The organism is Cupriavidus sp. 96C5-1, from assembly GCF_057798855.1.
In genome coordinates this window covers 279,265-335,354 of the sequence record NZ_JBYOJU010000003.1, presented here as the reverse complement: position 1 = coordinate 335,354, position 56,090 = coordinate 279,265, and the positions used below count along the sequence as shown (strand labels likewise).

The following is a 56,090-nucleotide window of genomic DNA, read 5'->3' as shown; positions in this document are numbered from 1 at the left end:
CGAGAGGTGGCGCGAGTAGTTCTCGATCCCCTTGCAGAAGCCGAGCTCGGTCAGCATTTCCAGGTCGAAACGGGAGCGCTGCTCAAGCCGCTGCGCCTCCACCAGCTTGTTTTCCTTGTAGAAGAAATCCAGGCGCTCGCGCAGCTCCACCTTGATGTCCTCGATCGCCCGCAGCACGGTTTCGCGCGGGGTCACGTAGTGGCTCGACGGATAGACCGTGAAACGCGGGATCTTCTGGCGCACGCGCCCGGTGAGCGGATCGAAGAACTGCAGCGAATCGATCTCGTCGTCGAACATGTCGACCCGCACCGCCAGCTCGGCGTGTTCGGCCGGAAAGATGTCCAGCGTATCGCCCCGCACGCGGAAGGTGCCCCGCTGGAAATCGGTCTCGTTGCGGGTGTACTGCATGGCGATCAGGCGCGCGATCACGTCGCGCTGGCTGATCTTGTCGCCCGCGCGCAGCGTCAGGATCATCTTGTGGTATTCGGACGGGTTGCCGATACCGTAGATGGCGGAGACGCTGGCCACGATGATGGTGTCGCGCCGCTCGAGCAGGCTCTTGGTGGCCGACAGCCGCATCTGCTCGATATGCTCGTTGATCGAGGAATCCTTCTCGATGAACAGGTCGCGCTGCGGCACATAGGCCTCGGGCTGGTAGTAATCGTAGTAGCTGACGAAATACTCCACCGCATTGCGCGGGAAGAACTCGCGGAACTCCGAATACAGCTGCGCCGCCAGCGTCTTGTTGGGCGCGAACACGATGGCCGGACGCCCCAGGCGGGCAATCACGTTGGCCATGGTGAAGGTCTTGCCCGAACCGGTTACCCCCAGCAGGGTCTGGTACGAAAGGCCGTCCTCGACCCCGTCGACCAGCTGGCGGATCGCCTCGGGCTGGTCGCCCGCCGGCAGATAGGGCTGGTAGAGCTGGAAGGGAGAGCCGGGAAAGGACGCGAACTTCTCTTCATCCAGCTCGGGGGCGAGTGCAGCAAGATTCGACATAGGCTGGTAGGGAAAACCTCAGGAAAACGGGCAGATACGCTAGAATCTTGGGGTTGGCGGCCAGGTATCAAGATGGGGGCCGCCCGCACTCCCGAGCGCAGTCCGGAGCATTCTACGCCTTCCCGTTTTGTTACATAGCTGACCACGAGATCCCAAATGAGTTTGTTTTCTGCCGTCGAGATGGCCCCGCGCGACCCGATCCTGGGCCTGAATGAAGCCTTCAATGCCGATACCCGTGCGACCAAGGTCAATCTGGGCGTTGGCGTGTACTTCACCGACGAAGGGAAAATCCCTCTGCTGCGCGCCGTGCAGGAAGCCGAGAAGGCCCGCCTGACCACCGCCACCCCGCGCGGCTACCTGCCGATCGAAGGCATCGCCGCCTACGACCAGGCCGTGCAGACCCTGCTGTTCGGCAAGGAATCGCCGCTGATCACCGAAGGCCGCGTAGTGACGGCTCAGGCACTTGGCGGCACCGGTGCCCTGAAGATCGGCGCCGACTTCCTGAAGCGCCTCTACCCGGACGCCAAGGTCGCCATCAGCGACCCGAGCTGGGAAAATCACCGCGCCCTGTTCGAGGCAGCCGGTTTCCCGGTGGTCAACTACGCCTACTACGATGCGCCCAGCCACGGCCTGAATTTCGCCGGCATGGTGGAATCGCTGAAGTCGTACGCGGCCAACACCATCGTGGTGCTGCACGCCTGCTGCCACAACCCGACCGGCGTCGACCTGTCGCCCGAGCAATGGAAGCAGGTCGTGGAACTGATCAAGGAACGCAACCTGATCCCGTTCCTGGACATGGCCTACCAGGGTTTCGCCGACGGCATCGACCCGGACGGCGCAGCCGTGCGCCTGTTCGCCGAATCCGGCCTGCCGTTCTTTGTCTCGAGCTCGTTCTCGAAGAGCTTCTCGCTGTACGGCGAGCGCGTGGGCGCGCTGTCCATCGTCACCACCGGCAAGGAAGAGGCTCAGCGCGTGATGTCGCAAGTCAAGCGCGTCATCCGCACCAACTACTCCAACCCGCCCACGCACGGCGGCACCGTGGTCGCCACCGTGCTGAACAGCCCCGAACTGCGCGCCATGTGGGAGCAGGAACTGGGCGAGATGCGCGACCGTATCAAGCTGATGCGCCATGCGCTGGTGGACAAGCTGGCCGCCAAGGGCGTGCCGGGTGACTTCTCCTTCGTCAAGGCCCAGCGCGGGATGTTCTCGTACTCCGGCCTGAACTCGGCGCAAGTGGACCTCCTGCGCAATGAGCATGGCATCTACGCCGTGGGCACCGGTCGCATCTGCGTGGCGGCACTGAACAGCCGCAACATCGATGCGGTGGTCGACGCCATCGCCGCCGTACTGTAAGGCGGCGCAGGTAGAAGTGGATAAGAAGGCGACTTCGGTCGCCTTTTTTGCGTCAGGCGGGAATTTTTTACATTCTTTTGCCTTTGTCACCAGGAAGTACCGCGTTTGTCCTATTGTCTTTTTCCGACGCAGGCGTACCTTAGGGTATATGCTGCATCGCACGATCGTTCGTAAACGCGCATAATCGGTAACACGTTAGTAACAGTGTTCTTCGCAATTGTCATATCAAGGCGTTGAATCCCAGCTTCGCCCCCAGCCTGATAGGTACTTCTCATGCTTTACCAGCTGCATGAATTCCAGCGTTCGATGCTGCACCCGCTCACCGCGTGGGCGCAGGCCACGGCCAAGACGTTTACCAACCCCCTGAGTCCGCTTTCGCTGGTGCCCGGCGCCACGCGACTGGCTGCCGGCTATGAGCTGCTGTACCGGCTCGGCAAGGAATACGAGAAGCCAGCCTTCGATATCAAGTCGGTCCGCTCCAACGGCCGGGAAATCCCGATCGTCGAACAGACCATCGTCGAAAAGCCGTTCTGCAAGCTGGTGCGGTTCAAGCGCTATGCCGACGATCCCGAGACCATCAAGCTGCTCAAGGATGAGCCGGTCGTGCTGGTGTGCGCGCCGTTGTCCGGCCACCATGCCACGCTGCTGCGCGACACCGTGAAAACCCTGCTGCAGGATCACAAGGTCTACGTGACGGACTGGATCGACGCCCGCATGGTGCCGATCGACCAGGGGGCCTTCCACCTGTCCGACTACATTCATTACATCCAGGACTTCATCCGCCACATCGGCGCCGAGAACCTGCATGTGATTTCGGTGTGCCAGCCGACGGTGCCTGTGCTTGCGGCGATCTCCCTGCTGGCCTCCGCCGGCGAGAAGACGCCCAAGACCATGACCATGATGGGCGGCCCGATCGATGCCCGCCGCAGCCCGACTGCGGTGAATTCGCTGGCCACCAACAAGTCGTTCGAGTGGTTCGAGAATAATGTGATCTATACCGTGCCGGCAAACTATCCGGGCCATGGACGCAAGGTCTACCCCGGCTTCCTGCAGCATGCCGGTTTCGTGGCGATGAACCCCGACCGCCACCTGTCCTCGCACTACGACTACTACCTCAACCTGGTCGAAGGCGATGCGGACGACGCCGAAGCCCACGTGCGCTTCTACGACGAGTACAACGCCGTGCTCGACATGGCCGCCGATTATTACCTCGACACCATCCGCGAGGTGTTCCAGGAATTCCGGCTAGCCAATGGAACCTGGGAAATCGAGGGCAAGCCGGTACGGCCGCAAGACATCAAGGGTACGGCGCTGCTGACCATCGAAGGCGAGTTGGACGACATCTCGGGCGCGGGCCAGACGGCAGCGGCGCATGAGCTGTGCGCCGGCATTCCGGAGGACCGCAAGCAGCACATCACCGCCGTGAAGTGCGGCCACTACGGGATCTTCTCCGGCCGCCGCTGGCGCCAGGAAATCTACCCGGAGCTGCGCAACTTCGTGCTCAAATACCACTGAGCCGCGCTTGTCACAAAAAAACGCCCGCTTTGCCGCGGGCGCTTTTTTGTGGAGCTGTCACTGCCCGGCCCTGCTCAGCGGCGCTCCAGGTAGGACAGCAGCATATCCGTGTGCAACTCGGCGAAGCGCTCATGCTCGTCCTGCGAGGCCACATCGCGGCCGATCACGGCACTGATGGTATAGCGGTTGGACAGCACGTAATAGCCCAGCGCCGAAATGGTGAGATACAGCTGGGGCACGTCGACATTATCGCGGAACACGCCCTGCCGCTGCCCGCGCTTGACGATATCCGCCAGCACGTTGACCACTGGGTTGATCAGCTGGTGCAGTTGCGTGGACTTCTTCAGGTGGCGCGCCTCGTGGAGATTCTCGCTGTTGACCAGGCGGATGAACTCGGGATTGCGGTAGTACCAGTCCCACACGAAGCGGGCGAGGGTGCGGACCGCCGCCACCGGATCTTCCTCGGTGATATGCAGTTGCTCCTCGGCGGCGCGAAATTCCGCGTATTGCCGCTCCAGGACAGCGAGGAACAAACCCTCCTTGCTGCCATAGTAGTAATAGAGCATGCGCTCGTTGGTCTCGGCGCGGCGCGCGATCTGGTCAACGCGGGCGCCGGCCAGTCCACCCTTGGCAAATTCTTCGGTGGCGGCATCGAGGATGCGGCGGCGCGTTCCTTCGGGGTCCCGCTTGGTTCTGGTTTCGTTTCGCATGCGACGGCTGGTGAATCGGTGCGCGGATTATGGCACAGGGCAGCTTGCGCGCAGCCGCTCCCGGCAAAGCGCGCATCATCGCGCGTTTCTGCGCTGCGGCGAAATCGGGGATAATCCCTGCCGCGTGCCTGTTGCAGCCGGTCCCGCCTATTGAGCAAGAAGAAAGACCGGCGCCCTGCCGCACCCGCAAATCCCTCAACGCTGTCGTGACTGCCACCCCTCAGACCCTCGCCGATCGCCTCGAAGCCCTGCTGCCGCAGACCCAGTGCACCAAATGCGGCTTTAATGGCTGCCGCCCCTATGCCGAAGCCATGGCGGCAGGCGAAGCCGCATGCAACCGCTGCCCGCCGGGCGGCGACGAAGGCATCCGCCGCCTGTCGGCACTGCTGGGTACGCCGCAGCAGCCGCTGGATCCGGAGCGCGGCAGGGAACAGGCGCGCGCGGAGGCGGTGATCGACGAAACGCTGTGCATCGGCTGCACGCTGTGCATCCAGGCCTGCCCGGTCGATGCCATCGTCGGCGCGCCCAAGCAGATGCATACGGTGCTGGCCGACTGGTGCACCGGCTGCGACCTGTGCGTGGCGCCGTGCCCGGTGGACTGCATCGCCATGGTTCCGGTGACCGGTGAACGCACCGGCTGGGCCGCATGGTCGCAGGCACAAGCCGACCAGGCCCACGCGCGCTACCTTGCGCGACGCTCGCGGCTGGTACGCGAGCGCGAGGAGAACGACGCGCGCCTTGCAGCCAAGGCGGCCGCCAAGCTCGAGGCGCTGCAGGCCGAGACCGCCCAAAGCGAAGAAGAGCGCGCCGCGCAGGCACGCAAGCAGGCCATCATCCAGGCCGCCATCGAACGCGCACGCGTGAAGCAGCAAGCAGTGAAGCCCCGCAACACCGAAAACGTCCCTGCGGCCGTGCAGGCGCAGATCGACGCGGCTGAAGCGCGCCGCGCCAAAGCCGGCCTGGGTGCCACGCCCGGCCAGGACGATGCCGGGACCGCCCCCGGCGCCAACCCAGAAGCCCCCAGGAAGCCATGAACGCAGCCAAGTGCCGCGCCCTGTTCGAGACACTGCGCGAAGTCAACCCGACCCCCACCACCGAACTCGAATACAGCTCGCCCTTCGAGCTGCTGATTGCCGTGCTGCTATCCGCGCAGGCCACCGACGTGGGCGTGAACAAGGCAACCCGCAAGCTGTATCCCGTGGCGCACACGCCGCAGCAGATCCTGGACCTGGGCGAAGCCAGGCTGATCGAGTACATCAAGACCATCGGCCTGTACAAGACCAAGGCCAAACATGTCATGGCGACCTGCCGCATCCTGGCCGAGCAGCACGGCGGCGAGGTGCCGCGCGACCGTGCCGCGCTCGAAGCCCTGCCGGGCGTGGGCCGCAAGACCGCCAACGTGGTGCTCAACACCGCCTTCGGCGAGGCCACCATCGCAGTCGATACGCACATCTTCCGCGTGGCCAACCGCACCGGCCTGGCGCCGGGCAAGAACGTGCAGGTGGTGGAACAGAAGCTGCTGAAGGCGGTTCCGCACGAGTTCCTGCACGATGCGCATCACTGGCTGATCCTGCATGGCCGCTACGTCTGCAGGGCGCGCAAGCCCGAGTGCTGGCACTGCGCGATCGAACCGCTGTGCGAATACCGCGAAAAGACCGAGGCGCCGCGCGGCTGAACGCAAGCGCGCCGCGCAGGCAAGAAAAGACCCGCGCGTGGCGGGTCTTTTTTCATCGTCCAGCTGGCTGCGCGGCGAGGGCGCGCCCCCTCAAACGATGCGGCAGGCTTCGTCGAAGGACAGGCGCGGGCTGCGCGGGAACAGCTTGTCGGCCTCGCCGTAACCCAGGTTCACCAGGAAATTGACCGACCACTTGCCGTCCGGGAAGAAGGCGGCATTGACCTTGGCGGCGTCGAAGCCGGCCATCGGACCGCAATCCAGGCCGAGGGCGCGCGCGGCCAGGATGAAGTAGCCGCCTTGCAGCGAGCCGTTCATCAGCGCATCGCGGGCAATCTTCTCGGGCTGGCCGGCGTACCACGAACGGGCGTCGGCATGCGGGAACAGCTTGGGCAGCTGGTCATGGAAGGCGTTGTCGAAGGCGACGATGGCGGTGACCGGTGCCGAACGCGTCTTCTCGACGTTGCCTGCCGATACGCAATCGACCAGACGCGCCTTCTCGGCCGCGCTCTTGACGAAGACGATACGCGCCGGAGAACCATTGGCGGCCGTCGGCCCGAACTTCATCGCGTCGTAGATCTGGTGAAGCACGGCATCGTCCACACCGCGGTCTTGCCACACATTGTGGGTGCGGGCTTCGGTGAACAGCTGGGCGATAGCAACCTGGTCGATCGGTTTCATGCGTTAGGTTCCTGAACAAGAGGTGAAGGCGGAATTGTATCGAAGACGCCGCACTCTTCTCCACAAGCGATTTGAGCAAGGGGTTCAATTCTGTTGCACTTCCTGGCTCCCGCCCCCCTTCTGCGTCAGCCACAGCACCCCGGCCAGGATCAGGCCACCGCCCAGGGCCTGGGTCAGGCCCACATGCTCCCCCAGGACAAGTGCCGCCAGCGCCACCGTCACCACCGGCTCCAGCGTCGACAGCATCGAAGCGCGGGCCGCGCCAAGCCGCTGCAGGCCGGCGAAAAAAGCCAGGATCGCCAGTACGGTCGACAACAGCGCGATCGCCAGCAGCGCCAGCCAGCCGGCCAGGCTCTGCGGAAATTGCGGCGGCACCCCGGCCCCGGTACGCAGCAGCCCTGCCGCGACGTAGACAACCGCCGCCGCCGCGCACACCACGGTGGTGGTGGCCAGCGGGTTGACGCCGGCCGTCAGGCGCGCGCCCACGATGATATAGACCGAATAGATGGCGGCCGAGGCCAGGCCGAGCGCGATACCAAGCGCCGAGCCCTGCCCGCCGCCCACCGTCAGCCCTGCCCCGACCGAGCACAGCACCAGTGCGGTGACCGATGCCGTACTCAGGCGCTCCTTGAGGAACACCGCCGCGAGGATGGTGACAAAGAGCGGGTAAAGATAGAGCAGCAAGGCGACCAGGCTGGCCTGAGCGTGATTGAGCGCGGTAAAGAAGCAGAAAGACTGCCCGACATAGCCGATGCCACCCATCGCGGCCAGCGCCAGTACGCGCCGCCAGGGCGGCAGGCCGACCCCGCGCAGGCGCATCGCCAGCGCCAGTGCGCCTGCCGCCAGCACGAAACGCACCGCCAGCAGGCCGTAGACGTCGGCGCCAGCCGCGTAGGCGAAGCGCGCGAAGATCGCCATGGCGCCAAAGGCGCTGGCGGACACTGCGATCAGCAGGACGCCGGCAAACTTCTCGCGGGCGGTGTGGATGGCCCGGGGGCGGCTGGCTGCGGTGGAGCGGGAAGCGGACATGGCGGCGCCCTGGTGGGATCACACCCGGCGGCGCCGGGCAACGCCGCATTTTATTGGTTGGCAGGCCATTTCCGCCATTGCGGGCACCCCGCCAGGCCGAACCGCGATGCGCTGCAGCAGCGGGGCAGCTCATTTACAATAGCGGCATCATGTTCAATCCCTCCCGCGAAGAAGTCCGCCGTTTTTTCTGCGAAGCCTGGCAGAAGCAACGCGCAGGCAGCGTCCTGACCCCGCTCGAAGTCATTGCCGTCGACTGGATCGGCGAGCATCCCGAATACCAAACCCTGCTCACCGACACGGAGGGTGCGCTAAGCCGGGACTACACCCCCGAAGGCGGCCAGACCAATCCCTTCCTGCACCTGGCCATGCACCTGTCCATCTCCGAGCAGGTTTCCATCGACCAGCCTCCCGGCATCCGCCGCGCCTACGAAGCCCTGGCCCAGCGGCTGGATTCGCCGCACGAGGCGCAGCACCAGGTCATGGAATGCCTTGGTGAGATGCTCTGGCAGGCTCAGCGCACCGGCATGCCGCCCGACGGCGAACAGTACATCGCCTCGGTCCAACGCCGCGCCAGCCGCTGAAGCGGCGGCCAGCTGGCCGAAGGCTGCGTACAATTCATCACAAATGTCCGGCTGCGAGCATGATAGGCTCCATGGCGTCGCAATATCATGCAGCGTGCGCATCACCGTTATCGGGAGATGCGGCGCCCACGTCCCATGCGTGCCAGCCAGCTTTCCACCGGGATTTCCCCTGCCGCACCGGCCATCCTGCTCGCCGTTGCCCTGGCCACCGCATGGCCATCGACCGGTGGCGCGGCCATGGCTTTGCTGCAACCGCCCAAGGTGGTCGACGGCACCAAGCCACTGACCCTGACCCTGCTGCTCAGCGCCGATGGCGCCCAACACAGCTTTCACGTCCCCGATGCCGTTGAAGTCATTGCCGCGGCCGACCTGCAGGCGCCGGTACGCCTCAGCATGCGGCGGATAACGGCCGGACCATCCACCCTCAGCTTGCCCAAGGGCGAGCACCGCACCATCGAGTACAGTGCGGCATTGCCCTCCAGCCTGCGCGGCATGGTACGGCTGGATCCCGTCGACATCGATGCCGCGCCGGTGCTGGTCACGCTCAACCGCGCACCACGCGCCGACGACGCGCCGGCGGCCCAGGTGGCAACCGTGCCGGCTGCGAGCGGCGGCAGCCCCGCGCCGGTGGTGCCGGTGGCGGCTTCCGGCCAGGCTGCGCCGGCGCAGCCAGACCTCCAGGATCAGGGCCGGCTCACCTTCAACGATCCGATGTACTTCCTGGTCGGCGGCCACGGCGGGGCCAATGCCAAGTTCCAGTTCAGCTTCAAGTTTCGCGTGTTCCAGGGTGAGAATCCTGCCTCGCGTAGCCTGCTCGACAACCTCTACTTCGGCTACACGCAGTTTTCGCTGTGGGACCTGGCCGCCGACTCCAAGCCTTTTCGCGACACCAACTACCGGCCCAGCCTGTTTTATTACCTGTCCGACGCCGGCGTGCATAACCGCACGGTCAGCCGGCTCTCGCTCGCGGCAGGCCTGGAACACGAATCAAACGGCCGCGACGGCGCACAGTCGCGCAGCATCAATACGGTGTTCGTCAAACCCACTTTCTACCTCGGCGACCTGAGCAGCTGGCACTGGAGCGTGTCGCCCAAGCTGTACTACTACCTCGAGAAGAACGACAACCCGGGCATCGGCAGGTATCGCGGCTATATGGATCTGAAACTGGCGTATGGCAAGCCTGACTCATGGGAATTCGCCGCCACGCTGCGCAAGGGCTCGCAGCGCTATTACGGCAGCATCGATGCGCAGGCGACCTATCCGCTGGCACGCTTGATCCCCGGCACGGCAGGCTATCTGATGGCCGGCTACTTTGTCGGCTATGGCGAAAGCCTGCTGGACTACAACCGCAAGCTGCCATGGCAATTCCGCCTGGGGTACGCGCTTTCGCGCTGACCGGCGCGGGCCGCGCCGCCCTCAGCCCGCCAGCGGCTTGCCGCTGGCCTTCAGGCGGGCGTTGGCCACCGCCGCGGCGAACTGGCCGTGCCCGTGCCAGCCCGTGGCGCGTCCCAGTTTCTTGCCCTTGTAGAAAAACATGAAGACCGGAACGCCATGCAGGCCGAAGCGTTTTCCCAGTTCGGGATGCGCGTAGACATTGGCGTGCAGCCAGTGCAGCTCGAGCGCGTGCACCGGCTCCGGATTGGCCAGCATGGCCTTCTTCGCCATCTCGCAATTGAAGCAGTCCACGCCCCAGAAGAAGACGCAGACGAGGGGGTCGCCGGCGCCCGCGATGGCGGCGTCGATATCCTGGCCATCGACCTCCAGCATGCCGAAAGCATCGAAGGCACGATGATCCAGGTGCGGCGCGGGGCCGCCGGCTTGCGCCTGGGCAGGGCTGTCTGGCGAGACGGACATGGGATTCTCCAACAAAAACAAACGCCCGGGGCCGATGGCACCGGGCGTTGCTTGTGCCGCCGGGTGGACAGCGAGCTGTCGCGCGCGCTTACTTGGGCGCAGCCACCGTCACCAGTGCCGGGCGCAGGACGCGATCGGCAATCATATAGCCACGCTGCAGCACCGTAACCACGGTATTGGGCTCTTGCGGTGCCGGCACCATGGAGATCGCCTGGTGGCGATGCGGGTCGAATTTCTCGCCCACCGGGTTCAGTTCGACGATCTTGCCCTTTTCGAAGGCACTGAACAGCTGGCGCGCCGTCAGTTCGACCCCTTCGCGCAGCTTGGCGATATCGCCCGAACCGTCGGCCAGCGCTGCCTGCAGGCTGTCCATCACCGGCAGCAGGTAGTCGGCAAAGCTTTCGATGGCGAATTTATGCGCCTTGGCAACGTCGTCCTGGGCGCGGCGGCGGATGTTCTCGCCCTCGGCGGTCGCCCGCAGGAACAGATCGTAGTTTTCCTTGGCCTTGGCCTCCAGCGCGGCCAGCTGGGCCGCCACATCGCTCACGGCGGCATTGTCGGCCTGGCCGGCAGGCGCGGTGTTCTGCTCGTCGCTGACTGGCGAGAGCGGCGGCGTGGTGGATGGCGTCTGCTTCTGTTCTTCCATGTCGATCCGTATCAATACAAGGACGCGGCCTGCCTGGCGCAGGCCGCCGGGTGGTAAATCGGCAAATGTAGCCTGCAGTTGGTGGCAGGCCCCGAATTTTCAAGAGCGCACCGGGACGGTGCGGTGAAACACACGGTTACAAAGAGGTGGGGGCCGAAATAGGGGCCATATTGCTTTGCTGCAGCGCACCCCCTAAGATGAAACCGTATAAAAATGACAAAAATACCGGGGTCGGAGATGCATTACAAGCGGGGCCACTCTCGAAAGGTTAGCCATGCATAAGCTGCCTGTTCTGGCGGTCTTGCTGCTCGCCGCATTATCGGTGATGACAGTCTTCATCTGCCTCTCCGGCGCCCTCACGCCACGAGACACCGAATACGGCAGCGGCAAGGCGGTCTTTAAGCACTACATCGTCCCCTACGTTCGCTGACGCGGCCGGGTGAGCCGGGGCGACCGCCTGCGCGGCCATCCTCCTCACCCCCTCACGCCGTCGATCTGGCGCCGGTCGCGCTTGGTCGGCCGGCCCTGCAAACGCGACGCGGGCTCGACATTGAGCCTGCGCAATTCCGCTTCCTCCCGCCGCCGCGCCTGGCTGGCCTCGGTTTCCGCATAAAGCGCCTGGGCTATCGTAGCCGAGCCGCGGGCCCCCACGATACCTTTCACCACCAGTTCCCAGCGCTGCTGGTGCGCCTCCAGCACGATCGTGTCGCCCGGCTTGACCTCGCGCGAGTTCTTGCAGCCCTGGCCATTGACCTGCACCTTGCCGCGTTCCACCGCCTCGGCCGCCAGCGAGCGCGTCTTGAAGAAGCGCGCGCACCACAGCCATTTATCGATGCGCAGACGGGCGCCGGCCTCGAAAGATACATTCATTTCCCTACCTCCATGCCATTGGCGGGCGGCTCATGCCGCCGCGCCCCGGGTCTGGGCCTGCGTGCGCCGGGCCTCCAGTTCATGCGGATGGGGCAGCCGCAGCGGCCAGCCCTGCAGGTGCTGCAAGCCGATCTCCGCAAGCCCGGCGATCCAGCTCTCGGCATCATTGAGGCAAGGGATGTAGTGGAATACCTTGCCACCGGCCATCTGGAACTCGGACCGCCCTTCCATGGCGATCTCTTCCAGTGTCTCCAGACAGTCGGCCGGGAAGCCGGGGCAGAACACATCGACCCGGCCGGTGCCGACCTTGCCAAGCTCCTGCAAGGTGGGCGCGGTATAGGGCTGCAGCCACTCCGCCTTGCCGAAGCGGGACTGGAAGGTGACCTGGTACTGCCCAGGCTGCAAACCCAGCGCCTCGCCCAGCAGGCGGCCGCTCTTGAGGCATTCGCAGTGGTAAGGGTCGCCTAGTTCCAGCGTGCGGCGCGGCACCCCGTGAAACGACAGAATCAGCTTGTCGCCCCGGGCAAAATCCGGCGTGCCGTGCTGCGCCCAGTATGCCCCCACCTGATGGTGCAAGGCAGCGATATAGGCCGGATGGTCGTGAAAATGCTTGACCAGCCGCAACTCCGGCTGATTTCGCCACTGCCCGAGTACGCGAAACACCTCGTCGAAACCGGTCGCCGTGGTGGTGCCCGAATACTGCGGGTACAGCGGCAACAGCAGGATGCGTTCGGTGCCCTGGCGGCGCAGCGCTTCCAGCACCGAGGCGATCGACGGATTGCCGTAGCGCATCGCACAGGCCACCGTGACCTCATGGCCCTGCTGGTTGAGCAGCAATTGCAGGGCGTGGGCCTGGCGCTCGGTGTGGACCAGCAGCGGCGAACCAGTCATATGCGCCTCGCGCAGCCAGATCGACTCGTACTTCATCGCCGAGGCGCGCGAGCGCAGCGGCAGGATGATGCCGTACAGGATCGGCAGCCAGGCGGCGCGCGGGATTTCCACCACGCGCGGATCGGACAGGAATTGCTTGAGGTAGCTACCGACCGCCTTGGGCGTCGGCGCGTCCGGGGTGCCGAGGTTGATCAGCAGGATCGCCGTGCGCGGAGCCTGGCCATGCTGGTAGGCCGGTTCGGGAGTAAACGTCATGTAATTTCCGGTGTGGCGGGGCGGCGCGGGCGCGAGGCACGCCGCCACCAGGTCTCGCCGAGCTGACAGGATGAACGGGACAGGCAGCCTGTGAGACCCGGCCAGGACAAGGCTAGTTCTGGCTGAGCGCGCTGGACAATAGCCGCGCGGTGATGTCGACGATCGGGATCACCCGTTCGTAGGCCATGCGGGTCGGGCCGATCACCCCGAGCGTGCCGACGATCTGGCCGTCGACTTCATAGGGTGCGGTGATGACCGCCATGTCTTCGAGCGGCACCAGCTTGCTCTCGCCGCCGATGAAGATCTGCACGCCCTGGGCATGGCTGGAGACATCGAGCAGCTTGAGCAGGCCGGTCTTGTGCTCGAACACGTCGAACAGGCGGCGCAGCTTCTCCATGCTGGACGACAGGTCCTCCACCTCCAGCAGCTTGCGCTCGCCCGAGATGAAGACGTGGTCGTCTTCCTCCTCCGCCATGGCGCTGCTGCCCGCCTCCACCGCCGCCTGCATCAACTGCGACATGTCCATGCGCAGCGCCTGCAGCTCGCCGCGCAGGTGGTCGCGCACGTTGTCGAAGCTCATGCCGGCAAAATGCGAATTGATGAAATTGGCCGCCTCGACCAGTTGCGACGGGGAATAGGGCAGCTCGGTCTGGATGATGCGGTTCTGCACGTCGCCCTCGGGGGTGACAATGATCAGCAGGATGCGCTTGTCCGACAGCCGCATGAATTCGACCTGGCGGAACGCCTGGGCCCGCCGCGGCGTCATCACCACGCCGGCGAACTGCGACAGGTTGGACAAGGTGTGCGCCGCCGACGTGATCATCCGCTGCGGCCCGAGCTGCTGGCCGCGCAGCTGCCCCTGGATCTTGCCGGTCAGTTCGGCCAGATCCAGCGCGCCGTCCAGCGGCTGGGCGGTCAGCATGGTGTCGACGAACAAGCGGTAGCCGCGCGGCGTCGGGATGCGCCCGGCCGAAGTGTGGGGGCTGGTAATGAACCCCATCTCCTCCAGGTCCGACATCACATTGCGGATGGTGGCAGGGGACAGTTCGAGGCCCGAGTACTTCGACAAGGTCCGTGAGCCCACGGGCTGCCCCTCGGCGATGTAGCGCTCGATCAGGGTTTTGAGAAGCGTTTTCGCACGTTCATCCATAATATTCCTGATTTTACGCAAGTTTTCACCGTTCGGGCGGCTCATCCTCGATCCGGCCTGGCCGGGCACCCCCACCTGCTGACAATGGTCACGGCGGTATGGTCTAATCCCGGCATGTCTTCGCTCCCCACGCCCGGCGCCGCGCGCGCACCCTTTCGCACCGTCGCCCTGATCGGCAGGTACGCCACCGCCGGCATCGAAGGCCCGCTGGAAGAACTGGCCGCCTGCATCCTCAAGAATGGCCAGGATGTGGTGTTCGAGCGGGAGACCGCGCTGGCCACCGGCCTCACCGACTACCCGGCGCTGGCGCCAGAGGACATCGGCAAGCATGCCGACGTGGCGGTGGTGCTGGGCGGCGACGGCACCCTGCTGGGCCTGGCGCGCCAGCTGGCCGGCTTCCCGGTGCCACTGATCGGCGTCAACCACGGGCGGCTGGGCTTCATGACCGACATCCCGCTGGAAGACGTGCACTCGGTGCTGCCCGACATGCTGGCAGGCCGCTACGAGTCCGAGGTCCGGATGCTGCTGGAGTCGCAGGTGGTGCGCGACGATGAGGTGATTTTCTCCGCGCTGGCCTTCAACGACGTCGTCGTCAACCGTTCCGGCATCTCCGGCATGGTCGAACTGGCGGTCTCGGTGGACGGCTACTTTATGTACAACCAGCGCTCGGACGGCCTGATCGTCTCCACGCCGACCGGTTCGACCGCCTATGCACTGTCGGCGGGCGGCCCGATCCTGCACCCGACCCTTTCCGGGCTGGTGCTGGTGCCGATCGCCCCGCATGCGCTGTCCAACCGCCCGATCGTCCTGCCGCACGATGCCGAGGTCTCGATCGAGGTGGCCACGGCGCGCGACGCCAGCGTCAATTTCGACATGCAGTCGCTGACCTCGCTGCTGCCGGGCGACCGCATCGTGGTACGCCGCTCGGCCAAGACCGTCAACCTGCTGCATCCGATCGGCTACAACTATTACGCCACGCTGCGCAAGAAGCTGCACTGGCATGAGTACCCAAGCGAAGACAACCGGCTCTGATCCGCACCGATCCGGCCCAGATCCACCCCCGAACCGACACCGACCCTGACCTGACCCGTCGCCCACGATGCTGCGCAGCCTGTCCATCCGCGATTTCGTCATCGTCGATACGCTCGACCTCGACTTCTCCCCGGGTTTCACCGTTTTCACCGGCGAAACCGGCGCCGGCAAATCGATCCTGATCGATGCGCTGGCCCTGGTGCTGGGTGAGCGCGCCGACGCCGGCGTGGTCCGCGAAGGCGCTTCCCGCGCCAGTATCAGCGCCATCTTCGCCACGCCGCCCGGACTCGACGCGTGGCTGGCCGAACACGACCTCACCGGCGACGAAGGCACCGTGCTGCTGCGCCGCACCGTCGACGCCGGCGGGCGCAGCAAGGCCTTTATCAATGGCGCCGCCGCCACGCTGGGCCAGTTGCGCGAGATCGGCGACCGCCTGGTCGATATCCATGGCCAGCATGCCCACCAGTTGCTGCTGCGCCCGGATGCCCAGCGCCTGCTGCTCGACGCCCATGCCGGCCTCACCGCCCAGGCCGGCGCCGTGGCCGAGGCCTGGCGCTCGTGGCGCGCCTGCGTGCGCCAGCGCGAAACCGTGGAGCACCGCTCGCGCGAGATGCAGCTCGAGCGCGAGCGGCTCGAATGGCAGGTCGGCGAACTCGAGAAACTGGCGCCGCAGGCCGGGGAATGGGAAGACATCCAGGCCGAATACAACCGCCTGTCGCACGCCGCCGGCCTGATCGAGGGCAGCCGCGGCGCGCTGGAAGCGCTGTCCGAGGCCGATGGCTCGGTGCTGTCGACACTCAACGGCGTGGTTCAACGCCTGCGCCAGCTGGCCGGCGTCGATCCGGCCCTGAGCGACGTGCTGGCGGCGCTGGACCCGGCCCAGGTGCAGGTCGAGGAAGCCGCGCACTCGCTCAACCGCTATGTCGACCGGCTCGACCTCGATCCCGAGCGCCTGCAGGTGGTGGAGGCGCGCATGCAGGCGCTGCACACCACCGCGCGGAAGTACCGGCTGCCGCCCGAACAGCTGCCCGACGAGCTGATGGCGCGCCGCCAGCAGCTCGACGACCTGCAGTCCGCCCAGGACCTGAACAAGGTCATGGCGCGCGAAGCCGCCGCGCGGGCTGCCTACCTGACCATCGCCCAGCACCTGGGCGCCGCCCGCAAGGTGGCGGCCGAGAGCCTGTCGGCCATGGTGACCGAAGCGATGCAGGGGCTCTCCATGGCCGGCGGCAGCTTCGCGGTGGCGCTGCACCCGCTCGAAGAAGGGCAAAGCCATGGCCTGGAGCAGGTTGAATTCCTGGTGGCCGGCCATGCCGGCGTCACTGCGCGCCCGCTGGCCAAGGTGGCCTCGGGCGGCGAACTTGCCCGTATCAGCCTGGCGATTTCCGTCATCACCAGCGAGGCCGCGCCCACGCCGACCCTGATCTTCGACGAGGTCGACACCGGCATCGGCGGCGCGGTGGCCGAAGTGGTGGGCCGCCGCCTGCAGGAGCTCGGCCGCGCCCGCCAGGTGCTTTGCGTGACGCACCTGCCGCAGGTGGCCGCGCAGGCCGGCGCTCACCTGCTGGTCAGCAAGGAGACCAGCGAGCGCGACGGCAACGGCTCGGTCACCCGCTCGCGCATCCGCGCCCTCGACGCCGCCGGCCGGGTGGTCGAGACCGCGCGCATGCTGGGCGGCACCACCGTGACCGCCACCACCGTGCAACACGCCGAGGAGATGCTTGCGCAGGGCTCCCGCGGCGCCACCAGCGCCGCCAGGGAGGCACGCCGCCCGCGCCGTGCCGCCGGCTGATTGGCCAAGCGGCACCGGCCTCGTCATCATTCAGGAGTTACCCCATGTCCATCGGCAAGCTGCCCCACTCCCGCTCACGCTTCCGCCCCCTGCGGATCACCGCCGCCTGCGGCGTGCTGGCCCTGCTTGCGCTGACCGCTTGCCAGGCCCAGCAGCGCCCGTCTGCACCGCCCGCCAACAGCATCAGCGCTGACCGGGCCGTGGGCGACATCATGGTGCGGTTCAGCGCGCCGCCCGTCATCACCTCCGAAGAGGCCGGCCGCCTGCTCGAGCCGATTGCCGGGCCGATCCGCTTCGTGGTCAAGCGGCCGATGTCGGGCGGCGTCTGGCTGGTCACCGCGATCTCGGCTTCCGCCGACGCCACGCTCGACCAGGCCGTCGCCACGCTGCGCGCCGCCCCGCGCATCGAGCTGGCCGAGCCCGACCGCGTGCTAAAACCCAACCGCACCATGCCCAGCGGGCGCGACATGCCGCCAAGCTGAGCACCGGCGCCACGGCGCCGCCAAGCTTCATGTTCCTGCCAGATTCGTGTAGTCGAATGCCGTGCCGAAAGCGTTGAGCGTGAAACGTTCAACACTTTCACGTTCAACGCCGTAAACCGTAGTTCGCGACACGATCGCGTTCACACAGATTCCGGTGAGGCTCCACCAGGGGAAGCCCCACCGTGGCCGGGCCGGCCAGGGCTTAACGGGAGAAGGCAGACATGCAGCAACCGCATCGGTATCAAATTCGCGAGTCCGGGCGCATAGCGCGCCACGGCGCCCTGCTGCTGGCACTTGGCGCGGCACTGTGGCTGGGCGGACCGGCCACCGCCAGCGCGGCGCCAGATTCCGCCGCGCGGCCGACGCCGCACTACAGCGGGAATTTCATCGTGCGCTGGCGTGACGACACTGCCAGCACCACCACCATCGCCCCCGCCGCCGCGAGCAGCAGCGTTGCCGCCAGCAGCCAGTCCGACCGCATGCTGCGCATCCAGCAAAGCACCGGGGTGGCACTTTCGGTCAAGCGCCAGATGGGCGGCAACCTGCAATTGCTGAGCGTGGGCGAGCGCGATGCCGCCGATCCCGAAGCCACCGCCGCGCGCCTGCGCCAGGACCTGCGCATCGCGGAGGTAGTGCCGGACCGCTGGCTGCGCCTGCATGACACCACCCCCAACGATCCCGAGTTCGCCTTCAACCAGCCGTACCTCGGCACGCCCGCGCTGGCAACCGGCGGCGTCAACCTGCCGCCGGCATGGGACCGGACCCGCGGCAACAGCGGCCTGGTGATCGCGGTGGTCGATACCGGCTACCTGCCCCATCCCGACCTGGCCAGCCGCATCGTGCCTGGCTATGACTTCATCACCGACCCGGCCATCGCCAACGACGGCGATGGCCGCGACGCCGACGCCACCGATGCCGGCGATGGCGTGCCGGCCGGTTTCACCTGCCCCGGCACATCGACGCAGACCACCACGGCCACCCCCAACAGCTGGCACGGCACCCGCGTGGCGGGAACGCTAGGCGCGCTTACCAGCAACGGGCTGAACATCGCCGGGGTCGACTGGAACGCCCGCATCCAGCCGGTGCGCGTGTCCGGCCGCTGCGGCGCCCTGCTGTCGGACACAGTCGACGGCATGCGCTGGGCCGGCGGCCTGTCCGTGCCCAACGCCCCGGCCAACCCCACCCCCGCGCGCGTGGTCAACATCAGCCTGGGGGGCGGCACCTGCTCCAGCATCGAGCAGCAGGCCGTGAACGATCTCGCCGCAAAGGGCGTGGTCGTGGTCGCCGCGGCCGGCAACAGCGCAGGCGCGGTCGAGGCGCCAGCCGACTGCGCTGGCGTGGTGGCCGTCACGGCGCACGCCAATGACGGCGAGAACGTCAGCTATGCGAATACCGGGCCGCAGGTCTCGCTGAGCGCGCCGGGCGGCGGCTGCGGCAGATCCAAGATGTCGAGCGGCAGCTGCACGGTGACGCCGTCCTACATCCGCACGCTCTCCAATGACGGCACCACCTCGCTGGGCAACTACAACGTCATCAACTCCGAGGGCACCAGCTTCGCGGCGCCGCTGGTGTCGGGCGTGGCTTCGCTGATGCTGGCGGTCAACCCGGCGCTGACACCGGCCCAGGTGCTTGCCACGCTGGAAAGCTCGGCCCGGCCGCATCCGGCAGGCACCTACTGCACGGCCAGCGCCAATATCGGCACGTGCGGCGCGGGCCTGCTCGACGCCAACGCCGCCGTGATCGCCGCCGCACAGGTCGCGCCGGCACCCCAGCCCGCCACGCCCGCGCCGTCCTCCAGCGGCGGTGGCGGTGGCGGCGGCGCGCTTTCGTGGCCCGTTGCGCTGGGCCTGTGCGCCCTTGGCTTGCTGCTGGGCCTGGGCGGGCGTGTCCGGCAATCGGCGAAACGGCGCTAAGGATACGGCGGAACAAGGGCCAGGAGACGGCGCGGAAGATACGGCGCCTGGGCCAGGCCGGGCGGCTATGCGAATGGCTGCCCGGGCCGGCGGCGCCACCACTCCTGCAGCAGCCACAGCGCGAGGCCGGCTGCCGCGCCGGCGGCATGCGCGGCACGCACCACGCCAAAGCCCCACTGCGCATCGAACACCACCGGAGCGAGCCAGGACTGTTCCAGCCAGGTCTTGACCAGCACGCCAAGGCAAAGCGCCACGCCAATCGCGCGCGAGGCGCCGCCGCCGGACAGCAGGCGCAGGCCGCCCCACAGCGCCAGCCCGTGCAACGCGCCCGATAACCCGCCGTACCAGGCCACCGAGGGCACCCGGCACAGCATCAGCTGCGCCGCGACGCCACTGGCAAACAGCACGGCCAGCATGGCCCCGGCGCGCGCCTCGCGTCCGATCAGCAGCAGCAGGCCGGCAGCGGCCAGCAGGTTGGCCAGCCAGTGCCGCCAGCCCAGGTGTACCCACATCGCGGTGAACAGGCGCCACCATTCGCCCGCCACACCGCGCTCCATCACTGCCTCGCGCAGGTAGAGCCCATGGGCATGCAGCCAGGGCACGAAGGTGAAAGCGGCGCCCAGGGCGGCGACCGCCGCCAGCGCGCCCGGCAAGGCCGGCCAGCGCGCCCCGGCCGCGGACGGCAGGCTCATCGGCCGCCGGCTGCCACCGGCTCGCCGAACACCGCCTGCCAGAGCGTGCGCACCTGTTCCGCCTGCGGCGCCACCGCAGCCGGCGGCACCCGCGCGTGGACCTGCCCGTCCAGGCGCAACTGGTGCTGGCGGGCGCGGAACAGCCGATAGGCATCGCCCACCTCGCGCGCCAGCGCGGCGTCGATCAGGCCAAGCTCGCCAGCGGTGCGCAACAGCGCGATATTGCCGGCATTGCGCGTCAGCGCCGGATGCTCGTGGCTGTGCAGCAGCACCACGTATTGCACCGTGAATTCAATGTCGACCATGCCGCCGCGGTCGTGCTTGAGATCGAACAGCCCGCTCGGATTGGGATGGCCCTCGGCCACCTTGTGCCGCATGGCGACGATCTCGCCGCGCAGCGTGGCGGCGTCGCGCGGTTCGCGCAGGATCTCGTCGCGCAGGCTTTCGAAGTGGGCGCCGATGCCGGGATCGCCCGCGCAAAAACGCGCGCGCGTCAGGGCCTGGTGTTCCCATACCCACGCGGTGTTGTTGCCCTCGCGTTGCTGGTAGCGGCGGAACCCCTCGAAGCTGGTCACCAGCAGCCCCGCCTCGCCGTTGGGGCGCAAGCGCGTATCGACGTCGAACAGCGTGCCGGCGGGGGTATGGCTGGTCAGCCAGGTGATCAGCCGGCGCGCATAGGCGGCATAGACGTCGGGCGCGCGTTCGTGTTCGTCCTCGTAGAGGAAGATGATGTCGAGGTCGGAGGCGTAACCCAGTTCCTTGCCGCCCAGCTTGCCGTAGGCGATCACGGCGAAGCGCGGCTGCTCGGCATGCCGGCTGGCCAGCTGGCGCCAGACCGCCTGCAAGGTCACGTCGAGCATGGCATCGGCCAGATCCGACAAGCGGTCCGCGATCTGCTCCACCGTCAGCATGCCTTGCAGGTCTTGCAGCAGGATGCGGAAGGTCTCGGCATGATGCTCGCGGCGCAGGATGTCCATCTGCGCTTCGATCTGCCCGTCGGCTGCGTCCAGGCGCGCGGCCAGCCGCCGGCGGAAACCGCCCCAGTCGGGCGCGCCGGCCAGCGCATCGCTGTCGAGCAGTTCGTCGAGCAGTTGCGGGTGGCGCGTCAGGTAAGCGGCGGCCCAGCTCGACGCATGCAGGGTATCGGCCACGCGCGCCATCGCCTGCGGGTATTCGGACAGCAGGGACAGGTAGGAGGCGCGGCGGCTGATGGCATCGAGGAAGTCGATGAAGCGCGCGATGGTGCTGTCGGCATCGTCCTGGCGCGCGGCCAGGTCAAGGGCGCGGTTGACCAGCAGGTCGAAGCGCGCCCGGCTCGGCTCGGACAGCGCCCGGTAGCGCAGCGAGGCACCGATCGCGCGCAGGCGGTCGAGCAAGCCGTTGCAATCGCCGAAGCCGGCCGCGGCCAGGCGCTCGCACGGGGGATCGTCCTGCTCTTCCTGTATCAGCGCCGGCCACAGCGCCTCGCACGTCGCGTGGGCTTCGTCGGGGTCGGAGAAGGTGGCTTCGAACTGTTGCGCGACCGGATCCTGCAGCGACGACAGCCGCTCCAGCAAGGCCGGCCAGTCCGCGCAGCCCATCATCCGCGCTACCGCCTGCTGCTCCTCCGGCACGGTGGGCAAGTGGTGGGTCTGGGCATCGTCGCGATACTGCAGGCGGTGCTCGAGCTGGCGCAGGAAGCGGTAGGCATCGGCCAGCTGCTCGGCCTGGCCGGCTGGCAGCAGGCCATGCTCCACCGCCACGGCCAGGACTTCAAGGGTGGGCCGGATGCGCAGCGCCGGATCCTGTCCGCCGCGGATCAGCTGGAAGACCTGGGCCATGAACTCGATCTCGCGGATACCGCCGCGGCCCAGCTTGATATTGAAGGCGCGCTGGTTGACCCGCTGGCCGCCGCCCGGCGCCGCCAGTCCGCCGCTGCGCTTGGCGGCCTCGGCGCGGATCTGCGCATGCAGCGAGCGGATGGCGGCGATCACGCCGTAGTCGAGGTAGCGGCGGAAGACGAAAGGCGTGGTCAGGCTGGCCAGTTGGGCCGCCGTGCGCTGCGCATGCGGACTGTCGAGCGCCGAGACCACCCGGCCCTTGATCCAGGCGTAGCGCTCCCACTCGCGCCCCTGCACCACCAGGTATTGCTCCAGCATGCCCAGGCTGCAGGCCAGCGGACCGGCGTCGCCGTTGGGCCGCAGCCGCATGTCGACGCGGAACACGTAGCCGTCCGCCGTCACGTCGGCGAGCAGGTTGATCAGGCGCCGTCCCAGCCGGATGAAGTATTCATGGTTGGACAGGCTGCGCGTGCCGCCCCGGGTCTCGCCGTCTTCGTCGTACAGGAAGATCAGGTCGATATCGGACGACACGTTGAGCTCGCGCCCGCCGAGCTTGCCCATGCCGACCACCACCAGCTCCTGAACCTCGCCGCTGGCCTCGCCCACCGGCCGGCCGTAGGTCGGCGCCAGGTCGGCCTCCAGCATGGCCATGCCGTACTGGATACCCAGCTCGGCCAGATCCGTCATCGCGCCGGTCACCTCGCGCAGGCTCGCTACGCCGCGCAGGTCGCGCTCGATAACGATGCACATCACTTCGGCGCGCAGCTGCCGCAGCGCTCGCTTGGCGGCTTCCTCGACGTCGGCCGACGGCTGGTGCAGGGCCTTCAGCCGTGCCTCCATCCAGGCGCGCGTGAGCGGCTCCCCGCACGCGAGCGCCACGATTTCGGCCAGCTCCGGCCGGGCCTGCACCATACGGCGGATGTAATGCGAATAGGCAGGCGAGTACAATGCCTTGCCGGCGCAATCGACCGGCACGAGTTCCGCCGCGGCCACCACCGCGAACGGGCCGGTGGCCATGTCGGCCACAGCCTGCCTGGCAGCGCTGGAAGTGTTGCCGGGCGCATGTTCGCCGGCGTGGCCGGCCCCGCTTGCACCCTTGCTTGCGGCGGCATCGGGCGCGGCCGTGGAACTCGTGGGATCAGAGGAAGTCATTCCTGTTACTTGGAAGCGCGTGAGCCGGCCCCGTGCCGGCCCGCGCGTTGTGCACGGCCGGTCAGGCACCGAATTGGAGAGCGCCTAGTATTGTCGGATAATCTGCGCATGTCCAGCCGCGCCACCCCACCCGCCGAATCCACCACCGCCACCGCCGGCGGCACGCCTGGACACGAGGGAAGCGCCGGCCCGGGCACCTCTCCATGGCGGCAGGCCGCCCGGCTCGCGCGCGCGCCCGGCCGCGCCCTGCTGGCCGCCCTGCGCCACCCCATGTGGCGGGGGCTGGGCCGCGTGCTGATACGGCTGGCGCTCGCGCTGCTGGTGGTTGCACTGCTGGCGGGCCTGCTGATCCGCTTCGTGCTGTGGCCGCAGGCGTCCGCCGCCCGCACCTGGCTGGAGCAACGTGGCTCGGTGGCCCTGGCCGCGCATTTCAGCATCGGCCAGCTGGATACCTACTGGGATGGCTGGCATCCCGCCTTCCACGCCCGCGATGTCAAAGCGGTCGATACCGAACAACGCGTGTTGCTGGCCGCGGGCAGCCTCGACGGCAGGCTCTCGTGGCGCTCGCTGTTCAGCATGGACCTGCTGTTCCAGCACATCTCCGCCCGCCAGACCGACCTGCTGGTGCGCCGCTCGGCCGACGGCAAGCTCCAGGTCGCCGGGCTGGCCGTGGACACCACCGGGGCCCGGCCACAGGACAACCGCCTGTTCGACTGGCTGCTGGCGCAAGGCAAGGTGGAACTCAGCGACGGCAAGCTGCGCTGGCTCGACGACAGGAACCGCCTGCCGCAACTCGATGTCGGCAATATCCAGTTCAGCGCCCGCCGTCTGGGTACGCGCCACATCGTCAAGCTGGAGGCGCAATCGGCGACGCTTGCGCCGCGCCCCCTGTCGATGCAGGCGGATTTCCGCCATGAGTACCTGCATAGCGCCGGCGACTGGCACAACTGGCACGGGCAGGCCAGCTGGGACCTGGGCCGGCTCGAGCTGCCGGTACTGCAGCGCTATACGGCGATCTTCGACCGCGTCGCGCGCGGTACCTTCAGCACCGACGGCACCATCGAGTTCCGCGGCGGCCAGGTCACCCGCAGCCAGGCCAGGCTGCGGGCCAGCGACGTCGACCTGCAACTGGCCGGGGCGCCGGAACCGCTCAAGCTCGCCAGCGCGCAGGCCTTCGTGATGCACCGCGCCGGCCGCGACCGCGACAACGTCCTCACCATCGATACCCTGCTGTGGCAGCCGGAGCCGGCCGAAGGCCCGGCGGCGTCGGCGCCGCCGGCGGCCTCGCCGGCCAGCCAGGCCGCCGCGGAGAGTGGCTGGCGCGAAGGCATGCGCAAGGTAGTGGTGGGCTGGGCCACCGACAACAAGGGCGCGCTGCGCAAGTTCTCGCTGAAGGCGCCCACCTTCGACCTGAACACGGTGCGGGCGCTGGCCATGTCGCTGCCGCTCGACACCGCGTTGTCGCGCCAGCTGCGGGCGCTGCAGCCCGCCGGCCACGTCGACAACCTGGACGTGAGCTGGACACGCGATCGCCAGGGCCTGCTCAGCCGGCATGAGGGCCAGCCCCACTTCAATGTCCAGGGCACCCTGCGCAATGTTTCCGTGCGCGAGCAGCCGGCGAGCCCGCCGCTCGCCGCGAACGGCAAGCCCCACCTGGGCGTGCCGGGGTTTTCAAGGATCTCCGGCAGCTTCAGCCTCGACGAGCGGCAAGGCAGCGCCCGCTTCGAGGGCAGCAACGCCGCACTGGTACTCCCGGGCATGTTCGAGGATCCGCGCCTGACCTTCGACCAGATCAGCGGCGAGCTGCGCTGGACCCACGACGACGGCAAGCTCTCGGTACGCACCGACGGCGTGCGTTTCGCCAACGCGGACACCGCCGGCACCGTGCGCGGCACCTGGCACGCCGGCGGCGACGGGCACGGCGGCATTGCCGATCTCTCCGGCGAACTGGAGCGCGCCCAGGTCAGCCGCGTGCCGCGCTACCTGCCCATGGGCATGCCCGCGGCGACGCGGCAGTACCTGGCCGGCGCCCTGGTCGCCGGCGAAGCCAGCGGCGTCAAGTTCCTGCTCAAGGGCGACCTGGAGCACTTCCCCTTCCACAGCCCGCATGAAAAAGCCGGCGACTTCCGGGTCGAGGTGCCGATCCAGCATGTGAGCTACCAGATCGCCCCCCACGAGAGCGCGGCGCCGGGCAGCATCGCCAGCGCCAACAACGGCGGCAAGGCCTGGCCGAACTTCACCGACATCAGCGGCCACCTGCTGTTCGAACGCGGCAGCCTGTCCTTCGTGGCGCAGCGCGCCGGCGTGCAAGGCATTGCCGGCGTCACGCTGCAGGACGTCAACGGCCGCATCGCCGATCTCAGCGATCATGGCCGCCTGATCCTCGACGGCAGCGCCAGCGGCGCGATGACGGGCTTCCTGCGCTTCGTCGCCGCCAGCCCGGTGCGCGACTGGACCGGCCAGGTGACCAGCGACGCGCGCGCCCAGGGCAATGGCGAACTACGGCTCAAGCTCGACCTGCCGCTGACCGAAACGCATGCCGCCAAGGTGGACGGCCAGTTCCGGCTGCCCGGCAACGATGTCGTGCTGACCCCGCAGCTGCCTGTGCTGGCCGGCACCACGGGCGCCATCGCCTTCAATGAGCACGGCTTCCAGCTCAATGACCTGCGGGCACGTTTCATGGGCGGAGAAATCCGCGCCAGCGGCGGCAGCCAGGCGGACGGCACGGTACGCGTCAATGCCGGCGGCAGCGCCACTGCCCAGGGCATCCGCGAGGCGATTTCCGGCTCGCCGATGGCCGGGCTGGCGCAGAAGCTCGAGGGCAGCACGGCTTACAGCGCGGTGATCGGCGTGCGCGACCACCAGCCGCAGATCACCGTCGCCTCGGAGCTGGCCGGCCTGGCGGTGGGCTTGCCCGCCCCGCTGGCCAAGAGCGCCGCCCAGGCCGTCCCGTTGCGCTTCGACCTGCGCCCTGCCGCCGCCCGCGCCGGCAGCGACGAGATGCTGGTGCAGTACGGCAACGTGCTCAATGCGCGCTATCTGCTGCGCCGTAACGCCGACGGCGTGGAGGTGCAGTCCGGCGGCATCGGCATAGAGCAGCCGGCGCCACAGCCGGGCAGCGGTGTCGCCGCAGCGCTTACCGCCACCCGCTTCGACCTCGATGCCTGGCGCGGCCTGTTCGCGGAGAGCGGCAAGGCCGGTTCCGCCGCGGCCGTCTCGCCGTTCACGCCGGAGAAGATTTCCGCGCACGTGCACACGCTGCAGGCTTTCGGCCGCGAGTTCGACGAGGTGGTGCTCGAGGCCAGCCGCGAGACCGGCGGCTGGGGCGTCCAGCTCGATACCCGCCAGATTGCCGGCAACGTGCGCTGGCGCGAAGATGCTGCCACCCCCGCGGGGGCGCTTACGCTGCGCCTTTCGCGGCTGAATATCCCCGACAGCAGCGACGCCGGCAATATCGAGGATGCGCTGGCCGCCAATACCGGCGAGCTGCCTGCCCTGGACCTGGTCGCCGATCGTTTCCAGCTGCATGGCCGCGACTTCGGCAAGCTGGAGGTCAAGGCGCACGCCAGCGCCAACGGTGGCGAGCCGGTGTGGACGCTCGAGCGCCTGCTGATCGAGCAACCCGGCGCCACCTTCACCGGCAGCGGCAGCTGGCGCATGCCGCGCCGGCTGCGCGAAGGCGCCAGCGCCGAACGCCGCACCCTGCTCGATTTCAAGCTCGATGTCCGCAACGGCGGCCAGGTGCTCGAGCGCATGGGCCTGCCGCACATGCTGGCCGACGGGCGCGGCACCCTGGAGGGCCGGGTGGCGTGGCGCGGCTCGCCGTTGGCCATCGACTATCCGACCTTGTCCGGCCGCATGAAGCTGAAGCTGGAAAATGGCCAGATTCTCAGCGTGGACCCGGGCGCGGCCAAGCTGCTGGGCGTACTCAGCCTGCAAGGCCTGATGCGGCTGGCGACCTTCGACTTCCGCGGCGTAGCGGGCCAGGGCATGCCATTCGACGAGATCACGGGCACCGGCACCATCGACAAGGGCGTGGCCAGCACCGGGGATTTCGAACTCAGAGGCGGCCAGCTGCGAGCCGCCATGACAGGCAGCGCGAACATCCCCCGCGAAACGCAGGATCTCGAGGTCACGGTGGTGCCGCGCATCAACGCCACTTCCGCTTCGGTGGCGGCGGCCTTCATCAATCCCGCGCTGGGCATCGGCACACTGGCGGCCCAGCTGATGTTTGCCGATGAGTTCTCCAAGGCCTTCAGCCGCCGCTACCACATCAGCGGCGGCTGGGCGAACCCGCAGATCACCAAAGTGGGGGAGAATAAGGCCGACTCCGCGCCGGTGCAGGGATCGTCGGGCCGTGTCTACCCAGTGCCATGAACCCGGCACGGATCGCGGCCGCAGCCAGCCGGGATCCGTCGCCATGCGCGCCGTCAGGCATGCCGCGGCGCCGTTTTTGCAGGGATGGACCAGCCCGCGCCCCGGCGCACGCCGCAAGCCGCAAGCCAAGGAAACCGACACATGACCGCAACCGCCGCTCCCGCCACCAGTGCCGCCCCCTTTCGCGTCGCCGCCGTCCAGACCGTCAGCGGCATTTCACCCGAGGCCAACCTGGCCCGTGCCGAAGCGCTGATCGCGCAGGCCGCACACGGCGGCGCGGAGCTGGTCTTGCTGCCGGAGTATTTCTGCCTCATGGGCCAGCGCGAAGACGACAAGGTGGCCATCCGCGAGCGCGATGGCGACGGCCCGATCCAGGCTTTCCTGGCCAACGCCGCGCGCCGCCACCGCGTCTGGCTGGTGGGCGGCACCCTGCCGCTGTGGTGCGCAGACGAGGCCCGCGTCTACAACACCTCGCTCGCCTACGACCCGCGCGGCGAACGGGTCGCGCGCTACGACAAGATCCACCTGTTCGGCTTCACGCGGGGCACCGAAAGCTACGACGAATCGCGTACCATCCTGGCCGGCAATACCCCGGCCAGCTTCGACGCACCCTGCGGCCGGGTCGCCATGTCGGTCTGCTACGACCTGCGTTTCCCGGAGCTGTACCGCCAGCTGGCGGCAGGCGGCGGCACCAGCCTGATTCTGATGCCGGCGGCCTTCACCTACACCACGGGGCAGGCGCACTGGGAAATCCTGCTGCGCGCCCGCGCCATCGAGAACCAGTGCTATGTGCTTGCCGCGGCACAGGGAGGCAAGCATGAGAATGGCCGCCGCACCTGGGGCCACTCCATGCTGATCGACCCCTGGGGCGAGGTGATGGCGGTGCTGCCGGAGGGCGAAGGCGTGGTAAGCGGCCTGATCGATCCCGCGCGCCTGGACGAAGTGCGGCAGAACCTGCCTGCACTGCGGCATCGGGTGCTGTAGCATGTGCAACCAGACTGGTGTCCTGAATCTGGAGTTTTCAGGGCACCAGGCCGATTCGACAAGAATCGCGAGAATCCCAGCTTTTTACGTGGCGGCGCATGACGCCGCCACGGCACGACGACAAAAGGACAACCATGAACGCCGGCGACCTCGGAATCCGCAATCTCGCCACCGCCCAGCAATTGCTGCTGGCTCCCTACGGCCTCGACGAAGTCAAGCTGCAGCGCGTGCTGGCAGACATCTTCACACATAAGGTCGACTACGCCGACCTCTACTTCCAGTACACCCGCAACGAGGCGTGGAGCCTGGAAGAAGGCATCGTCAAGTCGGGCAGCTTCAGCATCGACCAGGGCGTGGGCGTACGCGCCGTCTCGGGCGACAGGACCGCCTTCGCCTACTCCGACGACATCAGCCTGGACGCCCTGCTGAAGGCAGGGGCCGCCACCCGCACCATCGGCCGCGCCGGCAGCGGCCGCGTCAAGGTGGCGGGCAAGATGGCTTCGCAGGGCGGGCGCAACCTCTATTCCCCCAATGATCCGCTCGACTCGATGGAAGCCGCCGACAAGGTCGCGCTGCTCGAGCGCGTGGAGCGCATGGCACGCGCCAAGGATCCGCGCGTGGTGCAGGTGATGGCAGGCCTGGCCGGCGAATACGACGTGGTGCTGGTGGCGCGCAGCGACGGCGTCATCGCCGCCGACGTGCGCCCGCTGGTGCGGGTGTCGGTCACCGTGATCGCCGAGCAGAACGGTCGCCGCGAAATCGGCTCCTCCGGCGGCGGTGGACGCTATGCCTATGGCTATTTCAGCGACGAACTGCTGCAGAAATACGTGGACGAGGCAGTGGCCTCGGCCCTGGTCAACCTGGAGGCGCGCCCTGCCCCGGCCGGCGCCATGACCGTGGTCCTCGGCCCGGGCTGGCCCGGCGTGCTGCTGCACGAAGCCATCGGCCACGGCCTGGAAGGCGACTTCAACCGCAAGGGCTCGTCGGCCTTCGCCGGCCGCATGGGCGAGCGCGTGGCGGCCAAGGGCGTGACCGTGGTGGACGACGGCACCCTGACCAATCGCCGCGGCTCGCTCAACCTCGACGACGAGGGCAATCCGACCCAGTGCACCACGCTGATCGAGGACGGCATCCTCAAGGGCTATATCCAGGACACCCTCAACGCACGCCTGATGAAGATGCCGGTAACCGGCAACGCGCGCCGCGAAAGCTACGCCGCGCTGCCGATGCCGCGCATGACCAACACCTACATGCTCAACGGCGAGCGCGACCCGCAGGAAATCATCGCCAGCGTCAAGCGCGGCCTCTACGCGGTCAACTTCGGCGGCGGCCAGGTCGACATCACCAACGGCAAGTTCGTGTTCTCCGCCAGCGAGGCCTACCTGATCGAGGACGGCAAGATCACCTCGCCGGTCAAGGGCGCCACGCTGATCGGCAACGGCCCGGAGTCGCTCAAGGACGTCACCATGATCGGCAACGACATGCGCCTGGATTCGGGCGTAGGCGTGTGCGGCAAAGAAGGCCAGAGCGTGCCGGTGGGCGTGGGCCAGCCGACCCTGCGCATCGAGAACATGACCGTGGGCGGCACGGCCTGACGCCAGTCCCGCCAGCCCGGCCTCCCGGGCCGGCAACGTCCGGCGCTTGCCCGAGGTCATGCCGGACGCTTGCCAAGCCCTGCAAAACGCGCTATAAAGATGCTTCGTTGCCCGATGGTCAACCGCTGCTGCCGGCAAATCCGGCAGTCCCGGCGCAATTTAATGCCATCCCGTGACGCGTTGCCGCAAATAACCAACGCTTGCTGAGCCAGATCCCATCCATGTCCGCTAAGTTTTACTTTTACTTTTTTAGCGATCTCGCACCGCTGGCGGATGGAGAGGGACGGTCGTAAGCACCCCCGGAATTCAAAAAAAGCCGCCAGCGAACCTGGCGGCTTTTTTTATCGCGGCACGCAACCAGATCCAGCCCAGACACCCCAAACACACGACCCACAAAATCCGGAGCCATCATGCTGAAGAACACCGACGACCTGCGCATTCGCGAACTCAAGGAATTGTTGCCGCCGGCACACGTGATCCGCGAGTTCGCCTGCTCCGAGACGGCGTCCGACGTGATCTACGGCGCCCGCCAGGCCATGCACCGGATCCTGCACGGCATGGATGACCGCCTGATCGTCATCATCGGGCCCTGCTCCATCCATGACACCCGCGCCGCGCTCGAGTACGCCAAGCTGCTCAAGGTCCAGCGCGACCGCTTCGCCGGCGAACTGGAAGTGGTGATGCGGGTGTATTTCGAGAAGCCGCGCACCACGGTGGGCTGGAAGGGGCTGATCAACGATCCGCACATGGATGGCAGCTTCAAGATCAACGACGGCCTGCGTATCGCGCGCGAACTGCTGCTGAACATCAGCGAACTGGGCGTGCCCACCGGCACCGAGTACCTGGACATGATCAGCCCGCAATACATCGCCGACCTGGTCAGCTGGGGCGCTATCGGCGCGCGTACCACCGAGAGCCAGGTACACCGCGAACTGGCATCCGGACTGTCGTGCCCGGTCGGGTTCAAGAACGGCACCGACGGCAACGTCAAGATCGCGGTCGACGCGATCAAGGCCGCCTCGCAGCCCCACCATTTCCTCTCGGTGACCAAGGGCGGCCACTCCGCCATCGTCTCGACCTCGGGCAATGAGGATTGCCACATCATCCTGCGTGGCGGCAAGGCGCCCAACTACGATGCCGCCAGCGTGCAGGAAGCTTGCGAGGCGATCGCCAAGGCCGGCCTGGCCGCGCGCCTGATGATCGACGCTTCGCATGCCAACAGCAGCAAGAAGCACGAGAACCAGATCCCCGTCTGCGAGGACATCGGCCGCCAGATGGCCGCGGGCGACGAACGCATCGTCGGCGTGATGGTGGAGTCGCACCTGGTGGCCGGCCGCCAGGATCACGCGCAAGGCACCCCGGTGGAAAACCTGACCTATGGCCAGTCGGTCACCGATGCCTGCATCGGCTGGGACGACTCGCTCAAGGTGCTGGAAACGCTGGCCGAGGCAGTCAAGGCACGCCGGCTGGCGAAGGGCAGCGGCAACTGAGCAAGGCCCCGGGCGCCGCGCGTCAGTGCGGCGCCGGCCGGCGGGCCGGCACCGGCTGCGCCTTGGCCTGCAGGGCATCGGCCTGGGGCACAAGCCGGCTGATCGCGGGCGGAAAGGCCGCCGTGATCAACTTGCCCTCATTGGGACGGTCCAAGCCCGCGATGCCGCCCGTGGCGCCGCCCACCACCAGGGCCACCAACGCCATGCCAGCCCGCTTCCCCAACCGGATATCCGTGGAGCGGCGATTATGTTGCGCTGCCCGCGTCACCTTGCCCGTCCGCCGCCCACGCTGTCCGGCGCCGCGCGGGCAAGAAAAAGCCGCTTGCGGGAAGCGGCTTGTCTTGCTGCCCCGACGGCGCGCAGGATTACTTCTTCAGCACCAGTCCGCCCGGCAGCGATTCGATATAGGCGGCGATGTCCTTCAGCTCGTCGCGGGTGAAGGGACGCGGCTTGCCGTCCTTGCCCGTCACGCCCGGATTGGCATTGACCTGGCCCGCCATGATGGCGTTGGAGCGGCCCACCTGCGGGTTGGTGGTGATCTGGTAGGCGGCCAGGGCGTGGTACAGGTAGTCGGCGTGCTGGCCGGCCAGCTTCGGGTAGTCCGGGCTGATCGGGGCATTCAGGCCGGCGCCGTGGCAGGCAGCGCAATTGCCCTTCTCCACCAGCGCCTTGCCGGCGGCCAGGTCGGCAGCCGAGGCGGTGATGGCCGAGGCGCCCAGCACGAGTGCGCCGATCGCGAGCGAGAGCGTCTTAAGCGTATTCATGGATGGGTCCTCTTACTTCTGGGTGTTGTTGGCCGAGCTGGACGTCTGCTGGGCATAGTAGGCAGCGACGTCGGCGATGTCCTGGTCGGTCAGGGTCGCGGCAATGCCACGCATGGTCGGGTGCTTGCGGTCGCCCTTCTGGTATTCCTTGAGCGCATTCTCGATGTACTTGGCGTTCTGGCCGCCGAGCAGGGGCACCTGGTACACCTCGGGGAATGACGCGCGATAGCCGGGAATCCCATGGCAGCCGATACACATGGCGACCTTGTTCTTGGCGGCGTCCACATTGCCCTTGACTTCCTGGGCTTGCGCAGCCGTTGCGGCTGCGCCCAGCACCACCATCGTGAGGAGCTTTTTCATTGTCGTAGCTGTTGGAAGTGTTAAACCCTGGGTGACCTGCCCGACCGGTCGGAAATGGCTTCAGAATGTGCCCGGCGAGGCCGCATCTGCCTGCGGCCCAGGGTGGCACTGCCTGGGTGGGCCGGGATGCCACGGCGCTGCATGGCATATCGGCGCTGTCTCCGCCTCATTCTGGAACCATCTCTTGTGATCGCCGCCTCCCGGCAACGACCGCGAGAACGACAAGGCGGACAAGGCGGGGGTGGAGGATTGGACGTGGGGGGCGCGTCAAACCGCCGCATTGTACCGCAGGCTGCACGCGGCAGTCCAGCAGGGCGCGGCCGACCATACGCGAACCGAAAAGCTCTTTTATACTGGCCGATTCCGACACGCACAAACCCCTTCAGGTTGCCACATGTCCAACACCACCAACGCCAGCCAGAACCAGCAGACCCGTTTCGAAGGCAGCCAGCAATATGTCGCCACCGATGACCTCAAGCTGGCCGTCAACGCCGCCCGCGCCCTGCAGCGCCCGCTCCTGATCAAGGGCGAGCCCGGCACCGGCAAGACCATGCTGGCCGAGGAAGTGGCGGCGGCGCTCGGCATGCCGCTGCTCCAGTGGCACATCAAGTCGACCACCAAGGCCCAGCAGGGCCTGTACGAATACGACGCGGTGTCGCGCCTGCGCGATTCGCAGCTCGGCGACGACCGCGTCCACGACATCCGCAACTACATCGTCAAGGGCGTGCTGTGGCAGGCCTTCGAGGCCGACCAGCAGGTGGTGCTGCTGATCGACGAGATCGACAAGGCGGACATCGAATTCCCCAACGACCTGCTGCGCGAAATCGACCGCATGGAATTCTATGTGTACGAGACGCGCGAACTGGTCAAGGCGCGCCATCGCCCGCTGGTGATCATCACCTCGAACAATGAAAAGGAACTGCCCGACGCCTTCCTGCGCCGCTGCTTCTTCCACTACATCAAGTTCCCCGACGCCGAGACCATGCAGCGCATCGTCGATGTGCACTACCCTGGCATCAAGCGCGAGCTGGTGGCGGCCGCGCTCGAATCCTTCTACGAGATGCGCAACCTGCCGGGCCTGAAGAAGAAGCCCTCCACGTCGGAGCTGATCGACTGGCTCAAGCTGCTGATGGCCGAAGACATCCCGCCCGAGGCGCTCAAGAGCCCGGACAAGAAAGCCGCGATCCCGCCGCTGCATGGCGCGCTGCTGAAGAACGAACAGGACGTGCACCTGTTCGAGCGGCTGGTGTTCATGAACCGCGCCAACCGCTGAGACGGGAGCCCGCCACCATGAACGCCTTCGTCAAGCCCGTCACCCTGAGCGGCCGCCACGCGGTACTGGAACCCCTGGATGCGAGCCACGCAGCCGGCCTGCGCCACGCGGTGGCGGACGGCGAGCTGTGGCGGCTCTGGTACACCAGCGTGCCCGCGCCCGAGGCCATCGACGCCGAGATCGCGCGGCGCCTGGCTTGCCAGCAGGAAGGCTCATGGCAGCCTTTCGCCGTGCGCGACGCGGCCAGCGGCGACCTCGTCGGCATGACCAACTTCATGCATATCGAAGCCGCCCACCGCCGCCTGGAGATCGGCGCCACCTGGTATGCGCGGCGCGTGCAGCGCAGCGCCATCAACACCGAATGCAAGCTGATGCTGCTCACGCACGCCTTCGAGCAGCTGGAATGCATCGCGGTGGAGTTCCGCACGCACTGGATGAACCACCAGAGCCGCGCCGCCATCGCCCGCCTCGGCGCCAAGCAGGACGGCGTGCTGCGCAACCACCAGCGCATGCCCGACGGATCCCTTCGGGACACGGTGGTGTTCTCCATCATCGCCAGCGAGTGGCCGGCGGTGAAGCGCCACCTGCAATACCGCCTGGACCTGCCGGGGCGCGCCTCGTGAACACGCAAGCCAGCCACCGCCCCGGGAAACTCTGAGCGAGACCACCATGCTGATCGATTTCTTCTTCTCGCTGCGCCATGCCAAGCTGCCGGTATCGGTCAAGGAATACCTGACCATGCTGGAGGCGCTCAAGGCCGAGGTGATCACGCCCTCGATCGACGAGTTCTACTACCTGTCGCGCATGACGCTGGTCAAGGACGAGAAGCACTTCGACAAGTTCGACCAGACCTTCGCGGCCTACTTCAAGGGTGTGGAGAGCCTGGTCGACTGGAAGTCGGACATTCCCCTGGACTGGCTGCAGAAAACCCTGGAGCGCGAACTCTCCGCCGAGGAAAAAGCCAAGATCGAGGCCATGGGCGGGCTCGACAAGCTGATGGAGCGGCTCAAGCAGCTACTCGACGAGCAAAAGGAAAAGCACGAGGGCGGCAACAAATGGATCGGCACCGGCGGCACCTCGCCGTTCGGGCACGGCGGCTACAACCCCGAAGGCATCCGCATCGGCGGCCCCTCCAAAGGCAACCGCACCGCCATCAAGGTATGGGAGGCGCGCGCCTACAAGGACTACGACGATCAGGTCGAACTGGGCACGCGCAATATCAAGGTGGCGCTGCGCCGCCTGCGCCGGTTCGCACGCGAAGGCGCCGAGACCGAACTGGACCTGGACGACACCATCCACGCCACCGCGGCCAACGCCGGCCTGCTCGACATCAAGCTGCGTCCCGAGCGCCACAACAAGGTCAAGGTGCTGATGCTGATGGACGTGGGCGGCTCGATGGACGACCACATCAAGCGCGTGGAAGAATTGTTCTCGGCCACCAAGACCGAGTTCAAGCACCTGGAGTATTACTACTTCCACAACTGTGTCTATGACTACGTGTGGAAAAACAACCGCCGCCGCCACGCGGAGAAGATCGCCACCTGGGACCTGATCCACAAATACACGCCCGACTACAAGGTGATCTTCGTCGGCGATGCCACCATGAGCCCGTATGAGATCCTGCAGCCGGGCGGCTCGGTGGAATACAACAACCCGGAAGCCGGCGCGGTCTGGCTCAACCGGCTGATCGAGCAGTTCCCGCGCTTCGTCTGGCTCAACCCCGAGCCGGAAGGGCTGTGGCAATACCGGCAGTCGGTGACGGTGATCAACCAGATCATGAAGTCGCGTATGTATCCGGTGACGCTTGGTGGGCTGGAGCAGGCGATGCGGGTGTTGTCGAAGTAGTAGTGGTGACTCGAAAGGCTTGACTGCAAAGTCAAGAATCAAAAGCCGTATCGCCGCGGCTCGCTTCGCGTCGCCCATGGGTGCGGCCCGCCTGGGGGCGGCTCACACAGCTGGAATCAGACCAGCGCAGGGTCCTCTGCCCCGAGAACGTGGCACTCGCACGAACGTCCGAAGGGCGGGAACGAGCGGGGCCGGAATACCGCCCGCCTGTGTCAGGCGCGCAGCAGTCCGCCCAGCATCCCCCCCTGCCCGCCCCCGCGCCCGAACAGCGTGCGCGCCACGCGCTCGCCGTCCAGCCCGAAGCTCTGCGCCGCCGCCGCGGCAATCAAGGCGTCCAGGTCGGCGGTCGGCGCCAGGTCGCGCCCCTGGTAGAGCGCGCCCTGCGCCAGCCCTGGCCAGTCGGCCAGCACCCTCCCCCCTTTGACCGATCCGCCCAGGAGCATCGCCGCGGAAGCGGTGCCGTGATCGGTACCGCCGGTGCCGTTGGCGGCTGCGGTGCGGCCGAACTCGGTCGCCACCAGTACCGTGGTGCGCTCCCACACCGGCCCCAGCCCGTCGCGCAGCGACGCCAGCATGGCGTCCAGCGCCTTGAGCCGGGCAGCCAGCCGCGGCGCCTGCGCGCTGTGCGTATCCCAGCCACCGGTCTCGATCATGGCGATACGCGGCCCGTCGGCGCGCGCCAGAAAGCCGGCGGCCAGCCGGCCCAGGCTGGCCGGGTCCTGGCGCGCGCCGGCGTCGCCGGCCAGCCCGCGGGCCTGCATCGCGGCATTCCATAGCGGGTGCAGCTGCGGGTCCATCTCGTAAAGCTGCCCGACGCGCGCGAGCAGATCGTCCGGCGCGGCCGGCAGCGCCGATGGCGCATAGGAGGCGACCTCAGCCTGCCCGCGCAGCGCCGCCGGCACGGTCGGCGCGAAGGCGATGGCGTTGTCGGCCCGCCTCGGCAGCAGGCCCACCAGCCGGTTCAGCCAGCCGTCCTTGACCTGGTACGGCGCATTGCCGCCGGTTTCCAGCACGTTCTGGCCGTCGAAGTGCGAACGCTCGCGGTAGGGAGACGCCACCGCCTGCACGAAAAGCGCCTGGCCGGCGCCATACAGGCGCGCCGTTTCCGCCAGCGCGGGATGCAGCGCAAACATGCCGTCCAGCCGCGTGGCCTGCGCGGCATCGATGGCCAGCGCACCGCGCAGGCGCGCATAGCCGGGATCAGCATAGGGGATCACGGTATTCAGGCCATCAGCGGCGCCGCGCTGGATGACGAAGACAAAGCGCCGGTCGGAATCCACGCTGGCCAGGGTGAGGCGTGGCAAGGCGAGCATGGCGCCCGCGCCGGCGGTGACGCGCAGGAAATCTCGGCGGGAAAACATGGACATCACCTCCGTTGGAAATCGGGCGAAACCAGCAGCAAGGCCAGTGCGGTCTGGGCGCTTTCGGCGCGGGCGATGGCGCCGGCGGTCGGCGTCGACAGCGTGCCGGCAAGCAGCCTGGGGCCGAGTTCGCGCGCATCGAGGCGATCGCCGACACGCGCCGCCAGGCGCTGCGCCAGCTCTACGCGCCGCACCAGCGCATCGGGCGCGGCCCAGCTCGCGGCGATGTCGTCGTAGCCCGCCGGCGAGCCCGGCCGCCAGACCGGCTGGCCGAGCAGGGCCAGGATCGGCGCGAAGTGCGGCGCCCCCGCGCGCCCCCCCGCCTCGCGCAGCCCCAGGCCGCGCAGCGAGGACACGGCCCACTCCCACGGCGTCTTGAACTTGGCCGGCTCGCCGGCCCACGCCTCGGGCGACTGCACCAGTACGCGATACATCTCCGGCAGCGCGCCGCCGCTGCGCAGGTAGGCGTCGGACAAGCGCGCCACCAGCGCCGGCGGTGGCGTATCGGCGACGAAATGCCGGGCCAGCTTGGTGGCGAGATGGCTGGCGGTGGCTTCTGCCTGCGCAAGATCGTGCAGCACCGCCAGCGCCTGCGCCTCGCCCTGTTGCGGGTAGTGGCGGCCCAGGATGGTACGGGCGCCCGGCTCATGCACGCGTGGCCGGAACAGGAAGCGTCCCGGCTCGCCATCTTCGCGGGCGGCCAGGCCGGCGATGCTCCAGCCGGTCAGCGCGCGCGCGAATTCGGTCACGTCGGCCTGCTGGTAGCCGCTGCGCACGCCCAGGGTATGCAGTTCCATGATTTCACGCGCCAGGTTCTCGTTCAGCCCGAGCGGGCGCTCGGGAGCGCGCTGCGCGGCCACCTGCGCCGCCATGCTGTCGGGCCCGACCGAGCGAACCTGGTCCAGGAATATCTGCATGGCGGGGTGGCGCTCGACGGCAACCAGCATGTCCTCGAAGCGCCCGAGCACATGCGGGCGGATCGCCTCGGCCTCGAAGGCGCCGGCCAGCGCGGCCACCGCCGGCTTCTCCACCGAGACCGCGAAATGGTTAGCCCAGAAATGCACCAGCCGCTCGACGAACGGCGCCGGCGTAACCAGCGCGCTGGTCACGCGCGCGTCTACGGCGTCGCGGTAAGCCTCGCGCGTCTCGCGCTGCAACTGCTGGCGCGCCGCGGCCTTGGCGTCGGCCTGCGCCTGGCGGACCTCGCGCTGCTGGGCGCCGAACGCGGCGGCCAGCGCGGCTGTGCCGGGCTGCCCGCTCCAGGATGCGGGCAGCACTTCATAGCGCTCGAACTGGCCGAGCAGCCATGCACGCGGATCGGCCGGCAGCGGCTCGTCCGGGCGGGCGCCCAGCCCGAACCGGTTGACCGCGATCGCGGCGTCCGTCATGGCGGTGGTTGTCATGCCTTGCTCCCCTGGGACCTGGTCTTTAAGCACGCTCGCCGCCTTCATGGCGCCGCCGTGCGCGGCTGCGCCGGTGCGCTGCGCAGCGGGCCGCGCTGCACCAGCGCGTCGGCCAGCTGCTGCCGCTCGGCCGGCGATAGCGTGGCGGCAAAATCGACCACGCTCTGCTCGATACGGCTGCGCACTGCCGCATCGGCTTCGCGCGTGCGGGCGAGCGCCGCCGCCAGCGCCTCGCGCTCGAACTGCGGCTGCCGCAGCAACTGTTCCACCTGGTGGCGTCCCTCGCGCGCTGCGTCCACCTCCGGCGCCACGGCGCGGCGCGCGGCGCGCAACCCTTGCAGGAACTGGCGGCGCTGTCCGGCATCCAGGCCGTCGGCGGCAAAGCGCAAGCCGCGCGGCTGGACCGCGGCCGTGCGCTCGGCGGCGTACCAGCGATAACCGCCCCCGCCGATGGCACCCAGCAGGAACACATTGAGCAGCACCGAAATCGCCAGCACCACCTTGATCCGCTTCGGCATCCCCTCGTTCATTCCTCGCTCCCGTTGCGCGCCATGCCGCCAAAGGCGGTCGCCGCATAGGGCAGGTCGATGGCCGCCGGCGCCGGCAACGCAGCCAGCAACGCCGACATCAGCAACACGCCCGCCACGGTGCCGGCCAGGCCGGCGCCTGCCAGTCCCAGGCCGGACCACCACCAGGGCACACGCGGTGCCCGCGCCAGCGGCGCGCTGGCGGCAATGCGGCGCAGCAGCGCCGCGTCCGGCGCCGCCACCCGATGCGCGGCCAGCATGCGGTCGAGCGCCGCGGCGGCGTCGAGCGCGCCGCGGTGCTCGGGCAATGCGGCCATCGCCTGCCCTTGCGAGCGCTCCCCGGCCGGCCAGTGCGCCGGGTCGGCACCGTATATGTCGATCAGCGCGCGAAATCTTTCGGGTGTCATCGCAAGTCCTCATGATCGCCACCGTGCAGCAGCACAGCGCGCAGGCTGCGGCGGGCGCGGGCCAGCAGGCTTTCCAGCGCCTCGGTGCCGATGCCCATCAGCGCCGCCGCATCGGCGTTGGACAACTCCTGGTAGTAATGCAGCACCAGCGCCTCGCGCTGGCGCACCGGCAGCCGCGCCAGCGCAGCGCCCACGCGCGCCCCCTGCATGGCCGCCTCCAGCGCCTCCTCGGGCCCGGCCTGCGCCGTGGCCTGCTCGGGCAGGGACAGGGTCTCCACCGCCTGCTCGCGCACGCCGCGCAAGCGGTCGTAGCACAGATTCAACGCTACCCGGTGCAGCCAGGTGTCGAGGCGCGCCCCGCCTGGTTGCCAGCGCGCCGCATGTTTCCACAGCCGCACGAACGCTTCCTGCGCCACGTCCTCCGCTTCGCCGCGATCGCCCAACATCCGCGTGGCCAGCGCGAGCACGCGCGGCAACTTGCGCGCGATCATCTCCCGCACGGCGGCGGTGTCTTGCCGGCCAACCCGAGCCAGCAGCGCATCGTCCGGATCTATGTCGTTCAATGGTGGTGGCCCCGTGTTGCCTACCCATCGCCGCGCATGCCGCGCCCGCCCGGGGACGGACGCGGCTGCCCCCCGTCAGTAAACAAACACCGGTGCGCGGTAGTAAGGCCGGGCCGGCACGATCACGCACCCGCCGAGGGACACGGCGGCCAGAACCGCGATCAGAAGCGTCTTCATTGCTATCCCCTTGCTCCGGTTTCACAGCGATCTGCAAATGCCGGGCTGCACCGGCCACGCGGATGACGCGCGCGGGCTTGTCATGTCCGTCATGTCTCTTGAACGCCGTCGGGCGCAAAAACCGGTCGCGGAAAAGCGTAAGAATTGATTACAGGGAGGACGGCCGCCGCGGCACGCCGGCGTCGCCCGGCGCCCTCACACCACCACGTCGACCCCTTCCATCACCCACTGGCGGAAGGTCTGCAGCGCCGGCAGGTGCTGTTTCTGCTCCGGATAGCAGAGGTAGTAGCCCTTCTTGCTCAGCACACGGGCCGGATGCGCCACCACCAGCGCGCCGGTGGCAAGCTCCTCCTCGATCAGGCAGCGTGGGATCAGCGCGATGCCGAGCCCGGACATGGCCGCCTGGGTCAGCAAGGAGAACTGGTCGAAACGCGCGCCGCCCCATGCCTTGCGGGTCGACACGCCAAGCTCGGCGAACCAGTCGGGCCAGGCCTCGGGCACGGTGGTGTGATGCAGCAACGGATAGCGCAGCAAGCCCGACGGTGCGCGCGCCATGCCATCGGGATCGTCCGTCAGCAAGGCCGGCCGGCACACCGGCAGGACTTCGCGGCCGGTCATGTAGTCGGCCAGGCTGCCCGGCCAGACGCCGTCGCCAAAGCGGATGGCTGCATCGAGATCGGGCTGGGAGAAATCGTAGCCCTGCGCGTGCGGCACGAACTCAAGGCTGACCTCGGGATGCTTCTCGAAGAACTGCGGCAGGCGCGGAATCAGCCACTTGGCGCCCAGGGTGGGCATGCTGGCGATATGCAGGGTGCCGCCACGGCCCTGCCTGGAGATCAGTTCCACCGTGGCGGCCTCGATCTCGGTCAGGCTGGGACGGATGCGGTCCAGGTAGCGCCGCCCGGCGTCCGTGAGCATCAGGCGCTGGCGCACGCGCTCGAACAGGTCCACGCCCAGGAAAGCTTCCAGGCTGCGCACCTGCTTGCTGACGGCGCCCTGGGTAACGTGGAGCTCCCGGGCGGCGACCGTGAAGCTGTTGTAGCGCGCGGCGGCCTCGAAAGCCTGCAATTCAGTCAGCGACGGACACAAGCGTCGCATAAATAACCCCTTACTTCACTACCAAACGGAATGATCGCACGATTTTATTTCGTTTGCGGCCAGACTGCCCGAACAAGCAGAATCGTGAAAACCGCTGTTTTACCCTCTTCCATCCCCACTCTCCTCTTTCAGGAACCGCACCATGCAACGCCGTAACATGCTCCGCCTCCTTGCCGCCGCCACTGGTGCCGCCGCCGCCGGCCTGTCGCTGTCGGCTGCAGCCCAGGGCTACCCGACCAAGCCGATCTCGCTGGTCGTGCCGTTCCCGGCAGGGGGCACCACCGACATCGTGGCGCGCATTGTCGCCGACAAGCTCGGCCAGCAACTGGGCCAGACCGTGGTGGTGGACAACCGCGGCGGCGCGGGCGGCAGCATCGGTACCGGCTACCTGGCCAAGGCCGCGCCGGACGGCTACACCCTGGGCATCGCCACGGCGTCCACGCACGGCATCAACCCCGCCGTGTACCCGCGCCTGTCCTACGATGCCACCAAGGACTTCACCACCATCACCAACCTGGCTTCGGTGCCCAACGTGATGAGCATCAACCCGGCAGTCAAGGCCAGCGACATGAAGGGCTTCATCGCCCTGGCCAAGACCCAGCCGAACAAGATGGCCTACGGCTCGGCCGGCAACGGCAGCGTCTCGCACATGATGGGCGAGCTGTTCAAGATGAGCAGCAAGACCGAACTGCTGCATGTCCCGTACAAGGGCGTGGGCCCGGCGCTGAACGACGCCCTGGCCAACCAGGTCCAGGTGCTGTTCGACAACCTGCCCTCCTCGCTGCCGTTCATCGAAGGCGGCAAGCTGCGCGCCCTGGCCGTGGCCTCGCCCAAGCGCGTGCCGGCCCTGCCCAACGTGCCGACCTTCGCCGAACTCGGCCTGCCCGAGGTCAACGACGCCGCCTGGTTCGGCCTGATCGCGCCGGCCGGCCTGCCCGCTGACCTGCAGGCCAAGCTGCACGATGCCACCGTCAAGGTGCTGGCGCAGCCGGAAGTCAAGGCTAAGCTTGAAAAGCTGGGCGCGGTGCCGGTGGGCAACACGCCGGCCCAGTTCGCCGCGCAGATCAAGAGCGAAGTCGCGAAGAACAAGCGCATCGCCGCAGCAGCCAAGATCTCCCTGGACTAATTGCATCGCCATCATGACTGAAGCAGACCGAAAGACCGGGCCCAGCCCTTACCTCCTGCACCTGCCGCAAGGCGAGGGCAGCCCGCTCTTTCTCGATTCGCCGCACAGCGCCACCAGCTACCCGGTGGATTTCCGGCCAGCCGCCGGCCTGCCCCTGCCGCTGCTGCGGCAGGCGGAAGACACCTTCGTCGACGAGCTGTACGCCGACGCTCCCGCACGCGGCATCGCGCTGCTGTGCGCGGGCTTCCCGCGCAGCTTCCTCGATGCCAATCGCGGCATCGAGGAAATCGACGAAGCCCTGCTCGACGCGCCCTGGCCGGGCCCGCGCCAGGACACCTCCAAGGTCCGCCTCGGCAAGGGCCTGGTGTGGCGCGTGCTGGATACCGGCGAAGCCATCTACGACCGCAAGCTGAGCGTGGCCGAGGTGCAGCAGCGCATTACGCATTACTACCTGCCTTACTACGCGCAATTGCAGAAGCTGGCCGAGCACGCCATCGCCGCGCACGGCAGCGCGTGGCATATCAACTGCCACTCGATGCCGAGCCAGGCGGCGCAGTACGCCACCGAGCACCCCGGTCTCCAGCATCCGGACTTCGTGGTCGGTGACCGCGACGGCACCACCTGCGATACCCGCTTCACGGACCGCGTCGAAGGTGTGCTGAAGGAAATGGGCTACGACGTCTGGCGCAACCACCCGTACAAGGGCGTGGAGATCGTGCGCGTGGTGGGCCAGCCGGCGCAGCACCGCCACAGCCTGCAGCTCGAGATCAACCGCAAGCTGTACATGGACGAAGTGGGCCTCGCGCACAATGCAGGCTTCGGCAAGCTCAAGGCCGACCTCAACGCCCTGCTGGACGATCTCAAGGCCTTCGTCAAGACGGCCTGACGCGCGCTGCCGCACTGGTGGCCGCACTGGCCGCAGTGGCCGCGCACCGCCCGGCCACTGCGACGGGCCATAGCCAGCCGCGCCATCGCTCGCGATGGCGCGGCTGCGCCGAAGGCCGCACTCCGCTGCGCTGCGAGCGCCATGCGGGTCAGGTAGAACCCTAGGGTTCTACCTCAGGTCGGGAGATTTCGGAACTTTGCGGCATAGGTTTCCTCTATCATGGCAGACCTTTGCCAACCCCTTTTGCTTCAAAGCAAGACGATCCCGTGATCCGACGAATCTCTGACCTGATCAGCAGCCGGCTGTGCACGCTGGCCGCTGCAGTGGCAGGTGCGATCGCCCTGGTGGGCTGCGCCGATACTCCGCTCAATGACCGCGACGCCGTAGTGACACCCGCCATCGCCACCCCGGCCGCCGCCAAACCCGCAACCCCTGCCCCGGCAGCCAACCGCCCTGCGCCGCCCCCGCCCGCCACGGACACCGAGCCGGTCAAGACCGTGACCCTGCCGGCGCAAGGCCGCGTGAGCCTGGCCGAGTACCGCGCGCAGATGCGCCAGCAACTGATGCAAACCGAGAACGCCAGCCCGGACGTGGCCGATTGCGCCGCGCACGCCAGCTGGGTGGTGCCCCGTTCGGTCACCTTCGATGCGCTGAAGATCCCCACCGGCGCGCTCGGCGCCGGCCAGGCCACCGTGGAACCATGGGACGGCCGCTTCTCCCAGGGCAAGCAGGCGGTGCCGGTCAGCTCCGTGGTGACCTTCACCGCCACCGCGCACAAGCGGCACGCCGAGGCCCAGTGGGAACCGGTCAAGGTGCGCTGCGGCTATGCCGACGGCATGATGCTGGCCTACGAACTGCTCGACGGCAGCGGCACGGTCATCAGCGAGCCCGCGGCTGCCCCGGCGGTGCGCAGCAATACCCGCCGCGCCACCAGCACCCGGGGCCACAAGGGCGGCAAGACGGCCAAGGCCACCAGCACCAGGTCCGGCAAGGCAAGCGCGTCCAAGGCGGCCAGCGGCAAGAGCAGCGGCGCCAAGAGCACGGGCAAGTCCACCAGCAAGAAAAAGCACTAGGCTTCCCGCCGTTGCGCCGGGACGGGCCAAATGCCTGCCCGGCAGCCTCCTTGTCCAACTGCCGGACCTTTCCTCCGGAAGGCCGTGCCAGCCGGCCGCGCCGTCAATCCAGTTGCGCCAGCACTGCCTGCAGCATGGCAGCACCCAGCAGGGCGCTGCGCGCGCCGTTCCAGCCCACCGCCGGATCGGGATGGTCGGCATTGTCCTTGAACGGCATCTCCAGCGTCAGCGACAAGCAGCCAAAGGTATGGCCGATGTACTTCGAGGCAAGCTTGAGCGCATCGGCGTTGTACTTGCTGGCGGCATAACCGTGCACGTCCTGGAAATCCGGCGTCGCGCGCTTGAACGCGTCGATAAAGCGCAGCTGTTCGGCGCGCTGCGCCTCGGTGAAGCCCGGCAGCATCTCGCTGCCGGCGACGAAGTTATAGGGCAGGCCCTCGTCGCCATGGATATCGAAGAACATATCGCAGCCCGTGGCCTCGATGGCGCGGCGCACGTGATATACCTCCGGGCTGGCCTGCAGGCTGGGAGCCATCCACTCGCGGTTGAGGTTGGCCCCGGCCGCATTGGTGCGCAGGTTGCCGTGCGCCGATCCGTCGGGATTCATATTGGGCACGATATGGAATACGGCGCGCTCCAGCAGGCGTCGCGCCACCGGGTCGCCGCCCCACATGCCGGTGCCCGTCAAGCGTTGCAGCACGCCCTCGCAGAACCACTCCGCCATGGTTTCGCCGGGATGCTGGCGCGCGATCATCCAGATGGTCTTCTTGCCGTCGCCGGGCCTGCCGACCGTGACCGCCGTCATGTCGCGCCCTTCCACCGTGCTGCCGAGGTGCGATAGCCGCGCCAGCGGCGAGCGCTGGCAGGTGGCGACCAGGGCCAGGTGGCGGTCTTCCGAATAGGGCTCGAAGTAAGCCAGCCAGACGCTGTCATGTTCGGGCGTGAACGCCACCGTCATGGTGCTGCCGTCGAAGGTGGTGGGCACGCGGAACCAGCGCGCGCGGTCGTACGACGCCACTGCCTCATAGCCGCGCCAGCCATCGGGATAAGTGCAGTCGCCGGCATTCAGGAATTGCAGGCGGCAGGCCTGACCGGCCGCACCCTGCAAGCGGAAATGGAACCACTGGCGGAACTCCGCGTGCGAGTCGGCGCGGATGCGCAGCCGGATATCGCCGGCGTGCGCGATCGACTCGACTTCGATGGCGCCCGCATCGAAGCTGGAGGAGATATGCAGGGCAGAGGTCATGGCATGGTGTCTCGGAGAGTGCGCGCCGGGAGGCCTGCCGGGCCATCCCTGGCGCTGGGTTCGGGGGGCGGCAGGCAGGGTACGGGCGAGCCTGAACGCACTGCTTGCCGAAGCTTCAGTCTTCCAGCCGGCGGCGGAACACCCAGCGCGCATCGTCGGAAGCCGCTGCGTCGAAGGCATAGCCATGCTCGGCAAAGCGCTTGAGCCTGGCGGCCTCGGTGATGCGGTGGGTGACCGCGTAGCGGGCCATATAGCCGCGCGCCCGCTTGGCGTGGAAGGAGATGATCTTGTAGCGGCCGCCCTTCCAGTCCTCGAACACCGGGGTGACGATCCGGGCGTCGAGCACCTTGGGGCGCACCACCTTGAAATACTCCTCGGAGGCCAGGTTGACCAGGGTCGGGCTACCCTCCGCCTTCAGCGCCTTGAAGTCTTCCTTGAGCAGGTTCGTGACGTCGTCGCCCCAGAAGGCGTAGAGATCCTTACCGAGCGCATTGTCCAGGCGTGTGCCCATCTCCAGCCGGTAGGGCTGCATCCAGTCGAGCGGGCGCAGCACGCCGTACAGGCCGGACAGGATACGCACATGCTTCTGCGCGAAGCCGAGGTCGTCGCCCGACAGGCTGGACGCACCCAGCCCGTCATACACGTCGCCGTTGAAGGCCAGCACGGCCTGCTTGCTGTTGGCGGCGGTGAACTCGGGCGACCAGTCGCCATAGCGGGTGGCGTTGAGGACCGCGAGCTTGTCGGAAATGTCCATCAGCGCGCCGATATCCTGCGGCGCCAGCTTGCGCAGGCGCTCGATCAATACCGCCGAACGGTCGATGAAACGCGGCAGCGTATGGGTCTTCAGGCGCGGCGGCGTCTCGTAGTCGAGCGACTTGGCGGGGGACAGGACGATGAGCATGGCAAAATCGCGGCAAACACAAAGGCCTGATTGTAACGAATGCACCCCGACTCCACCGCAGTACCCGCCAATTCCCCGCCGGCAGCGCCGACCGCCCCGTGCCCGCTGGCCGCATCCGCGCCCCGGGTCGTGCTCGACTCCAATATCTGGGTCGACCTGCTGGTCTTCGCCGACCCGCATGTCGAGCCTATCCGCGCCGCGCTGCACAGCGGCGCGATTGCGGCGGTGATTCGCGCCGATTGCCGCGAGGAACTGCGCCGCGTGCTGGCTTATCCGCAATTCGCCCACTTCGGCGTCGATATTCCCGCCGCCATGGCCACAGTGGACCGCTTGACCTCCGCCATCGCCATCCCCGGCGAAGCCGACACGCTGGCTGCCCGCCTGCCGCGCTGCAAGGACACCGACGACCAGAAGTTCATCGAACTGGCGCACTTTGCCCGGGCGGCCTGCCTGGTTTCCAAGGATAAGGCCGTGCTCAAGCTGAAGGGCCGCCTGCGCCGCCTGAGCGGCGTCGAGATCCTGCTGCCCCAGGCGTTTCCCGCCTGGCTGGCGGGGCGCGCCGAGGCTGCCGCGCAGGCGCCGGCCGATCCCCGCTAGAATGCCAGCATCCCTTGCCGTCCCATCCAACCGCCCAGCCTGACGCCGCTTCCCATGTCCGCCGATTCCTCCGCCGTCCAGTCCGCCCCCCGCCTCGCCCCCCTGACGCCGCCGCTGTCGCGCCTGCCCAAGGTCGGCACCACCATCTTTACCGTGATGTCGGCGCTGGCCGCCGAGCGCAACGCCGTCAACCTCGGCCAGGGTTTCCCGGATTTCGACTGCGACCCCAAGATCGTCGATGCGGTCGCCCACGCCATGCGCGCGGGGCTCAACCAGTACCCGCCGATGGCGGGCGTGCCCAAGCTGCGCCAGGCCATCGCCGACAAGATCGGCCGGCTGTACGGCCACGCCTACGACTGGGACAGCGAGATCACGGTCACGGCCGGCGCCACCCAGGGCATCCTCACCAGCATCCTGTGCGCGGTGCATCCGGGCGACGAGGTGATCGTGCTGGAACCCTGCTACGACAGCTATATCCCCGCCATCGAACTGGCCGGCGGCAAGGTGGTTTCGGTCGCGCTCGACGCGCCGCACTTCCGCATTCCCTTCGACCGTCTCGCCGCCGCCATCACGCCGCGCACGCGGATGCTGCTGATCAACACGCCGCACAATCCCACCGGCACCATCTGGCGCGCCGGCGACATGGACCGGCTGGCCGGACTGCTGGCCGGCACCGACATCCTGCTGCTGTCCGACGAGGTCTACGAACACATGGTGTTCGACGGCCAGCCGCACCAGTCGGTATCGCGCCACCCGGAACTGGCGCGCCGCAGCTTCGTGGTGTCGAGCTTCGGCAAGACCTATCACGTCACGGGCTGGAAGGTGGGCTATGTGGCCGCCCCGGTGGCGCTCTCCGCGGAATTCCGCAAGGTGCATCAGTTCAATGTGTTCACGGTGAACACGCCGGTGCAGTGCGGTCTGGCCGACTACATGGCCGACCCCGCACCCTACATGGACCTGGCCGCCTTCTACCAGGCCAAGCGCGACTTCTTCCGCAGCGGGCTTGCCACCACCCGCTTCAAGCTGCTGCCGTCCGACGGCACCTACTTCCAGTGCGTGGACTACTCCGCCATTTCCGATATGAGCGAAGCGGATTTTTCGATGTGGCTGACGCGCGAGATCGGCGTGGCGGCGATCCCGGTCTCGGCCTTCTACTCGCAGCCGCGCGAGTCCGGCGTGGTGCGGTTCTGCTTTGCGAAGAAGGAAGAAACGCTGGCGCTGGCGCTGGAGCGGCTGAAGGCGCTGTAAGCACTGCGACGCCCGGCAGTCGTGCCCGCAGGAAACAACGCCCGCGATCCGCGGGCGTTGTTTCCTGCTCGTCTTGCGCAAACCCTCGCCTTGCGCCTTCTTGCCCGCGCCTTACCTGCGGCCGCTCAGCATCAGCTCCGTGTTGATCTTGCGATCCTCATTGACCTTCTGCACGGCCGGCCGCTCGGACATCCGCTTCAGGTAGTCCCTGACCGGCAGATCGGCCAGCATGTCGGTGCCGTAGATGATCTTGGTGCACGACGAGATCAGCGGGAAGTGCACCACGGCTGCGCAATCCGCCAGCGTAAACGTGTCGCCGGCCAGGTAGGGCGAAAACTTCGCCAGCTTGCCAAAGGCCGGGATATAGCGCTCCAGCAGCTTCTTCTGGCGCTCCTTGACGCCATCGCTGACCTTGCCGCCGAAGAAAGCCTCGGGGTAAAGCTCGCGCGCGGCCAGCTCCATGTACAACTCCAGGAAGGTCACCAGCTCGCGGACCTTGCCGGCCGCATAGGGGTCGGCGGGCAGCAGCGGCGTTTGCGGATAGGTCGACTCGATATAGGCGTCCAGCACTTCGGACTCGCATAGCGGGCCGCGATCGGTGATCATGTAGGGCACCTTGCCCAACGGTGACGCTTCGAGATCGGTCTTGCCGATCCAGGCCAGCTCCTCCTCGAACGGCACGTTCTTTTCCAGCAGGGCCAGCTTGACCTTGTTGTAGTAGTTGCTGGCGGCAAAGCCACAGAGCTTCAGCATGTCGTCTCTCTCCTCGGTATTGGCGACCCAGGGGGTGAATCGCCGTCAAATCAGGGGCGGAATGGTCCTGCGCGCCCATGGGCGAACAGGCATTGTGTGCCATGGCAGACTCTGGTGGTCCGCTCTGGCCGATCAGCGCACGCCGCCTGCATCGCCCCACTGTCGCGGATGATGCAAAAAACGTACGATCGTGCTAATTTAACCACACTTTTCTGGACGCACTATGAGCACTTTCAGCATCGACTCGGTAGGCATCGTCGGCACCGGCGCCATGGGCCGCGGCATTGCGCAGATCGCCGCGCAGGCCGGCCTGACCGTCAGCCTCTACGATACCAACCCGCAGGCCGTGGCCGCAGCCCGCCAATACCTGCAGGACACCTTCGCCAAGCTGGCCGACAAGGGCAGGATGAGTGCCGAGGAAGGCGCTGCCGCGCTGGCGCGCGTTGTGCCCTGCGCCACGCTGGACGACCTGGCCGGCTGCGACATGGTGCTCGAGGCCATTGTCGAGAAGCTGGAAGTCAAGCGCGACCTGGTGGCGAAGCTGGAAGCCATCCTGCGCCCGGATGCCGTGATCGCCTCCAACACCTCCTCGCTGTCGATCACCGCGATCGCGGTCGGCGCCAAGCAACCGGGCCGCATCGCAGGCTACCACTTCTTCAATCCCGTGCCGCTGATGAAGGTGGTCGAGGTGATCGACGGCCTGTCCGGCGACCCTGCCGTGGGCGATGCGCTGATGGCGCTGTCGCGCCGCCTGGGCCACACCCCGGTGCGCTGCAAGGACATGCCCGGCTTCATCGTCAACCATGCCGGCCGCGGCATGAACATCGAAGGCCTGAAGGTGGCGCAGGAAGGCGTGGCCGGCTTCGCCGATATCGACGCCATCATGCGCGAGCAGGCCGGCTTCCGCATGGGCCCCTTCGAGCTGATGGACCTGACCGGGCTGGACGTCTCGCACCCGGTGATGGAATCCATCTACAACCAGTTCTACCAGGAACCCCGCTACCGCCCGTCGCCCATCACGGCGATCCGCTCGGTGGGCGGCCTGATCGGCCGCAAGGCCGGCGCCGGCTTCTACCGCTACGCCGATGGCCAGAAGCAGGTGCCCGCCGCGCTGGCCGTGCCGGCCGCGCGCCCGGCCAGTGTGTGGGTGAGCCGTGCCGACGAGCGCGGCCATGACATGGCGGTCAAGCTGATCCTCGCGCTGGGCATGACGCCGGAAGCCGGCAACCACCCCTCCGGCGACGCCCTGATCGTGGTCACGCCGCTGGGCCTGGACGCCACCACCTGCGCGCTGCAGGAAGGACTGGACCCGACCCGCGTGGTCGCCATCGACACCCTGCTGCCGTTCGAAGCCACCAAGCGCCGCACGCTGATGACCTCGCCCGCCACCTCCGCCGCCATGCGCGAGGCCGCGCACGGCCTGTTCGGCAGCGATGGCGTGCCCGTGACCGTGATCCGCGACTCGGCCGGCTTCGTGGCCCAGCGCATCGTCAGCTGCATCGTCAATATCGCCAGCGACATCGCGCAGCAGCGCATCGCCACGCCGGTCGACATCGACCTCGCCGTCAACCTCGGCCTGGGCTACCCCAAGGGCCCGCTGGCGCTGGGCGACGCGATCGGCCCGCACCTGGTGCTGACCGTGCTGCGCAACCTGGAACGCCTGACCGGCGACATGCGCTACCGGCCCAGCCCGTGGCTGTGGCGCCGCGCCGGCCTCGGCCTGTCATTGCTGGCCGAAGAGCAATAAGAACCGCGACCGCAGGCCCCCCGGCCTGCGGTCGTTTCGTATCCGATCCCGCTTCTGATCTCCTGCATCCGCACATCCGCACAGGCCGCCATGACCGCACAGCTGCTTTCCGAACGCGTCGACTCCACCCTGGTGCTCACCATCTCGAACCCCGAGGCACGCAATGCGCTGCACCCGGACATCTACGCGGCCTCGCAGGAGGCGCTTGAGCTCGCCTCGCGCGACAGCGAGGTGCGCGCCGTGGTCATCACCGGCGCCGGCGGCGTGTTCTGCGCCGGCGGCAACCTCAACCGCCTGCTCGGCAACCGTGCCAAGCCACCCGAGGTGCAGGCCGAGAGCATCGAAGTCCTCAACCACTGGATCGAAACGCTGCACGCTTTTCCCAAGCCCATCATCGCCGCGGTGGAAGGTCCCGCCGCAGGCGCCGGCTTCTCGCTGGTGCTCGCCTGCGATTTCGTGGTCGCCGCCAGCGACGCCAAATTCGTGATGGCCTATGTCAACGTCGGGCTGACGCCTGACGGTGGCGGCTCGTACGAACTGGCGCGCGCCCTGCCCCGCCAGCTCGCCTCCGAGCTGATGATGGAAGGCAAGCCCGTCGATGCCGCGCGCCTGGCCCAGTTCGGCCTGGTGAACCGCGTGGTGCCGGCCGGCCAAGCGCTCACGGAAGCACTGCGCCTGGCCGAATCGCTGGCCACGCGCTCGCCGCATGCCGTGGGCCGGATCAAGGCGCTGATCAACCATGCCGGTACCGCCAGCCTTACCGAGCACCTGGCCGAGGAGCGCAACAACTTCGTGGCCGCGCTGCATCACCAGGATGCGGGCGAAGGCATCGGCGCCTTCCTGGAGAAGCGCAAGCCCAACTACCGCTGACCGGCCGCCCCCGCCGATTCGCCAGCCAGCCTCGCCACGCAAGACCACGCCGACCATGCCCGCGCAGACGGACAGCTCGGCAACGCACCGGAGACCTGCATGGAATTGCCGCCCTCGCCCCGCCGCCGCGTCTACCTGATGCGCCATGGCGCAGTGACCTACTTCGACGCGACCGGCCGCCCGGCGTTGCCCGAGCTGGTGCCGCTCAATGAAACCGGCCGCGCGCAGGCCAGCGCGGCCGGCCGCGCCTTTGCCGCGGAACACATCCGCTTCGACCGCATCATCGTCAGCGGACTGCCGCGCACCGTGGAGACCGCCGAGCGCGTGCTGGCGGAATTGCCCGATATGGCCAACGCCGCGCTGGAAACCTGGCACGAGCTGCAGGAGATCCGCGGCGGCAAACTGGCCGGCATCAGCGACGACAAGCTGCGCGACGCCTTTATCGGCGCCTTCGAAGGTGAAGTCCCCGAACACAAGCGCTTCCTCGACGGCGAAAGCGTGGGCGAATTCCTCGACCGCGTGCTGCCCGCCCTGCGCCGCCTGCGCGACGATCCGGACTGGGACACTGTCCTGCTGGTATTGCATGGTGGCACCAACCGCGCCATCCTGTCCCATGCCATCACCTGCGGGCGCCGCGTGTTCTACGGCAGCCTGATGCAGACGGCCGGCTGCATCAACGTGCTGGACGTAGGCGACGATCCGCTCGACTGGGTGGTGCGCATGATCAATTACTCGCCGCCCACGCCCGTGCACAGCGGCACGCGCCACACCACCATGGAGGTGCTGCTGCACCAGTACCTGCGCTTTCGCGACCAGCGGGGCCCGGTGCGCTAGCCCCGTGCAGACATGGAAATTCGAATCTCGTCATTACCGGAACATACCCAAAAAAACGGAGACAGCATGAGCACCAACGTTTCGAACTTCGAAGGCACCCGCGAGGTGGCCGAGCAGCAACGCTTCGACATGGCCGCGCTGGAGGCCTGGATGCGCGAGCATGTGGCAGGCTTCGCCGGACCGCTCGCCATCGAGCAGTTCAAGGGCGGCCAGTCCAACCCCACCTTCAAGCTGATCACGCCAGCCCGGACCTATGTCATGCGCGCCAAGCCCGGCCCGAAGTCCAGGCTGCTGCCCTCGGCCCACGCCATCGAACGCGAGTACCGCGTCATGGCCGCGCTGGCGGGCACCGACGTGCCGGTCGCGAAAATGTATGCGCTGTGCGAAGACGAAGCCGTGATCGGGCGCGCCTTCTACATCATGGAGTTCGTCGCCGGCCGCGTGCTGTGGGACCAGTCCCTGCCCGGCATGACGCCCGCCGAGCGCGGCGCCATCTACGACGAGATGAACCGCGTCATCGCCGCGCTGCACAGCGTTGACTACCAGGCCATCGGCCTGGGCGACTACGGCAAGCCGGGCAACTACTTCTCGCGCCAGATCGAACGCTGGAGCAAGCAATACAAGCTGTCCGAAACCGAGAGCATCCCCGCCATGGATTCGCTGATGGCCTGGTTGCCCGAGCACATCCCCCAGGAAGACGCCGACCTCACCGCCATCGTGCATGGCGACTACCGGCTCGACAACCTGATGTTCCACCCCACCGAGCCGCGCGTGCTGGCGGTGCTCGACTGGGAACTGTCCACGCTGGGACATCCGATGGCCGATTTCGGCTACCACTGCATGAGCTGGCATATCGCCCCGGGGCAGTTCCGCGGCATAGCCGGGCTAGACCATGCGGGACTTGGCATTCCCGACGAGGCGGCTTACCGCCGGACGTATGAGCAACGCACGGGCCGGCCGATCACCGGCGACTGGAATTTCTACCTGGCCTTCAGCATGTTCCGGATCGCGGGGATCCTGCAGGGGATCATGAAGCGGGTGGTCGATGGCACGGCTTCGTCGGCGCAGGCGCTGGATGCCGGGAAACGGGCGCGGCCGATGGCGGAGATGGGCTGGGAATACGCCAAGAAGGCAAAGCAGTAAGGCGCTTGCTGCCGAGCGTGCCGGGGCCTGACTGGGGGCTGCAGGGCCCACATCGGGTCCCTGCAAAAAACCCACCAGGACAACCATCGTCATTGCCGATGGTTTTGGCGCATCCGGCCGGCTTGGACTAGTCTCCCAGCGCAACCCCTTCCCTGCGCGGGTCGGCGCCGCCAGCCCAGGCCCACTTGCCGTCGGGGCGCTGGCGGCGCATGATGGCCTGTGTACCGCTGGTCATCTCGATCTGCGCGACCTCATGCCCACGGTCCTTCAAGCCCTGCACCAGCGCCGGGCTGGCCAGTCCGGCCTCCAGTTCCGTCGGCCCGTTGCGGCTGCCGAAGTTGGGCAGGTTGATGGCAGCCTGCACATCCATCTTCCAGTCCAGCAGCCCGACCAGGGTCTTGGACACGTACTCGATGATCTGCGAGCCGCCCGGCGAGCCCACCGTCGCGACCAGATTGCCGGTCTCGCGGTCGAACACCAGCGTCGGCGCCATCGATGAACGCGGGCGCTTGCCGGCCTGCACGCGGTTGGCGACCGGCTTGCCGTTTTCGCTAGGCACGAACGAGAAGTCGGTGAGCTGGTTGTTGAGCATGAAGCCGCGCACCATCAGGTGCGAACCGAAATAGCTCTCGACGGTGGTGGTCATCGAGAGGGCACCGCCGGCGTCGTCGACGGCAACGATCTGCGAAGTGGAAATGCGCGGCGGCGAACGGTCCGGTGCCAGCGCGAGACTGGCGCCAGGGGGCACGCCGGCATCGGCCTTGTCCATGCTTTGCTCGCCGATCAGGCTGGCGCGCTGGGCCAGGTAATCGCGGTTCAGCAGACCCGCGACATTGACAGGCACGAAGTCGGGGTCCGCCAGGTAGAGACCACGATCGGCATAGGCCAGCCGCCCGGCTTCGGCAAGCGCGTGCACGGCTTCGACGCGGGGTTCGGCGCCTGCCGGCGTGGCCGCCGGCCTGGGCGTCATTGCGGCCAGCGCATATTTCGGGTCTTTCGCCTCGAGCGCCTGCAGGGTGCCGAGCATTTGCGCGATCGCGATGCCTCCCGAGGACGGCGGTGGCATGCCGCAGATCTTCCAGCGCTTGTAGTCGCTGCAGATGGGCTCGCGCTCCCTGGCGCGGTAGCCTTTGAGATCGGCCAGCGAGAGCGAGCCGGCATTGGCGCTGCCGTTGACCTGCCTGACGATGTCGCCGGCGATGGGGCCGGTATAGAGCGCGTCCGGGCCGTGGCGGGCGATGTCGCGGAGCGTCTGCGCCAGCGCCGGATTCTTCAGCAGCGTGCCGACCGGCTTGGCCTTGCCGTCCGGGGTGAGGAAATAGGCGGCCATCTCGGGGGATGCCGGCAGGAACTTGTCCGCGGCGACCTGCGTGTAGAGGCGCGGCGAGATCGGGAAGCCCTGCTCGGCCAGCGCGATGGCCGGCTCGAACAGCCTGGCCCAGGGCAGCTTGCCATGCTGGCGATGGGCCAGCTCCAGCGCGCGCAACACGCCCGGGACCCCCACCGAACGCCCGCCGATCTGCCCCTCGCTGAAGCTCATGGGCTTGCCGTCGGGCCGCAGGAAGAGCTTCTCATCGGCCCCGGCGGGCGCGGTTTCCCGGCCATCGTAGGTCTGCACGCGCCTGCCGTCCCAGTACACGATGAAGGCGCCGCCGCCGATGCCGGTGGCCTGTGGTTCCACCAGCGTCAGCACGGCCTGCATGGCGATGGCCGCGTCGATGGCCGAGCCGCCGGCGCGCAGGATGGTGCGCCCGGCTTCGGTGGCCAGGGGATTCGCCGCCGCGGCCATGTGCTGGTCGGCGTATGCGGTGGCGAGACCTTGCCGGTAGCCGGACGCCACTTCCGGCGCGGCCGGCAGCACGGACGCTGCCGGCGCCGCCGGTACGCCGGTTTGGGTGGCACACGCGCCAAGCAGCGCAAGCGCCGCCGCGGCAGCCAACGGTCCGCGCCATAGCGCCGGTGAATAAGCCTGGATTGCCATGCGTTCGACCTCCTCGAAGAAAGCGTCGATTCTAGGCCCCGCACCCGCACCCGTGCCACCCTCGCCGCCCCCTGGGGGCAACACGGATGGACCGTACGGTGCAAACATGCGTCGCCACGCCGGTCCGGCACAGCCGCTGTCCATCGCACAAATCTGTGCGCGCTTAACCCCGTGCGGCGCCCTGCCTCGTTTCACTGACAGCGCCCTGCCGCCGGCACCGCCGGCGCGGCCTTTCAGGAGAAGAAAAATGTTTCAGCGCTTGGGAGTCATGGCCATGGCCTTGGCACTGGCCGCCTGCGGCCTCCATTCCGCAACCTCGCCGGCCGAGTACGCCGGCGGCACGCCGGCCAGGCGCCCGTATGCCGCGCTGAT

General features: G+C 67.8%; 52 protein-coding genes (2 of these 52 only partly in view). 28 read left to right on the top strand and 24 right to left on the bottom strand.

Going from position 1 to position 56,090, the window contains the following annotated elements:
• Positions 1–999, bottom strand: partial view of an excinuclease ABC subunit UvrB gene (uvrB, locus tag AC3FOF_RS06300; protein WP_017229293.1) — the 5' portion only. 1,095 nt of this gene lie to the left of the window's left edge; 999 of the gene's 2,094 nt are visible here — the first part of the coding sequence; the start codon lies at positions 997–999; its stop codon lies off the left edge, out of view.
• A gap of 156 nt (positions 1,000–1,155) precedes the next feature.
• Here uvrB and AC3FOF_RS06295 point away from each other — a divergent pair, with 156 nt between their 5' ends.
• Together AC3FOF_RS06295 and AC3FOF_RS06290 are read left to right on the top strand one after the other, a co-directional pair.
• Positions 1,156–2,352, top strand: coding sequence for an amino acid aminotransferase (locus AC3FOF_RS06295; protein ID WP_017229292.1), 1,197 nt, complete (start codon positions 1,156–1,158; stop codon positions 2,350–2,352).
• Positions 2,353–2,625: 273 nt separating this feature from the next.
• Entirely contained in the window at positions 2,626–3,867 is a 1,242-nt protein-coding gene (locus AC3FOF_RS06290) for a polyhydroxyalkanoate depolymerase (protein WP_017229291.1), read from the top strand.
• Positions 3,868–3,941: 74 nt separating this feature from the next.
• Here the strand turns inward: AC3FOF_RS06290 and AC3FOF_RS06285 are convergent, their stop codons facing one another.
• Complete coding sequence (locus tag AC3FOF_RS06285) at positions 3,942–4,577, bottom strand: TetR/AcrR family transcriptional regulator (protein ID WP_017229290.1); 636 nt, start codon at positions 4,575–4,577, stop codon at positions 3,942–3,944.
• A gap of 206 nt (positions 4,578–4,783) precedes the next feature.
• Here AC3FOF_RS06285 and rsxB point away from each other — a divergent pair, with 206 nt between their 5' ends.
• Both rsxB and nth read left to right on the top strand, forming a co-directional pair.
• Positions 4,784–5,611 (top strand): electron transport complex subunit RsxB, encoded by an 828-nt coding sequence (gene rsxB, locus AC3FOF_RS06280; protein ID WP_488726071.1) that lies wholly within the window; start codon positions 4,784–4,786, stop codon positions 5,609–5,611.
• Entirely contained in the window at positions 5,608–6,252 is a 645-nt protein-coding gene (gene nth, locus AC3FOF_RS06275) for an endonuclease III (protein ID WP_488726070.1), read from the top strand. The genes rsxB and nth overlap by 4 nt, the downstream gene beginning before the upstream one ends.
• Before the next feature lie 90 nt (positions 6,253–6,342).
• On the opposite strand, the gene AC3FOF_RS06270 is transcribed toward nth, so the two are convergent.
• Both AC3FOF_RS06270 and AC3FOF_RS06265 read right to left on the bottom strand, forming a co-directional pair.
• Positions 6,343–6,930, bottom strand: coding sequence for a malonic semialdehyde reductase (locus AC3FOF_RS06270; RefSeq protein WP_017229287.1), 588 nt, complete (start codon positions 6,928–6,930; stop codon positions 6,343–6,345).
• Between the two features lie 84 nt (positions 6,931–7,014).
• A complete protein-coding gene (locus AC3FOF_RS06265) occupies positions 7,015–7,959 on the bottom strand; it encodes a DMT family transporter (RefSeq protein ID WP_488726069.1) in 945 nt (314 codons plus the stop codon).
• A 149-nt stretch (positions 7,960–8,108) separates the two neighbouring features.
• Here AC3FOF_RS06265 and AC3FOF_RS06260 point away from each other — a divergent pair, with 149 nt between their 5' ends.
• Positions 8,109–8,540, top strand: a complete 432-nt coding sequence (locus tag AC3FOF_RS06260; protein ID WP_488726068.1) for a DUF1841 family protein — start codon at positions 8,109–8,111, stop codon at positions 8,538–8,540.
• Positions 8,541–8,675: 135 nt separating this feature from the next.
• Positions 8,676–9,935 carry a phospholipase A gene (locus AC3FOF_RS06255; RefSeq protein WP_488726067.1) on the top strand — a complete coding sequence of 420 codons (1,260 nt, stop codon included), beginning with the start codon at positions 8,676–8,678 and terminating at the stop codon, positions 9,933–9,935.
• A gap of 21 nt (positions 9,936–9,956) precedes the next feature.
• On the opposite strand, the gene AC3FOF_RS06250 is transcribed toward AC3FOF_RS06255, so the two are convergent.
• Positions 9,957–10,394, bottom strand: coding sequence for a thioredoxin family protein (locus tag AC3FOF_RS06250; RefSeq protein ID WP_488726066.1), 438 nt, complete (start codon positions 10,392–10,394; stop codon positions 9,957–9,959).
• Between the two features lie 88 nt (positions 10,395–10,482).
• The gene (gene grpE / locus AC3FOF_RS06245; protein WP_017225988.1) at positions 10,483–11,040 is read right to left on the bottom strand and encodes a nucleotide exchange factor GrpE; all 558 of its coding nucleotides are present in this window, start codon (positions 11,038–11,040) and stop codon (positions 10,483–10,485) included.
• A gap of 274 nt (positions 11,041–11,314) precedes the next feature.
• On the opposite strand from grpE, the gene AC3FOF_RS06240 reads away from it, so the two are divergent.
• A complete protein-coding gene (locus AC3FOF_RS06240; protein ID WP_017225987.1) occupies positions 11,315–11,470 on the top strand; it encodes a hypothetical protein in 156 nt (51 codons plus the stop codon).
• A gap of 44 nt (positions 11,471–11,514) precedes the next feature.
• On the opposite strand, the gene AC3FOF_RS06235 is transcribed toward AC3FOF_RS06240, so the two are convergent.
• From AC3FOF_RS06235 to hrcA, 3 genes are all read right to left on the bottom strand, one after another.
• Complete coding sequence (locus AC3FOF_RS06235; protein WP_017225986.1) at positions 11,515–11,910, bottom strand: RNA-binding S4 domain-containing protein; 396 nt, start codon at positions 11,908–11,910, stop codon at positions 11,515–11,517.
• A 30-nt stretch (positions 11,911–11,940) separates the two neighbouring features.
• A complete protein-coding gene (gene hemH, locus AC3FOF_RS06230; RefSeq protein WP_276268914.1) occupies positions 11,941–13,056 on the bottom strand; it encodes a ferrochelatase in 1,116 nt (371 codons plus the stop codon).
• 112 nt (positions 13,057–13,168) lie between these two features.
• On the bottom strand, positions 13,169–14,206 hold the full coding sequence (hrcA, locus tag AC3FOF_RS06225; protein WP_017225984.1) for a heat-inducible transcriptional repressor HrcA: 1,038 nt from the start codon (positions 14,204–14,206) through the stop codon (positions 13,169–13,171).
• Positions 14,207–14,320: 114 nt separating this feature from the next.
• Here hrcA and AC3FOF_RS06220 point away from each other — a divergent pair, with 114 nt between their 5' ends.
• The 4 genes from AC3FOF_RS06220 to AC3FOF_RS06205 all read left to right on the top strand — a co-directional run bounded on the left by AC3FOF_RS06220 (position 14,321) and on the right by AC3FOF_RS06205 (position 19,425).
• Entirely contained in the window at positions 14,321–15,238 is a 918-nt protein-coding gene (locus AC3FOF_RS06220) for an NAD kinase (protein ID WP_017225983.1), read from the top strand.
• A gap of 67 nt (positions 15,239–15,305) precedes the next feature.
• Complete coding sequence (gene recN / locus AC3FOF_RS06215) at positions 15,306–17,030, top strand: DNA repair protein RecN (protein WP_488726065.1); 1,725 nt, start codon at positions 15,306–15,308, stop codon at positions 17,028–17,030.
• 44 nt (positions 17,031–17,074) lie between these two features.
• Positions 17,075–17,512, top strand: a complete 438-nt coding sequence (locus AC3FOF_RS06210; protein ID WP_276268916.1) for a hypothetical protein — start codon at positions 17,075–17,077, stop codon at positions 17,510–17,512.
• A 221-nt stretch (positions 17,513–17,733) separates the two neighbouring features.
• On the top strand, positions 17,734–19,425 hold the full coding sequence (locus tag AC3FOF_RS06205) for a S8 family peptidase (protein WP_488726064.1): 1,692 nt from the start codon (positions 17,734–17,736) through the stop codon (positions 19,423–19,425).
• Between the two features lie 65 nt (positions 19,426–19,490).
• Here the strand turns inward: AC3FOF_RS06205 and rrtA are convergent, their stop codons facing one another.
• Together rrtA and glnE are read right to left on the bottom strand one after the other, a co-directional pair.
• Positions 19,491–20,117, bottom strand: a complete 627-nt coding sequence (gene rrtA / locus AC3FOF_RS06200) for a rhombosortase (protein WP_276268918.1) — start codon at positions 20,115–20,117, stop codon at positions 19,491–19,493.
• A complete protein-coding gene (gene glnE, locus AC3FOF_RS06195; protein ID WP_488726121.1) occupies positions 20,114–22,954 on the bottom strand; it encodes a bifunctional [glutamate--ammonia ligase]-adenylyl-L-tyrosine phosphorylase/[glutamate--ammonia-ligase] adenylyltransferase in 2,841 nt (946 codons plus the stop codon). The genes rrtA and glnE overlap by 4 nt, the downstream gene beginning before the upstream one ends.
• Before the next feature lie 243 nt (positions 22,955–23,197).
• Between glnE and AC3FOF_RS06190 the strand changes: the two genes are divergently transcribed.
• From AC3FOF_RS06190 to aroG, 4 genes are all read left to right on the top strand, one after another.
• A complete protein-coding gene (locus tag AC3FOF_RS06190; RefSeq protein WP_488726063.1) occupies positions 23,198–27,466 on the top strand; it encodes a YhdP family protein in 4,269 nt (1,422 codons plus the stop codon).
• Between the two features lie 141 nt (positions 27,467–27,607).
• Entirely contained in the window at positions 27,608–28,450 is an 843-nt protein-coding gene (locus AC3FOF_RS06185) for a carbon-nitrogen hydrolase family protein (RefSeq protein WP_017229711.1), read from the top strand.
• 134 nt (positions 28,451–28,584) lie between these two features.
• Positions 28,585–30,045 carry a metalloprotease TldD gene (tldD, locus tag AC3FOF_RS06180; RefSeq protein ID WP_017229712.1) on the top strand — a complete coding sequence of 487 codons (1,461 nt, stop codon included), beginning with the start codon at positions 28,585–28,587 and terminating at the stop codon, positions 30,043–30,045.
• A 410-nt stretch (positions 30,046–30,455) separates the two neighbouring features.
• On the top strand, positions 30,456–31,535 hold the full coding sequence (aroG, locus tag AC3FOF_RS06175) for a 3-deoxy-7-phosphoheptulonate synthase AroG (protein ID WP_017229713.1): 1,080 nt from the start codon (positions 30,456–30,458) through the stop codon (positions 31,533–31,535).
• A gap of 22 nt (positions 31,536–31,557) precedes the next feature.
• Here aroG and AC3FOF_RS06170 read toward each other — a convergent pair whose 3' ends face one another.
• From AC3FOF_RS06170 to AC3FOF_RS06160, 3 genes are all read right to left on the bottom strand, one after another.
• Positions 31,558–31,740: a hypothetical protein gene (locus AC3FOF_RS06170; RefSeq protein ID WP_488726062.1), complete on the bottom strand. Its 183-nt coding sequence runs from the start codon at positions 31,738–31,740 to the stop codon at positions 31,558–31,560.
• A gap of 160 nt (positions 31,741–31,900) precedes the next feature.
• Complete coding sequence (locus AC3FOF_RS06165) at positions 31,901–32,299, bottom strand: c-type cytochrome (RefSeq protein WP_488726061.1); 399 nt, start codon at positions 32,297–32,299, stop codon at positions 31,901–31,903.
• Positions 32,300–32,311: 12 nt separating this feature from the next.
• On the bottom strand, positions 32,312–32,659 hold the full coding sequence (locus AC3FOF_RS06160) for a c-type cytochrome (RefSeq protein WP_035810653.1): 348 nt from the start codon (positions 32,657–32,659) through the stop codon (positions 32,312–32,314).
• Between the two features lie 394 nt (positions 32,660–33,053).
• Here AC3FOF_RS06160 and AC3FOF_RS06155 point away from each other — a divergent pair, with 394 nt between their 5' ends.
• The 3 genes from AC3FOF_RS06155 to AC3FOF_RS06145 are packed head-to-tail and all read left to right on the top strand — an operon-like array spanning position 33,054 to position 35,777.
• Entirely contained in the window at positions 33,054–33,932 is an 879-nt protein-coding gene (locus AC3FOF_RS06155) for an AAA family ATPase (protein WP_017226349.1), read from the top strand.
• A gap of 17 nt (positions 33,933–33,949) precedes the next feature.
• Positions 33,950–34,555, top strand: coding sequence for a GNAT family N-acetyltransferase (locus tag AC3FOF_RS06150; protein WP_017226348.1), 606 nt, complete (start codon positions 33,950–33,952; stop codon positions 34,553–34,555).
• Between the two features lie 46 nt (positions 34,556–34,601).
• Entirely contained in the window at positions 34,602–35,777 is a 1,176-nt protein-coding gene (locus tag AC3FOF_RS06145; RefSeq protein WP_017226347.1) for a vWA domain-containing protein, read from the top strand.
• Between the two features lie 212 nt (positions 35,778–35,989).
• On the opposite strand, the gene AC3FOF_RS06140 is transcribed toward AC3FOF_RS06145, so the two are convergent.
• From AC3FOF_RS06140 to gcvA, 6 genes are all read right to left on the bottom strand, one after another.
• A complete protein-coding gene (locus AC3FOF_RS06140; protein ID WP_488726060.1) occupies positions 35,990–37,138 on the bottom strand; it encodes a DUF1501 domain-containing protein in 1,149 nt (382 codons plus the stop codon).
• A 5-nt stretch (positions 37,139–37,143) separates the two neighbouring features.
• The gene (locus AC3FOF_RS06135) at positions 37,144–38,541 is read right to left on the bottom strand and encodes a DUF1800 domain-containing protein (protein ID WP_488726059.1); all 1,398 of its coding nucleotides are present in this window, start codon (positions 38,539–38,541) and stop codon (positions 37,144–37,146) included.
• 44 nt (positions 38,542–38,585) lie between these two features.
• Positions 38,586–39,071, bottom strand: a complete 486-nt coding sequence (locus AC3FOF_RS06130) for a periplasmic heavy metal sensor (protein ID WP_488726058.1) — start codon at positions 39,069–39,071, stop codon at positions 38,586–38,588.
• Positions 39,068–39,475, bottom strand: a complete 408-nt coding sequence (locus AC3FOF_RS06125) for a hypothetical protein (RefSeq protein ID WP_488726057.1) — start codon at positions 39,473–39,475, stop codon at positions 39,068–39,070. The genes AC3FOF_RS06130 and AC3FOF_RS06125 overlap by 4 nt, the downstream gene beginning before the upstream one ends.
• Entirely contained in the window at positions 39,472–40,038 is a 567-nt protein-coding gene (locus AC3FOF_RS06120; RefSeq protein ID WP_488726056.1) for an RNA polymerase sigma factor, read from the bottom strand. The genes AC3FOF_RS06125 and AC3FOF_RS06120 overlap by 4 nt, the downstream gene beginning before the upstream one ends.
• Before the next feature lie 372 nt (positions 40,039–40,410).
• Positions 40,411–41,313, bottom strand: coding sequence for a transcriptional regulator GcvA (gene gcvA, locus AC3FOF_RS06115; protein ID WP_035816297.1), 903 nt, complete (start codon positions 41,311–41,313; stop codon positions 40,411–40,413).
• A gap of 142 nt (positions 41,314–41,455) precedes the next feature.
• Between gcvA and AC3FOF_RS06110 the strand changes: the two genes are divergently transcribed.
• From AC3FOF_RS06110 to AC3FOF_RS06100, 3 genes are all read left to right on the top strand, one after another.
• Positions 41,456–42,439, top strand: a complete 984-nt coding sequence (locus AC3FOF_RS06110) for a tripartite tricarboxylate transporter substrate binding protein BugE (RefSeq protein WP_276266440.1) — start codon at positions 41,456–41,458, stop codon at positions 42,437–42,439.
• Positions 42,440–42,452: 13 nt separating this feature from the next.
• On the top strand, positions 42,453–43,325 hold the full coding sequence (locus AC3FOF_RS06105) for an N-formylglutamate amidohydrolase (protein WP_488726055.1): 873 nt from the start codon (positions 42,453–42,455) through the stop codon (positions 43,323–43,325).
• A 266-nt stretch (positions 43,326–43,591) separates the two neighbouring features.
• Positions 43,592–44,398 carry a BspC domain-containing protein gene (locus AC3FOF_RS06100; RefSeq protein WP_488726054.1) on the top strand — a complete coding sequence of 269 codons (807 nt, stop codon included), beginning with the start codon at positions 43,592–43,594 and terminating at the stop codon, positions 44,396–44,398.
• Between the two features lie 103 nt (positions 44,399–44,501).
• Here the strand turns inward: AC3FOF_RS06100 and AC3FOF_RS06095 are convergent, their stop codons facing one another.
• Positions 44,502–45,644: a M14 family metallopeptidase gene (locus tag AC3FOF_RS06095; protein ID WP_017230966.1), complete on the bottom strand. Its 1,143-nt coding sequence runs from the start codon at positions 45,642–45,644 to the stop codon at positions 44,502–44,504.
• A gap of 115 nt (positions 45,645–45,759) precedes the next feature.
• On the bottom strand, positions 45,760–46,545 hold the full coding sequence (yaaA, locus tag AC3FOF_RS06090; protein ID WP_488726053.1) for a peroxide stress protein YaaA: 786 nt from the start codon (positions 46,543–46,545) through the stop codon (positions 45,760–45,762).
• A gap of 39 nt (positions 46,546–46,584) precedes the next feature.
• On the opposite strand from yaaA, the gene AC3FOF_RS06085 reads away from it, so the two are divergent.
• Together AC3FOF_RS06085 and AC3FOF_RS06080 are read left to right on the top strand one after the other, a co-directional pair.
• Positions 46,585–47,142, top strand: a complete 558-nt coding sequence (locus AC3FOF_RS06085) for a putative toxin-antitoxin system toxin component, PIN family (RefSeq protein ID WP_488726052.1) — start codon at positions 46,585–46,587, stop codon at positions 47,140–47,142.
• Positions 47,143–47,196: 54 nt separating this feature from the next.
• A complete protein-coding gene (locus AC3FOF_RS06080) occupies positions 47,197–48,390 on the top strand; it encodes a pyridoxal phosphate-dependent aminotransferase (protein WP_488726051.1) in 1,194 nt (397 codons plus the stop codon).
• A 111-nt stretch (positions 48,391–48,501) separates the two neighbouring features.
• Here the strand turns inward: AC3FOF_RS06080 and AC3FOF_RS06075 are convergent, their stop codons facing one another.
• Complete coding sequence (locus tag AC3FOF_RS06075; protein ID WP_017230962.1) at positions 48,502–49,143, bottom strand: glutathione S-transferase; 642 nt, start codon at positions 49,141–49,143, stop codon at positions 48,502–48,504.
• A 223-nt stretch (positions 49,144–49,366) separates the two neighbouring features.
• Here AC3FOF_RS06075 and AC3FOF_RS06070 point away from each other — a divergent pair, with 223 nt between their 5' ends.
• From AC3FOF_RS06070 to AC3FOF_RS06055, 4 genes are all read left to right on the top strand, one after another.
• On the top strand, positions 49,367–50,890 hold the full coding sequence (locus AC3FOF_RS06070; protein WP_488726050.1) for a 3-hydroxyacyl-CoA dehydrogenase: 1,524 nt from the start codon (positions 49,367–49,369) through the stop codon (positions 50,888–50,890).
• A gap of 90 nt (positions 50,891–50,980) precedes the next feature.
• Entirely contained in the window at positions 50,981–51,760 is a 780-nt protein-coding gene (locus AC3FOF_RS06065; RefSeq protein WP_017230961.1) for an oxepin-CoA hydrolase, alternative type, read from the top strand.
• A 99-nt stretch (positions 51,761–51,859) separates the two neighbouring features.
• Entirely contained in the window at positions 51,860–52,594 is a 735-nt protein-coding gene (locus AC3FOF_RS06060; protein WP_017230960.1) for a histidine phosphatase family protein, read from the top strand.
• Between the two features lie 66 nt (positions 52,595–52,660).
• Positions 52,661–53,737: a phosphotransferase gene (locus AC3FOF_RS06055; RefSeq protein ID WP_276266321.1), complete on the top strand. Its 1,077-nt coding sequence runs from the start codon at positions 52,661–52,663 to the stop codon at positions 53,735–53,737.
• A 127-nt stretch (positions 53,738–53,864) separates the two neighbouring features.
• Here AC3FOF_RS06055 and ggt read toward each other — a convergent pair whose 3' ends face one another.
• On the bottom strand, positions 53,865–55,718 hold the full coding sequence (gene ggt / locus AC3FOF_RS06050) for a gamma-glutamyltransferase (RefSeq protein WP_488726049.1): 1,854 nt from the start codon (positions 55,716–55,718) through the stop codon (positions 53,865–53,867).
• Positions 55,719–55,965: 247 nt separating this feature from the next.
• Here ggt and AC3FOF_RS06045 point away from each other — a divergent pair, with 247 nt between their 5' ends.
• A protein-coding gene (locus tag AC3FOF_RS06045) for a vWA domain-containing protein (protein WP_488726048.1) crosses the window boundary here: on the top strand, positions 55,966–56,090 show its 5' end (the start). It continues 1,513 nt past the right edge of the window; only the first 125 of its 1,638 coding nucleotides appear in the window; its start codon is at positions 55,966–55,968; the stop codon falls past the right edge of the window.

Coding starts and splice junctions, on each gene's coding strand:
- AC3FOF_RS06295 (WP_017229292.1), top strand. CDS start 1,156: ATGAGTTTGTTTTCTGCCGTCGAGATGGCCCCGCGCGACCCGATCCTG.
- AC3FOF_RS06290 (WP_017229291.1), top strand. CDS start 2,626: ATGCTTTACCAGCTGCATGAATTCCAGCGTTCGATGCTGCACCCGCTC.
- AC3FOF_RS06285 (WP_017229290.1), bottom strand. CDS start 4,577: ATGCGAAACGAAACCAGAACCAAGCGGGACCCCGAAGGAACGCGCCGC.
- nth (WP_488726070.1), top strand. CDS start 5,608: ATGAACGCAGCCAAGTGCCGCGCCCTGTTCGAGACACTGCGCGAAGTC.
- AC3FOF_RS06270 (WP_017229287.1), bottom strand. CDS start 6,930: ATGAAACCGATCGACCAGGTTGCTATCGCCCAGCTGTTCACCGAAGCC.
- AC3FOF_RS06265 (WP_488726069.1), bottom strand. CDS start 7,959: ATGTCCGCTTCCCGCTCCACCGCAGCCAGCCGCCCCCGGGCCATCCAC.
- AC3FOF_RS06260 (WP_488726068.1), top strand. CDS start 8,109: ATGTTCAATCCCTCCCGCGAAGAAGTCCGCCGTTTTTTCTGCGAAGCC.
- AC3FOF_RS06255 (WP_488726067.1), top strand. CDS start 8,676: ATGCGTGCCAGCCAGCTTTCCACCGGGATTTCCCCTGCCGCACCGGCC.
- AC3FOF_RS06250 (WP_488726066.1), bottom strand. CDS start 10,394: ATGTCCGTCTCGCCAGACAGCCCTGCCCAGGCGCAAGCCGGCGGCCCC.
- grpE (WP_017225988.1), bottom strand. CDS start 11,040: ATGGAAGAACAGAAGCAGACGCCATCCACCACGCCGCCGCTCTCGCCA.
- AC3FOF_RS06240 (WP_017225987.1), top strand. CDS start 11,315: ATGCATAAGCTGCCTGTTCTGGCGGTCTTGCTGCTCGCCGCATTATCG.
- AC3FOF_RS06235 (WP_017225986.1), bottom strand. CDS start 11,910: ATGAATGTATCTTTCGAGGCCGGCGCCCGTCTGCGCATCGATAAATGG.
- hemH (WP_276268914.1), bottom strand. CDS start 13,056: ATGACGTTTACTCCCGAACCGGCCTACCAGCATGGCCAGGCTCCGCGC.
- hrcA (WP_017225984.1), bottom strand. CDS start 14,206: ATGGATGAACGTGCGAAAACGCTTCTCAAAACCCTGATCGAGCGCTAC.
- AC3FOF_RS06220 (WP_017225983.1), top strand. CDS start 14,321: ATGTCTTCGCTCCCCACGCCCGGCGCCGCGCGCGCACCCTTTCGCACC.
- recN (WP_488726065.1), top strand. CDS start 15,306: ATGCTGCGCAGCCTGTCCATCCGCGATTTCGTCATCGTCGATACGCTC.
- AC3FOF_RS06210 (WP_276268916.1), top strand. CDS start 17,075: ATGTCCATCGGCAAGCTGCCCCACTCCCGCTCACGCTTCCGCCCCCTG.
- AC3FOF_RS06205 (WP_488726064.1), top strand. CDS start 17,734: ATGCAGCAACCGCATCGGTATCAAATTCGCGAGTCCGGGCGCATAGCG.
- rrtA (WP_276268918.1), bottom strand. CDS start 20,117: ATGAGCCTGCCGTCCGCGGCCGGGGCGCGCTGGCCGGCCTTGCCGGGC.
- glnE (WP_488726121.1), bottom strand. CDS start 22,954: ATGGCCACCGGCCCGTTCGCGGTGGTGGCCGCGGCGGAACTCGTGCCG.
- AC3FOF_RS06190 (WP_488726063.1), top strand. CDS start 23,198: ATGTCCAGCCGCGCCACCCCACCCGCCGAATCCACCACCGCCACCGCC.
- AC3FOF_RS06185 (WP_017229711.1), top strand. CDS start 27,608: ATGACCGCAACCGCCGCTCCCGCCACCAGTGCCGCCCCCTTTCGCGTC.
- tldD (WP_017229712.1), top strand. CDS start 28,585: ATGAACGCCGGCGACCTCGGAATCCGCAATCTCGCCACCGCCCAGCAA.
- aroG (WP_017229713.1), top strand. CDS start 30,456: ATGCTGAAGAACACCGACGACCTGCGCATTCGCGAACTCAAGGAATTG.
- AC3FOF_RS06170 (WP_488726062.1), bottom strand. CDS start 31,740: ATGGCGTTGGTGGCCCTGGTGGTGGGCGGCGCCACGGGCGGCATCGCG.
- AC3FOF_RS06165 (WP_488726061.1), bottom strand. CDS start 32,299: ATGAATACGCTTAAGACGCTCTCGCTCGCGATCGGCGCACTCGTGCTG.
- AC3FOF_RS06160 (WP_035810653.1), bottom strand. CDS start 32,659: ATGAAAAAGCTCCTCACGATGGTGGTGCTGGGCGCAGCCGCAACGGCT.
- AC3FOF_RS06155 (WP_017226349.1), top strand. CDS start 33,054: ATGTCCAACACCACCAACGCCAGCCAGAACCAGCAGACCCGTTTCGAA.
- AC3FOF_RS06150 (WP_017226348.1), top strand. CDS start 33,950: ATGAACGCCTTCGTCAAGCCCGTCACCCTGAGCGGCCGCCACGCGGTA.
- AC3FOF_RS06145 (WP_017226347.1), top strand. CDS start 34,602: ATGCTGATCGATTTCTTCTTCTCGCTGCGCCATGCCAAGCTGCCGGTA.
- AC3FOF_RS06140 (WP_488726060.1), bottom strand. CDS start 37,138: ATGTTTTCCCGCCGAGATTTCCTGCGCGTCACCGCCGGCGCGGGCGCC.
- AC3FOF_RS06135 (WP_488726059.1), bottom strand. CDS start 38,541: ATGACAACCACCGCCATGACGGACGCCGCGATCGCGGTCAACCGGTTC.
- AC3FOF_RS06130 (WP_488726058.1), bottom strand. CDS start 39,071: ATGAACGAGGGGATGCCGAAGCGGATCAAGGTGGTGCTGGCGATTTCG.
- AC3FOF_RS06125 (WP_488726057.1), bottom strand. CDS start 39,475: ATGACACCCGAAAGATTTCGCGCGCTGATCGACATATACGGTGCCGAC.
- gcvA (WP_035816297.1), bottom strand. CDS start 41,313: ATGCGACGCTTGTGTCCGTCGCTGACTGAATTGCAGGCTTTCGAGGCC.
- AC3FOF_RS06110 (WP_276266440.1), top strand. CDS start 41,456: ATGCAACGCCGTAACATGCTCCGCCTCCTTGCCGCCGCCACTGGTGCC.
- AC3FOF_RS06105 (WP_488726055.1), top strand. CDS start 42,453: ATGACTGAAGCAGACCGAAAGACCGGGCCCAGCCCTTACCTCCTGCAC.
- AC3FOF_RS06095 (WP_017230966.1), bottom strand. CDS start 45,644: ATGACCTCTGCCCTGCATATCTCCTCCAGCTTCGATGCGGGCGCCATC.
- yaaA (WP_488726053.1), bottom strand. CDS start 46,545: ATGCTCATCGTCCTGTCCCCCGCCAAGTCGCTCGACTACGAGACGCCG.
- AC3FOF_RS06085 (WP_488726052.1), top strand. CDS start 46,585: ATGCACCCCGACTCCACCGCAGTACCCGCCAATTCCCCGCCGGCAGCG.
- AC3FOF_RS06080 (WP_488726051.1), top strand. CDS start 47,197: ATGTCCGCCGATTCCTCCGCCGTCCAGTCCGCCCCCCGCCTCGCCCCC.
- AC3FOF_RS06075 (WP_017230962.1), bottom strand. CDS start 49,143: ATGCTGAAGCTCTGTGGCTTTGCCGCCAGCAACTACTACAACAAGGTC.
- AC3FOF_RS06070 (WP_488726050.1), top strand. CDS start 49,367: ATGAGCACTTTCAGCATCGACTCGGTAGGCATCGTCGGCACCGGCGCC.
- AC3FOF_RS06065 (WP_017230961.1), top strand. CDS start 50,981: ATGACCGCACAGCTGCTTTCCGAACGCGTCGACTCCACCCTGGTGCTC.
- AC3FOF_RS06060 (WP_017230960.1), top strand. CDS start 51,860: ATGGAATTGCCGCCCTCGCCCCGCCGCCGCGTCTACCTGATGCGCCAT.
- AC3FOF_RS06055 (WP_276266321.1), top strand. CDS start 52,661: ATGAGCACCAACGTTTCGAACTTCGAAGGCACCCGCGAGGTGGCCGAG.
- ggt (WP_488726049.1), bottom strand. CDS start 55,718: ATGGCAATCCAGGCTTATTCACCGGCGCTATGGCGCGGACCGTTGGCT.